Raw genomic sequence first — 51191 nt, 5'->3', positions numbered from 1 at the left:
GGGCCGCCGGTCAGCGCTGAAGCGCGCCGGCTGGGCAACCGATGGTGCCTTGCCGCCGCTGACCTTGCGGCGCGCGGCCCCCAGCACCTTAATCTTCTGCACCAGCTCGCGCTTGAAATCGGCGGCGGAGACCAGCGCCCCGGTGGTGGTCGGCTTCGGGATATAGTCCTTCGCACCGGCCTGCATGGCGCGCAAGCTGATATCAGCGTTCTTCAGCGTCAGCGTCGAGGACATGATGATCTGAAGATTCGGATTGATCTTCAGAAGCTTCGGCAGGGCCGTCAGCCCGTCCATGCGCGGCATCTCGATGTCCAGCACCGCGACCTCGATGTCGTTGCGCTCCAGCGCGCGCAACGCCATCTCGCCATCGCCGACCGAGGCAACGATCTCGATGTCCGGCTCGGCCGATATCACCTTGGTGTACAGCCCGCGGATCACCGCCGAATCATCGACCAGCATGATGCGATAGGGCGCGCGCCCCGCTCCGCCACCTGCGGCACCGGCGGGCATCAGATCAGCCCCACTTGCTGGAACTTCGACTGGATGATCTCGCCGTCGAAAGGCTTCATGATGTACTCGTTGGCGCCTGCCATCAGGGCTTCCTGAATGCGCGACATTTCGTTTTCGGTGGTGCAGAACACGACCACCGGCTTGTCGCCGCCTTCCATAGCGCGCAAGGCCCTCAGAAACTCGATCCCGTTCATCACCGGCATGTTCCAGTCAAGCAACACCGCGTCGGGCATATTCTGCTTGCACGCCTCCACGGCCTGCTGCCCATCGGCTGCCTCGGACGTCGCGAAGGAAAGCTGCTCCAGGATTTTCCGGGCAACCATGCGAACCACGCGGGAATCATCGACTATCAGACAGGATTTCATGGGACCGCTTCTATTGCCTCGGCTTGGCGTCTTTGATTTGCAAGAGAAAGGAACCGCCCTGGTGGCGACGGCCCCTTCCTGTCGTCATGCCCGGCCTCAGGCGGCCTGGGCGCGCGAGAAGTCGAGCAGCCGGTCGACGTCGATCAGCACCAGCAGCTTCTTGTCGAGCCGGGAAATACCGCTCGACACCTCGCGCCAGCGCGGCTCCAGCGTCGGCGGATTATGCTCGAACGCCTGGTTGGAGAGGTTCAGCACCTCGCCCACCTGATCGACCATCAGGCTATAGAGCTCGCCATGGCTTTCGACAACGACGCTCATTCCCTTGCTATCCGACACCGGCGGCAGGCCGAGACGGCGGCGCATGTCGACCGCGGTCACAATGCGGCCGCGCAGGTTCAGCGAACCGGCAATCTCCGGCGGCGCCAGCGGGATGCGGGTGATCCGCTGCGGCCCCAGCACATCGTGCACGACGAGCACCGGGAAACCGAACATCTGCTCGGCGACGAAGACAGTAACATATTGCCGGGTCAGTTCCGCTGCCGGGTCGAGGACCTCAGTGGACTGACGGGTTACAAGATCGTTTGCCATCTTCTACCTCACATGATCCCGATGGTCTGCGACAGGGTTTGCAGCAGAGCGTCGCGGTCGTCTTTCGCGACATAATCGTTGAAGCCGGCCTCACGGCCACGGTCGAGGTCGCGCGGGCTGGTGTGCGAGGACAGCGCCACCATCGGCACGTCCTGCCAGCGGCTCTCACGCACCGCCTTGGCGAAGTCGAAGCCGCTCATGCCCGGCATCTCGATGTCGCTGACGATGACATCGAAGTCGCGGCCTTCCTCGCAATAGGACAGGGCCGTGCTGGCATTTTCCGCCGCCGTGACCTCATAGCCCGCCACGGTCAGCAGCGGCGTCAGCAGGTTGCGGAAGAACGGGCTGTCATCGACCAGCAGCACGCGCTTGCCGGTCAGGTCCTTCTTTTCCTCCGGCAGCGTGGCATCGGCATCGAACCAGTCGGCGAAGGCCTGCGACAGGTAGTGGCCGGCGTCGATGACCTCGGTCGCCTTGCCGCCGATGATGGCGCTGCCCATCAGGCCGCGCCGCTCCGTCTTCATGTTGATCTCGATACGGTCCTCGATGATATCGACGATCTCGTCGACCATCAGGCCCATCGCCCGCTCCTTCTCGGCGAACACCAGCACCGGCTGGGTGCCCTCGGACTTCACCTGGTAGCCGTCGAAGATCGGGACCAGCGGCATCAGGCGGCCGCGATACTGCACCACCGGACGGCCATCCGACCATTCGACCTTGGAGCAGTCGATCTCCTCCAGGCGTGCCACCAGGGCCAGCGGCACCGCCTTCGGGCTTTCGTCGCCGGCACGGAACACCAGCAGCGAGGTCCGGGCGCGCGAGGCGCTGGAATCGATGGCCAGGGTCTCGTTGCGTTTGTCGTCCAGGGTGACGCCGATCTCGCCGGTCGCGGCGGCGATGCCGTTGGGATCGAGGATCATGATGACACTGCCATCGCCCAGGATGGTGTTGCCGGAGAACAGCGAGATGGAGCGCAGGATCGGCGCCACCGGCTTCACCACGATTTCCTCGGTGTCGAACACGCGGTCGACGATGATGCCGAAGGTATAGGTACCGACCTGGGTGACGACGATAAAGCTGTCGCGCTCGCCGTCCGTCTCCACCGCGTCCATGTCCAGCATCTTCGCCAGCGACACCAGCGGCAGCAGGCGGTCGCGCAGGCGCAGCACCGGCACGTCGTTCAGCATCTCGATCTGATGCTCGGAATTGTTCGAGGCGCGCACCAGCTCGACCACGCTGATCTGCGGGATCGCGAAACGCTCGCCCCGGCATTCCACGACCAGCGCGGAGACGATGGCCAGCGTCAGCGGGATCTTGATCATGAAGGTCGAGCCCTTGCCTTCCTGGCTGTTGAGCTCGATGGTGCCGCCGATCTTCTCGATGTTGGTGCGCACCACATCCATGCCGACGCCGCGGCCGGACACGGAGGTTACCTGCGCCGCCGTCGAGAAGCCGGCCTTGAAGATAAACTGCTGGATCTGCTGGGTGGTCATGCCCTCCAGGTCGGCCTCGCTGGCCAGCCCGTTCTGCAGCACCTTCTGCTTGATCTTCTCGATGTTCAGGCCGCGCCCATCATCGTTGATCTTGATGATGATGTGGCCGCCCTCATGATAGGCGTTCAGCGTGATAACGCCGGTTTCCGGCTTGCCGGCCGCCAGGCGGTCGGCAATCGACTCGATGCCGTGATCGGCCGAGTTGCGCACCATGTGGGTGAGCGGATCCTTGATCAGCTCCAGCACCTGGCGGTCAAGCTCGGTATCGGCGCCCAGCATGCGCAGATCGATCTTCTTGTTCAGTTCGTGCGACAGGTCGCGCACGATGCGCGGCAGCTTCGCCCAGGCATTGCCGATGGGCTGCATGCGGGTCTTCATGACACCGTCCTGCAGCTCCGACGTCACCTGCGACAGGCGCTGCAGCGGCACGGTGAATTCCGAATCCTTGTAGCGCCGCATGATCTGCAGCAGCTGGTTGCGGGTCAGCACCAGCTCGCTGACCATGGTCATCAGGTTCTCCAGCAGCTCGACCGAGACGCGGATGGTCTGGTTCGCGACCGAGGATTCCTTGCTCTCGTCGGCACTCCGCGCGACCTCGGTCGCGGGCTTGCTGGCAGCCGGAACGGCAGCCGGCTTGCTCGGCACGGCGGCGGCGACAGGCTCCTCTTCCTCTTCTTCCTCAGGCTGCGACGGCGCCATGTCTTCCGGCCCAGGGGTCGCCAGGAACACCGCCTCCAACTCGTCCAGCGACACCTCGCCCGGGCGCGTGCCGACCTCGCCTTCATTGCCGCCCATCGCGGCAGCCTCTTCCTCGGCGGCCATCACTGGCTCCTCGGCAGGCGCGGCGGCAGCGGCAGCCGTCTCTATGGTAACGGTGGTCTCGCCGGCGGCCATCGCGTCCAGGGCGGCGATCAGATCGCTGTCCTCGCCTTCCGGCTCGGCCTCGGTCTCCTCCAGCACCTGGATGATCATCTTGATCCGGTCGAGCGAGGCCAGGATCAGCGTCACCGCCTGCGGCGTCACTTCCAGCTCGCCATCGCGGAACCGGCCCAGCACGTTTTCGGAGGCATGCGCGACCGCTTCCAGTCGCGGCAGCCCTAGGAACCCGCAGGTGCCCTTGATGGTGTGAACGATGCGGAAGATGTTGCTGAGCAGTTCCGGATCGTTCGGGTTCTGCTCCAGGCGCACCAGCTCAACGTCCAGCGTCCCCAGATTCTCGACCGTCTCCGTCAGGAATTCGTTGAGCAGATCATCCATGCTAGACCGTCCTTACGTCATGTAGCCGCGAGAGCGCCGTCAGCGACGATTTCGCCACGGCCATATTAACCAATGAAGGCATACTGAAACAGGACCTTTAAAACTTAGTAAACGTGGCAAAATATTTTTTCGTAAAATCGTACATAATTGCAAATCGAGGCCTGACCAGCCTTTTCCGGGCCGATTCGCACAGCTACACGGTCAGGATGATTGCCCCGTTTTCCTTGGCGATGCGTATCTGCTCGCCACGCCGCGCGGCGATCAACCCGGCGAGATAGGCCGGTGCCGCACGGGGGTCGAGGTCTTCCGGCACAGCGGCCCCGGTCATGCCCGCCAGCAACGCCGCTTCCGTGCCACCCTCCAGCCGGGCATCGGCGCCGGCAGCGCGAATCTGCAGCACCGCATTACCATCGCCACCGTCAAGCCGCAGCACACCGCCACGCGGCAGGGATTCGGCGGCGATGATGGCCAGCAGCAGCACCAGCCGTGCAGCACCCGGCCCGGCGGGCAGGCGGTCCAGCGCCCAGTCCGGTCGCACCTTGCCTTCCTGCAGATAGGCGTCGAGCAGGCGGCGGCATTCTTCGGCCGGGAAATTGTCGCGCTCACCGGAGCTGCCAAAGGCGACGCGGAACAGGCTGAGCTTGGCCGACAGCTGGCGCGCGCTGCGGCCGACCAGCGCCATCGCCTCGCCGGTCATGTCATCCCCCGACAGGTCGTTTCCGGCCATATCTTCGCCGCCGAACTCCTCGACCAGCTCGATGCCGTTGACGATGGCGCCGGCCGGGCTGATGAGGTCGTGGCACAGGCGGGAGATCAAAAGATCCATGACCCGCGACTCGATCTGCATTCGCATCTCCTTTTGCTCTATCCTGCCCGCCCTGAATGCAATTGGCGAGGCGAGGCTTAGAAACCGACATGACGTCCGACCGACGCTACTCACCCTCATCGCCCTATCGCGGCGTGACCATCCTGACGCCCGGCATGCTTGTGCACCATCCCACCGAAGAGGATTGGGGCATAGGCCAGGTTCAGTCCGTGATCGGCAACCGTGTCACCGTGAATTTCGAACATGTGGGTAAACAATTGATAAATGGCGACGTGATTGCCCTTGTTCCGCTGGACGAAAGCTGACGGATCGCGCTAGGCCTAGTCAGCAAACGGACCAGAGGACACATAAGGTCCGGACAGATTGAGGGAGAAAGCCATGCCGCAGGACGGACAGAAGCCGTCAGGCGACGACGCAGCCATCGCCCCCGTAGCCCATCGGCCGGGGCGGCAAATGGGTCGTCTCGCGGGCCGTGATGGCGAGGCTGGCCAGCGCCGGGCCCGTGCCTTCGCCAAGGGCCGGCAGGTGGACCCCAAGGCCATTGTCGAACTTGACTGGCTGCTGGCGGACCGTCCGAAGAGCCGCGACCTGCTGATCGAGCATCTGCACGCCATCCAGGATCATTACGGCCATCTCTCGGCCCGGCATCTGGCGGCGCTGGCCCATATGATGCGGCTGCCGATGGCGGAAGTGTATGAGGTCGCCACCTTCTACGCCCATTTCGATGTGGTGAAGGAAGGCGAGGAGGCACCGGGCCTGACCATCCGGGTCTGCGACAGCCTGAGCTGCCGGCTGAACGGCGCGGAGGCGATCATCGCCGATCTGGAGGCTGATCCGCCGCGCGGCCGGCGCGTCCTGCGCGCGCCCTGCATGGGCGCCTGTGACAAGGCGCCGGTGGCCGCCTATGGCCGCATCCAGCTGACCGGCTGCACGGCGGAGATGCTGCGTGCCGGCGGTCCCTTCCCGCAGCCTGAGGCGGTGCCCTATGACAGTCTGGCAGCCTATATCGAGGGCGGCGGCTACGATCTGCTGCGCGATCTGCGCGACGGCCGGCTGAGTGCCGAGGACATCATCGCCCAGCTCGGCGAGGCTGGCTTGCGCGGCCTGGGCGGTGCCGGCTTCCCGACCGACCGGAAATGGGCGCTGGTGCGCAGCCAGCCCGGCCCGAAATATCTGGCGATCAACGCCGACGAGGGCGAGCCCGGCACCTTCAAGGACCGCTTCTATATGGAGCGCGATCCGCACCGGCTGTTCGAGGGCATGCTGATCGCGGCCACCGTCACCGGCTGCGAGGATATCTATCTCTATCTGCGCGACGAATATCCGCATCTGCGCGGCACTCTCGCCCTGGAACTGCATCATCTGCGGGAGTCCGGCATTCCCGGCGACATCCGCATCCATCTGCGGCGCGGCGCCGGCGCCTATATCTGCGGCGAAGAATCGGCGATGATCGAATCGATCGAGGGCAAGCGCGGCCTGCCCCGCCACCGCCCGCCCTATGTCGCGGAGAAGGGCATCTTCGGGCGGCCAACGCTGGTGAACAATGTCGAGACGCTGTTCTGGGTGCGCGACATTCTGCAGGACGGGGCGGAGTGGTTCGCCGGGCTGGGGCGGCGCGGCCACAAGGGCATCCGTGCCTTCTCCGTCTCCGGCCGGGTGCGCGAACCGGGTGTGAAGCTGGCGCCGGCCGGCATCACCGCGCGCGAGCTGATCGACGAATTCTGTGGCGGCATGGCCGAGGGCCACAGCTTCAGGGCCTATCTGCCGGGCGGCGCCTCTGGCGGTATCCTGCCGGAGAGCCTTGCCGACATCCCGCTCGATTTCGGTACGCTGGCCGAGCATGACAGCTTCGTCGGCAGCCATGCCGTCATCATCCTGTCGGACAAGGACAATGTGGCCGACGCGGCGCTGAACCTGATGCGCTTCTTCGCGCATGAAAGCTGCGGCCAGTGCACGCCCTGCCGGCTGGGTACCGAGAAGGCGGCGGCACTCATGGCGGCGCGGCAATGGGACGAGGCGCTGCTGGGCGACCTGGCACAGGCGATGCGCGATGCCTCGATCTGCGGGCTGGGGCAGGCTGCCCCCAACCCGATGATGAGCGTGCTGAAATTCTTCCCGGAGGACATTGCGGGGAAAAGGCCATGACGGACGCCATCCGCTTCACCTTGGACGGGCACGAGGTCGAGGCCGCTCCCGGCGAGACGATCTGGCAGGCCGCGCAGCGGCTGGGCACCGAGATTCCGCATCTCTGCCACAAGCCCTCACCCGGCTATCGGCCGGACGGCAATTGCCGCGCCTGCATGGTGGAGATCGAGGGCGAGCGCACGCTGGCCGCCTCCTGCATCCGTCAGCCCGCCGTCGGCATGAAGGTGAAGACCGCCTCCGAGCGGGCGAAGGCGTCGCGCCGGATGATCTTCGAGCTGCTGCTGGCCGACCAGCCGGCGCAAGAAAAGGCGCATGATCCGGCCAGCAGCTTCTGGCACTGGGCGCAGGCGATGGATGTGGCGGACAGCCGCTTCCCGGCACGGCCCGCCCGCCCGAAGCCGGATTCCAGCCATCCCGCCATCGCCGTCAATCTGGATGCCTGCATCCAGTGCAATTTGTGCGTCCGCGCCTGCCGCGAGGTGCAGGTAAACGATGTGATCGGCATGGCCGGACGCGGCCACGAATCGGAGATCGTGTTCGATTTCGCCGATCCGATGGACGACAGCACCTGCGTGGCCTGCGGCGAATGCGTGCAGGCCTGCCCGACCGGCGCGCTGATGCCGGCCAGCCTGCTGAAGGAGGATGGCCTGCCCGGCAAGCAGCCGGAGCGCGAAGTGGACAGCCTGTGCCCCTATTGCGGTGTCGGCTGCCAGCTGACCTTCCAGATCGAGGACAACCGCATCCTGGCGGTGAAGGGCCGCGACGGGCCGGCCAACCACAACAGGCTGTGCGTGAAGGGGCGCTATGGCTTCGACTATGTGCATTCGCCGGAACGGCTTACCAAACCGCTGATTCGCCGGGAAGATGCCCCGAAGGCGCGCGCGCTGGATGTCGATCCGGCCAACCCGCTGACGCATTTCCGCGAGGCAAGCTGGGAGGAAGCGCTGGAGGTAGCGGCAACCGGCCTCGCCCGGATTCGCGACACCCACGGGCCTGACGCGCTGGCCGGCTTCGGCTCGGCCAAGGGCTCGAACGAGGAGGCCTACCTGTTCCAGAAGCTGGTGCGCACCGGCTTCGGCACCAACAATATCGATCACTGCACGCGGCTGTGCCACGCCTCCTCGGTCGCCGCACTGATGGAGGGCATCGGCTCCGGCGCGGTGACGGCGCCGTTCTACGAGTGCGCTAATTCCGACGTCATCATCATCATCGGCGCCACGCCGACGGTGAACCATCCGGTCGCCGCGACCTTCATCAAGAACGCGGCCAAGCGCGGCGCGAAGCTGGTGGTCATGGACCCGCGCGGCCAGGGGCTGACGCGCCACGCCCATCTGCATCTGCAATTCCGGGGCGGCACCGATGTGGCGCTGCTGAACGGCATGATCCACACCATCATCGAGGAAGGGCTGACCGACCCCGCCTATATCGAGCGCTTTACCGAGGGCTTCGAGGAGCTGAAGGCCCGCACCACCGCCTTCACCCCGGAACGCATGGAAGGCGTGTGCGGCATTCCCGCCGCCACCATCCGCGAGGTCGCCAGGCTGTACGCGCAGGCCAAGGCGGCGATGATCTTCTGGGGCATGGGCGTCTCGCAGCACACCCATGGCACCGACAATGCGCGCTGCCTGATCGCGCTGGCGCTGCTGACCGGGCAGGTCGGGCGGCCCGGCACCGGGCTGCATCCCCTGCGCGGCCAGAACAATGTGCAGGGCGCGTCGGACGCCGGGCTGATCCCGATGTTCCTGCCGGATTACCGCCCGGTCGGGGATGCGGAAATCCGCGACAGCTTCGAGGCCGCCTGGGGGCGTGATATTGCCCCGCATGCCGGACTGACCGTGGTCGAGATCATGAATGCCGCCCATCGCGGCGACATAAGCGGCATGTACATCATGGGCGAGAATCCGGCCATGTCGGACCCCGACCAGAGCCATGTGCGCGAAGCGCTGGCGAAGCTCGACCATCTGGTGGTGCAGGAAATCTTCCTGACCGAGACCGCCGCCTTCGCCGATGTCATCCTGCCAGCGACCGCCTTCCCGGAGAAGGATGGCAGCTTCACCAACACCAACCGGCAGGTGCAGATTGGCCGCAAGGCCATCGACGCACCGGGCGATGCGCGGCCCGACTGGTGGATCATCCAGGAGATTGCCAACCGGCTGGGCCTCCGCTGGCACTACAGCCACCCGCGCGAGGCCTATGAGGAGATGCGCGGCCTGATGCCCTCGATCCGGGGCATCAGCTGGGAGCGGCTGGAGCGCGCGGGCTCCGTCACCTATCCCTGCGACAGCGCGGACGATCCAGGACAGGAAGTGATCTTCGGCGACGGCTTCCCGACGGAGAGCGGCAAGGCACGCTTCGTCGCCGCCGACATATTGCCGCCGGACGAGATGCCGGACAAAGACTATCCCTTCGTGCTGACCACCGGGCGGGTGCTGGAACACTGGCACACCGGCGCCATGACACGGCGCGCGACCGTGCTGGACGCCATCGAGCCGGAACCTTTCTGCCATCTGTCGCCGGCCGATCTGGTGGCAGCCGGTATCGAGCCGGGCGAGACGATCCGGGTGCGCACGCGGCGCGGCGCCATCGCGCTGAAGGCTCGCGCCGACACCGACATGCCCAGCGGCACGATCTTCATCCCGTTCTGCTATGCGGAGGCGGCGGCCAATTTCCTGACCAACCCGGCGCTCGACCCGTTCGGCAAGATACCGGAGCTGAAATTCTGCGCCGCGCGGGTGGAACGCACCAATCTGGAAGCGGCGGAGTAGCAGCGTTCCCCCTCACCCAGCTCCCCCAAGGGGGCGAGGGAAAAGAAATAGGAATCGCCTATCGGTGCCGCTTTCTTCAGCCGTCATTCCCGGCCTTGTGCCGGGAATCCAGGGTCCAGCCTGCTCCGGCGGCCATCCAGCGAGCGGAGGCCTAGACCCCCGCAACAAGTGCGGGGGTGACGGGCGGAGTAGGTGGCGACGGAATAGAGTGGGCGCGCAGCGTCCGGGTGAGGGGAGACCGTTTCCCCTACTCCTCGACCGCGTCCACGTCAATGGGCACGCCGGGCGCGTATTTCGTGGTCTGCAGCACCTGCATGGTCTTCACATGGTTCACGTTCGGCGCGGCGGTCAGCCGTTCGTCCACGAAGGTCTTGTAGGCATCCCAGTTCTCCGCCACGACCTTCAGCAGGAAATCCGCCTCGCCGGCCAGCATGTGGCACTCGCGCACCTCGGCCCAGCCATTCACCGTGTCCTCGAACATCCGGAGGTCGGCCTTGGCCTGGCTGGACAGGCCGATCAGCGCGAACACCGTCAGCTCATAGCCCAGCAGTTCCGGCGCGATATCGGCGTGGTAGCCGCGGATGAAGCCCGCCTCCTCCAGCGCGCGCACGCGGCGCAGGCAGGGCGGTGCGGAGATGCCGGCGCGGCGCGCCAGATCCACATTGGTCATCCGCCCATTCTGCTGAAGATCGTCGAGGATGCGTCGGTCGATACGGTCGAGTTTCACGCGCCGGGTCGGCATAAGGCTTCCTTGGAGGGTGAGAGGCTTGATACCGGGCCTCCCTGCTGGCCCGATTTTGCGCAACTATATAACAACAAGTCGCAAGTCGTGCAATTATGTTGCGCAATATTTTTACCCGGCGCGCATCCGGCTTGCCCGTCCTTATCGCGCATGTCAGGGTGCCGGCCCTTCACGGCGTTCACGGGAATTATGCGCGCATGGACACAGCGGCACTGACCTGCTGGGTGGTGACCGACGGCAAGGTCGGCATGGAAATTCAGGCCATCGGCCTTGCCGAGGCGCTGGGCATCCAGCCGGTGGTGAAGCGGATTGCCCCCGCCCTGCCCTGGCGCTGGCTGCCACCCTCCCCGCTCTGGGCCTCGCTTGCCGCCGCCGGGCCGGGCGGCGACCGTCTGGACCCGCCCTTCCCCGATATCCTAATCGCCAGCGGCCGGCAGTCGGCCGGCCCCGCCATCGCCATGCGCAAGGCCAGCGGCGGCAGGACCTTTACCGTGCAGATACAGGACCCGAAGGTCGACCCCCGGCATTTCGACCTGATGATCGTGCCGGAACATGACACGGTGCGCGGCGACAATGTGTTCACCACCTTCGGTTCGCTGAACCGCGTCACCCGCGCCCGGCTGGACGATGAGGCCGCGAAGTTCGCGCCGCAACTCGCCCATCTGCCGCGCCCGCTGGTGACCGTCTCGGTCGGCGGCAGCAATGACCGCTACCGGCTGGACGAAGCCGTTATCGATACGCTGTGCGACCGGCTGCTGGCGCTGACGCGGGAACAGGGCGTGGGCCTTGCCGTCACCCCCTCGCGGCGCACCGGTGCGGAGAATGACCGCCGCCTGCGCGAGCGGCTGGCCGGCGCGCCGGCGGTGGTCTGGGACGGCACCGGCGACAACCCCTATTTCGGCTATCTGGGCCTCGCCGACTATCTCGTCGTCACCTGCGATTCGGTGAACATGGTCTCGGAGGCCTGCGCCACGGGCAAGCCGGTTCATGTCATCATGCTGGAAGGTGGCAGCGCCAAGTTCACGCGCTTCCACGATGCGATGCGCAAGGCCGGCTATACGCGGCCCTTCACCGGCGCGCTGGAGGACTGGACCTACACGCCGCTGGACGAGACCGCCCGCGCCGCCGCTGAGGTAACGCGCCGGCTGGCGCTGCGACAGCCTGCGGCATGACGCGGCGTTGTAATTGACGGCGGCGGGCCGTACATATTCGGTCATGCAAATGGGTGGCCCGCGATGAGCATGATCGATCTGGACTCCTTCCGCGCGAAGACGCTGGAAAGTGACCCCTTCCCCTATCTGGTGCTGGAGAATTTCGTGCGGCCCGATGTCGCCGCCGAGATCGAGCGCGATTTCCCGGATATCGGCAAGGGCGGCAGCTACGACCTGTCCACCGTCACCCCCGGCCCCGCCATGCAGGCGCTGATCGGGGAGCTTCAGGGCGATGCCGTGCGCGATGCCTTTGCCGACAAGTTCGGCATCGACCTGACCGGTCGCCCCACCACCTTCACCCTGCGCGGCATGAGCCGGGAGAAGGATGGCCGCATCCACACCGACAGCAAGACCAAGCTGATCACCGTGCTGATCTACCTGAACCGTGACTGGCAGGACGGTGCCGAGGGCGGGCGGCTGCGCATGCTGCGGTCGTCCAGCGACCTGGAGGATTATGTCGCCGAGGTGCCGCCCGGCTTCGGCACCATGGTCGCCTTCAAATGCGTGGATAATGCCTGGCACGGCCACAAGCCCTTCGTCGGCCAGCGCCGCTCCATCCAGCTGAACTGGGTGGTCAGCGAGGAGGCCGTGGCCGCCAGCCGCAGCCGGCACCGCATCTCTGCCTTCTTCAAGAAGCTGCTGCCGGCCTGATCCGGCACTCCCGATAACAAGAAACCGAAAAGCGACGCGACATGGCGCTGAAGATCGAGACCTTCAACAATCTGACCGGCGGCCACGCCTTCTTCAAGGCGATCGGCCATCCGCTGTCGCTGGCGCCGATTACCGCGCTGCTGGAGAAGCTCGGCAAGGCCGGGCCGGTTGCGGTCTATGACCCGCTGGGCTTCCTGCAGCCCTTCGCGGAAATCCATGGCATGGGCGGGCTGACCCTCGCCGGCCTCTATGTCCAGAATATCGACAAGGTGGGCGATACCCTGCTCGGCCAGCCGGCGCAGCCGGTAACGGCGCTGAAGGACAGCGGAGCCAAGGCCGTGTTCGTCGTCGCCTATGACGCCGCCCGGCTGATCGACCATATCCGCCATCTGGTGCCTGCCGGGGCGGCCATCGCCTCGCTGGATGAGGCCCGCCTGCCCGACGCCATGCTGACCAGCCGGCGCACCTATCTCGACCCGCTGAACTTCGCCACCAACATCGCGCTGTTCCGCGACGGGGACGGCCACCATACACGGGTGGTGACGGCGAATTACTGGGCCGGCTACGGCGCCACCGGCGTCTCGCTCTGGTGCTGCCTGTTCGATGCCGATGGCAACCGGCTTGTGGACTGGCGCGAGACACTGCCGGACGCCGCCGCCAGCGTCGTACTGGACAGCAAGGAGGTTCGCGCCCGCCTCGGCCTCGGCGATTTCTGCGGCAGCCTGTTCCTGCACGCCATCGGGGTGCGCGGCCATGACGTCGTGAAATACGCGCTGGATACCTATGGCGACGCGCCGTCGGTGCTGTCCTGCACCCATGACGCCAATGCCTGGCCCGCCGATTTCTATGCCGGACTGCCCGCCCCGGCGGAGGGCGAGCGGGTGCTGCTGTGGCTGCAGAACGCACATCCCGCCCCGATCCCGGCCGGCGGCATCGGCCTCAACCTGATGGGCAGCCCGCAGATCGCCTGGCTCGACCGGGAAATTCCCGGTTTCGGCTGCCATGCGCTGGAGGTGGCCGAACTGCTGCCCGGTGCACGCTGGCCGCAGCAGATCGAGATTCAGGCCGGCAAGTACATCGTCCGCCCACGCTATGAGGTGGTGCAGGAAAATGGCCGCCGCCGCATCGCGCATGCCAATGTGGAGCGCGTCGATCTGAAGCCCGATCCGCGCCTGCCGGAGATTTCCAACCTGATGGGCAAGGGCTTCGTGCTGCCGGCCCCGGTGCTGCCGACCGACCGTTTCGAATCGATCCTGCTGCCGACGCCGATGGCGACGACGCAGGACACCCTCCCGGTCGCGGTCGCGGTCTATGACGAGAAGGGCCACGAGGTGGCACAGCAGCGCCTTGGTACGCTGAAGCGCAGCGACAGTGTCGCGGTCGAGCTGAAGGGGCTGGTGAACGGCCATCTGAAGGGCGGCTACGGCCATGTCGAGCTGATCTATGATTTCGCCGATGGCGGCAGCGGCGATGGCTGGCTGCACGGGCTGTTCCGCTACCGCGACCGGCTGACCGGCCATGCCGCCGATTCCAGCTTCGGCGCGCATATTTTCAACACCGTGCTGACCTACAGGAACGAGCCACAGAGTTATGCCGGCCGCGCGCCCGGTCTCTCGACCCGGCTGTTCCTGCGCCTCGGCTCCGAACCGCTGGACACGATCTGCCACCTGATCTACCCGGCCTCCACCCCCTGGCACGGCACCTCGCAGACCGATCTGGTGCTGACCTCGGCAAAAGGTGAGGAGATCGCCACGAAGCGGGTGGAAATCGCCTGCTCCGGCAGCTTCTTCTTCCGCTATTCGGCGGTGTTCGACGCGGCCACGCGGGCGAAGGCCGGCGATGGTGCCTATATCCTGATCCGCGACGTGACCTGCCGGCTGTTCGGCTTCCACGGGCTGATCCGCGAGGCGGGGCCGGACGGCGCCTTCAGCCTGGACCATATGTTCGGCTTCTGAGCGATGACGGACATCCGCCTGCGGCTGGCCGGTGCTGAGGACATTCCGGCCATCGCCGGGCTGATCCGCGACATCGACCTGTATTACCGCTCGCCGGATGTCCAGACGGTCGAGGCGACCGAGGCTAAGCTGCGCCAGCATGATTTCGGCGGCACCGCCAAGTTCGAGATATTGCTGGCCGAGGCCGATGACGGCGAGGGCTGGCAGGCCGCCGGCATCGCCACGCTGGCGACGCTCTATTCCACCAACGCCTCGCGGCCGGCCTTCTTCATCAAGGATCTGTTCGTGCGGGAGGCCTGGCGCGGCCATGGGCTGGGCCGGCAGCTGATGCGCCGGATCGCGGCGCTGGCGCTGGAGCGCGGCTACGCCCGCATCGACTGGACGGCCGAATCCGGCAGCCCGGACACGCTGCGCTTCTACGATGCCATCGGCGCGCAGCGGCGGGAGGAGAAAATCTTCTTCCGCCTGAATGGTGAAAACCTGCGCAGGCTGGCGGAGGAATAAGTCCTTCTGGCAACACAAAAAGCCGCCTCACCGAGGCGGCTTAAAATGTCCCGTGCAAGGGAAGAAGGGCTGTTTAGAAGCCCTCGCGCTCCAGGCGCTTGCGCAGCAGCTTACGATGCCGGCGCACGGCTTCCGCCTTTTCGCGGGCGCGCTTCTCGGACGGCTTTTCGTAGTTACGGCGCAGCTTCATCTCCCGGAAGACACCTTCGCGCTGCATCTTCTTCTTGAGGGCGCGGAGGGCCTGATCGACGTTATTGTCACGGACGACTACTTGCACGGCAGATACTGCTCCTAAGGTCTAATTCGTTCGGGACGGATCAGGGCGCGCCATAGGGCCCGACCGACTTCCATCCATCGAGAGGCGCGCTTGATAGCATAAGCCTTCCCGCTTGTGAAGGGGGTCGAGTCGGCTTTACCGACACCGCACCGCGCCCCATATTGCTGATTATGAGCATAAAACCGATCCTGCGCATGGGCCACCCCGTGCTGGCCCGCATTGCCGACCCGGTCCAGAACCCGGCCAGCCCCGCCATCGCCGCGCTGGTGGAGGATCTGAAGGACAGCCTGGCCGCCGTCGGCGGCACCGGCCTTGCTGCACCGCAGATCGGCGTGCCGCTGCGCGTCGTCATCTTCGCCGTGCCGCCGCACCGCACGACGGGGGCACCGGACGACCAGCCACAAGAGCTGATCGAGCTGATCAACCCGGAGATCGCGCCGCTGGGCGATGAGATCGCGCTAGGCTGGGAAGGCTGCCTGTCGATCCCCGGCATGCGCGGCGAGGTGCCGCGCCCCGCGCGTATCCGCTATCGCGGGCTGCGCCTCGATGGCACGATGGTGGAGCGTGAGGTTGGCGGCTTTCATGCCCGTGTCGTGCAGCATGAGTGCGACCATCTGGACGGGATGCTCTACCCCATGCGCATGACCGATATGCGAAGCTTCGGCTTCACCGACGAACTGATCGCCGCCGGTACGGCGGCCCCGTTTCCGCAACCGGCAAAGGTGTCCTGATGGCCCGAACCGCTAGCAAGAAGATGGATATGGACGATCTTCCCACCCTGCGCGACGCGCTGATCGAGGCGACGCTGCCGCACATCGCCTTCGATGGATGGGCCGCGCAGGCGCTGCGCCATGGTGCTGCCGACCTGGAACTGCCGCCTGAAGCGGTCGAGCGCGCCTTCCCAGGCGGGGCGGCGGATGCGGTTGCGCATTTCATCGCCAAGGCTGACCGCGAGATGCTGGACGCGCTGGACAAGATGGACCTGCCGTCGATGAAGGTGCGCGAGCGTATCGCCACTGCGATCCGCGTGCGGCTGGAACAGGCCGCCGACCACAAGGAAGCGGTGCGCAAGGCGCTCGCCTTCACCGCCCTGCCGCAGCATGCCGGCCTGGCGCTGAAATCGCTCTACCGCACGGTGGATGCCATCTGGTACGCGGCGGGCGACACCGCCACGGACTATAATTTCTATACCAAGCGCGCCCTGCTGGCCGGCGTCTATTCCACGACGCTGCTGTACTGGCTGGAGGACAAGTCGGAAGGGCACGAGGCGACATGGGCCTTCCTCGACCGGCGTATCGCCAATGTGATGAGCATTCCGAAGCTGACCGGCAAGCTGCGCGGCGTGGCGGGCAAGCTGCCCAACCCGTTCCTGCTGTTCCGGGGACCGAAGGGCGGGCGGCGCGGCCCGTTCCGGCCAGCTGCCTAAAGCCAGACAGGCTCCTGGCTGCCGAGCGGCATGGAAGGCCGCTCCCAGACTGGCGGCGTTTCCGACAGCAGCCCGGCATGGCGCACGGCACTCAGCCGCCCGAAGCCCGATTGGCTCTCTTCCAGCAAATCGGCGACATCCTCCTGTGACGGATCGGGGGCCGAGAACCCGCCCTCGATACGGCCCAGCCCGCGCAGCCAGTGCCCGGTCTGCGCCAGCGACACGCGCACATGCCAGCTGCCGCCCTCCTGCATCTGCCGGGCGAGCGCGGCCATCGCGCCATAGGCCATCAGATAGCCCGACGCATGGTCGAGCGCCTGTGCGGGCAACGGCTTCGGCCCGTCGATGCCGGCAGCCTCGGCCTCCGCCACATTCAGGCCGGATGCGGTCTGCACCAGCGAATCGAAGCCGCGCCGCCCGGCCCACGGCCCGTCAGGACCATAGGCCGATAGCGTCACATAGATGATGCCGGGACGGATCGCCGCCGCCTGTTCCGGCCCGAAACCGAGCGCCTCGATGCCGCCCGGCCGGTAGCCTTGCACCAGAACATGCGCATCACGCAGCAGCGCCGTGAACCGTTCCTTGTCCGCCGCCGCACGCAGGTCGAGCTGCGTTGTCCGCTTGCCGCGCCCGGTATCGATCACCAGCGGCGCGACCGAGGGCAGATGCGGCGCGGTCACCAGCAGCACGTCGGCGCCATGGGCGGCCAGCGTGCGCCCGGCGACCGGGCCGGCAATGATGCGCGTCAGGTCGAGAACCCGCACACCGGAAAGTGGCCGTTCATCGGGCGGAAGCGTCAGGGGCGGGGCGTCGCCGATCTTCTCCAGGCTCATGACCGGCAATGCAGCGACCGCCTGCCCCTGCGGGTGCGCGTCCCATTCGGCAAAGCTGCGCATGGCGGTGACGACCAGCCTGGCATCGGCGGCCCGCTGCTCGAAATCCTCCGCCTTCCAGCCCTTCAGCGCCTCGGCAACCGCCGCGCGCTCGCCGGCGCAGCCCAGGATCGCCAGTACGCCCTCGCGGTGATGCGGGAAATTGGTGTGCAGCCGCACCCAGCGCCCGTCGCCACAGCGATAGGTGCCGGCGATGCTGTCCCACAGCTCCGGTGCGGGGCCGCCATCGACGCGCAGATAGCGCTCGCTGCGGAACTCCACGGCAGCATGGCGCATATCGACGCTGACGGATTGTTCGCGCCCTTTGCGCAGCCGGTCCAGCTCCGCCGCCGCCAGCGCGGAAGCGGCGATGCTGGCCTGTGCCGCCGTCCCGACCGCGAAGGAGGATGGCAGTGCCGGCTCCGCCCCAGTCAGGGTGACGCGCGACAGCGCCGACTCCGGCTGCCCCAGCAGCCGCCACAGCCCGGCGAGTGCTTCGGACGGTGATGTCGGTGCATGCGTTGGCATGGGCGGTTCCTCCCGATCTCCCCTCACCCGCCATCCACTCCAACCGTCACCCCCGGTCTTGTACCGGGGGCCCAGGTCTCCGCTAGCTGGATGCCTGTCGAGTAAGCCGAAGCCTGGATTCCCGGCACCCCATGGGGCTTGGGGCCGGGAATGACTAATCAGGGGCGCGGCGTCTTGAACTCGATCTCGACGAAGACGATCTCGCGGGCGGTCAGGTTGATGACGTCATGCTCGACGCCGGAATCGCGGTAATAGGACTGGCCCATCTTGATCGGACCTTCGGTGCGGCTGCCATCGGGATGCTGCAACGTCAGCACGCCGTCCGTCATCGGCACCACGACATAATCGTAACCGTGCTTGTGCCAGCCGGTCGCATGGCCCGGAGGGAAGCGCCACTCGGTCACGCAGACGCGCTCATTATCCACCTGCTGGGTCGCGATGGCGGCGGGATACTCGGCCATGAGGAAAGCTCCAAAGCTGTAAGGAACACTGATTGCTTTCAGAGCCTGTCACGTCAGCCCGTCGAAGCCAAGCAGCACGGTGATGCCGATCACCGCGAAAATCGCCGCCGCCGCTCCATGCACCAGTTTCAGCGGCACATGGCGGGCCGCCGCCTCGCCCAGCAGCACGGCGGGGGTATTGGCGATCATCATGCCTGCCGTGGTACCGGCAATGACGGCGATCAGCGACTCGAAGCGCGCCGCCAGCACCACGGTGGCGATCTGCGTCTTGTCGCCCATCTCGACCAGGAACATGGAGATCAGCGCCGCCAGGAAGGCACCGCGTCCGCGGAAGCGCGGGGTTTCCTCATCATCCAGCTTGTCGGGCACCAGCATCCAGGCCGCGACGGCCAGGAAGGACAGCCCCACCGCCCAGCGCAGCCAGTCACCGCCGATCAGATCGGCCGCCAGCGCGCCGACAATCCCGGCCAGCGCGTGATTGGCGATGGTCGCCACCAGAATGCCGAGCAGCACCGGCACCGGCTGGCGATAGCGGGCAGCCAGCAGCAGCGCCAGCAGCTGCGTCTTGTCGCCGATTTCGGCAAGCGCCACCACACCGGTCGAAACGAGGAAAGCTTCCATGGAACTCATCGGGGCCGGACGGCGGACATACCTGTGACATCGACAGCCCGCCGTCTGACCCGAATGACGGCCGTCGATGCCAAAGGTCTCGCCAAACCGGAAACTGGCTTCCCGCACCATGGAACCAGCGACGGCTCCAAGTCTGTTGATGCGGTCTCCCCTCAATCGCAACTGGTGCGAAGGGGGACGGCTACTCCCCAATGACGGAGCGGACGGTAAAGAGGGGCGCGGAGCCTGTCAAGACGGAGCGCTCTGTTGGAATGCCCACCCTCCTTCCGTCACCCCCGCACTTTTTGCGGGGGTCCATGGTCCAGCCCGCATAGGCGATGCCGAAGCGAACCGAGGCCTGGATTCCCGCAACAAGTGCGGGAATGACGGCCAGAGATAACCGCGTATAACCGCCTCACGCCGGCAGGCGCTGCTCATATTCCTTCCGCAGGCTGACCCAGTGGTCCCAGTGCGGGGCCGGTGTCGTGCCGGCCAGACGCGCGGCCAGGATGTCCAGATGCGCATGCCAGCCCGAGGACACGTTCAGCAGGACGTTCCGGTCGGGCACGCGGCGGTGGATGATGGTCAGCATCACCTTGTCGCCCTGCTCCTCCAGCGAGAAATCGACCTGGCCGGTCTGCTTCTCGCCCCAGCTGATGACCAGCCGGTGCGGCGCCTCGAACTCCAGGATGGTGCAGGTCATGCGGTGCTCTTCGGGCATATGCGCCGGGCGCTGGCCGGGGGGATCGGTCAGCTCGTCATTGCGCCAGACGAACTCGAAGCTGGTACCGGGCTTGCTGCCCATCACGCCGGACGCCAGCCACTGGCGGCGCAGCTCGCCATCCGTCAGATAGGCCCAGACGCGGTCAATGGGACCGGGCAGCAGGCGCTGGATCTTCAGCGTGGCGGGCTCGATCAGCCGGCCATAGGCATCGAGGGTCATGGTGTCGGTCATGTCTTGTCTCCTTCAGGGGGCTTGGGTGGTGAGGGTTGACGTTGATTGCCGGCATCCTGCTCGCGCAGCAGGCGCTCAAGGATGTCCAGACGCTCGGTCCAGAAGCGCTGGTAGAAGCCCAGCCATTCATGCGCGCTGGCCAGCGGTCCCGGTTCGAGCCGGCAGAGATGGGTTCGGCCGCGTACCTCGCGGCGGATCAGCCCGGCCTTTTCGAGCGTCTTGATGTGCTTGGAGGCCGCCGCCAGCGAAATCGCGAAGGGGTCGGCCAGCTGGCTTACTGTCTTCTCGCCACCGGCCAGCGCGTGCAGCATCTGCCGCCGCGTTGGGTCGCCGAGGGCGTGGAACACCGTATCCAGTCGTGTGATTTCATGTTCAACCATGCGGTTGAATATAAGCGGCCAATTTCGATAGTCAACCACTTTGTTGAATGTTAAAAGATGACCCCACCCCTGAGCCATCGAGGACGATGATGAACCGCGACACGCTGTTCCTGCTGCGCCCGGACTTCACGGACCCCGCCTACCCCGGCCAGCACTTCTATTGCTGGCACTGCGCGCTGATGGAGGGGGTGCTGGCGTCCTTTCCTGAGCTTGCCAAACGCCTGGATGTCGTGCGGATCGCCTGGCCCCGCCCAAGGCAGCCGGTCATCGCCCTGGCCGGCGAGGCAAACCAGTCCGTGCCCCTGCTCGTGCTGGCGGAAGGCGCGTCGTCGGCGCACCAGACCGGCACGCATGAAGGAAGGGCGCTGGTCGCCGGCAAGGACGCCATCCTCGCCGCCTTGTCGGAACGGCACGGTTTCCCCGATCCGCATCCCTAGAACCGCAGACGACGGAACAAGCCATCCCACGGCATGCCTCCCCTGCGCATACCTGCCGGCAGATACGCCGTTTTTCTGGCATGCCCCGCTTGACGCTGCTAAACAGGACAACCCACTTGTGGATAAATGCCGGTTGGCGGCACAGTAATACGGAATTGGGATACGAAATAGGAACCGGGACAGGTTCCGCTGCGGGAGTGAAGATGATGGCCGAGAAATGGTCGCCTGAGAATTGGCGCACGAAGCCGGTAAAGCACATGCCGTCCTATCCGGACGCAGAGGCGCTGACCGCTGCCGAAGAACAGCTCTCGGTCTATCCGCCGCTGGTTTTTGCCGGCGAGGCCCGCAAGCTGAAGAAGGCGCTGGCCAAGGTGTCGGAAGGCAAGGCTTTCCTGCTGCAGGGCGGTGATTGCGCCGAAAGCTTCAAGGAATTCCATCCGAACAACATCCGCGACACCTTCAAGGTACTGCTGCAGATGGCGGTTGTGCTGACCTTCGGCGGTGCTGTGCCGGTGGTGAAGGTCGGCCGTCTGGCCGGCCAGTTCGCCAAGCCGCGTTCCTCCCCCACGGAGGAGATCGGCGGCGTGTCGCTGCCGAGCTATCTCGGCGACATCATCAACGGCATGGAGTTCGAGGCCGAGGCCCGTCAGCCCGACCCGCAGCGCATGCTGCGCGCCTATAACCAATCGGCATCGACGCTGAACCTGCTGCGCGCCTTCAGCCAGGGCGGCTTCGCCGACCTGCATTCGGTGCATCGCTGGAATCTGGGCTTCGTGGAGCGTAGCCCGCAGGGCGAACGCTATGCCGAGATCGCCGACCGTATCGACGAATGCCTGGCCTTCATGAATGCCTGCGGCATCACCGGCGACAGCGTTCCGCAGATGCGCGAGACCGAGTTCTATACCTCGCACGAGGCGCTGCTGCTGCCCTACGAGCAGGCGATGACCCGCGTCGATTCGACCACGGGCGACTGGTACGACACCTCCGCCCATATGGTGTGGATTGGCGACCGGACACGCCAGCCGGATGGTGGACATGTCGAATTCTGCCGCGGCATCAAGAACCCGATCGGCCTGAAGTGCGGGCCCAGCCTGCCGACCGACGATCTGCTGCGTCTGATCGACATCCTGAACCCGACGAACGAGCCGGGCCGCCTGACGCTGATTGCCCGCATGGGCCACGACAAGGTGGAAAAGCACCTGCCGCCGCTGATCCGCGCGGTCGAGCGGGAGGGCCGCAAGGTGGTCTGGTCGTCCGACCCGATGCATGGCAACACGATCAAATCCTCGACCGGCTACAAGACCCGGCCGGTGGACCAGATCCTCACCGAGGTGCGGCGCTTCTTCGACGTGCACCAGGCCGAGGGCACCCATGCCGGCGGCGTGCATTTCGAGATGACCGGCCAGGACGTCACCGAATGTATCGGCGGCGCTCAGGCGATCACCGAGGAAGCCCTGCAGGACCGCTACCACACGCATTGCGATCCGCGCCTGAACGCCTCGCAGGCGCTGGAGCTGGCCTTCCTGCTGGCAGCCGAGCTCAAGGAATCCCGCACCGTCGACCGGCGGGTCCAGGCGGCACAGTAACCTTCCACGCCCCCTTCCCGGTCGGTTAAGTACCGCGCCGGGAAGGGAGCCGCGGACCAACGGAAGGGCCGGCCCGCCGCAAGGCGGGCGGCTGCAAGGGCGATGACTCCCGACATCAACGATATTCCGAAGCTGACGGACAAATACTTCCTGAAGAGCAAGGAGGTCGTCCGCCACTTCGGCGATGCCCGCGTCACCTATGGCGTGTTCATGCGGCGGCCCGTCACCTTTGCGCCGCGCCTGGCCATCGACTGGCTGCAGGGCGTGGCGAAGGCACGCGGCACCAGCTTCGATATCGCGCCGAATTTCAAGGAAGGGGCCTGGGTCGGCGCCGGCGATCCGATGATGTACATCACCGGGCCGTTCCTGCATCTGGTCGATCTGGAGACCATCTTCCTGCAGAAGATCGGCGCGGCCTGCGTCGCCGCCTACAACGCCTATACCATCTGTTCCGATCTGCCGAAGGTCGCGTTCCTGGCGATGGACGCCCGCCACTGCGCCGGGCAGGAGATGATGGAGCTGATGGCCTATGGTGCCTCGGTCGGCTCCGAAAAGGCGAAGAAGAAGGTCGGCGCCGTCGGCTTCATCGGCTGCGCCACCGACGCGACCGCGCATTTCTTCGGCCAGAACCAGGGGCTGGGCACCATGCCGCATGCGCTGATCGGCTATGCCGGCTCCACCCTGCGCGCAGCGGAAATGCTGCATGAGGCCTATCCCGACGAGCCGATGACCGTGCTGGTCGATTATTTCGGGCAGGAGATCACCGACGCGCTGGACGTCTGCCGCCGATTCCCTGAGCTTGCAGCGGCCGGCCGCCCGTCAGTCCGCATGGACACCCATGGCGGCCGCCATGTCGAGGGGCTGGATATGGCGCAGAGCTACGCCGTGCTGGACCGCAACTGCCCGGAGGCGATCCGCGGCTACCGCAGCGAGAAGGAGCTGCGCTACCTGATCGGCACCGGCGTCTCCTCCGCCGCCATCTGGCACATGCGCGAACAGCTGGACCAGGCCGGTTTCCCGAAGGTCAGGATCGTTGCCTCCAGCGGATTCTCGCCGGAAAAATGCCGGATGATGGCGGTCTCCCAGGCGCCGGTCGATGTGATCGGCACCGGCTCCTACCTGCCGGAGAAGTGGAGCGAGACCTACGCCACCGCCGACATCATCGCCTATGACGGCAAGCCGATGGTGAAGCTGGGCCGCGAATTCCTGATGCAGCGCTGGGAAGAGATGCAGAAGGCCGGATCGCCCCCCGGATCGCCTATCGGGCTGGCATCGGGGGATAGATGAGCCTCGTTGCGCTGAAGGATATTCTGGGAGAACTGTCGGAGGCGATGCAGGAGAATTGCAGCCATTTGCCCCAGAATCGGACCCCCACCATGGTCTATGCGCTGGCCAAGGGGGCTGCCGATATCCATGACGGGGCAGTGAACAGCCTGCAGCCCTCCTTGCCGCCCACGAAGGAGATTGCTTGCGCCGCTGGCTGCAGCCATTGCTGTCACTTGCCGGTGGTGACGGAGGCGATCACCGTATTGCGTCTGGCGCACTACATCCGCACGACTTTCTCGCCGGAAGCGATCGAGGCGCTGCGCACCCGGATTGCTGCCCGGCAGGCGCTGCTGCTGCCGCTGGAAAGCGCGGCGCGGCGGCATTTCCGGCAGGCCTGCCCGCTGCTGGAAAACGGCCGCTGCACCGCGTATGAGGCCCGGCCGCTGATCTGCCGCAGCTTCAATTCCTTCGATGAGGCGGCGTGCCGCACGGAGATTCTCGAAAAGGCCAATGATTTCTATATGGAAGGCTATCCGCTTCCGTTCGAGATCGGCAGCGCGCTGACAAGGGGAATGGTGGACGGCCTGTCGAGCGCCGGCTACCGCGACGCCCAGCTCGATCTGGCGGCCGCCCTTGGCGTGGCGCTGGACCGTGCCGACGCGGCCGAGGTCTGGCTGGCCGGCGAGGATATCTTCGCCGATTCACTGGTCGCTTGATCGGTTTCCGGCTGCCCGATAGGGTTCGTCCAACGATAATCACAAAACGCCCGAAACTGCGGAATTCCCATGTCTGAGACGACCCGTCACGCTGCCGGTCTGGCCCCCAATCCGGCCCCCGCCGATCTGCCGATGTCCGGCATCCGCGTGCTGGATTGCGCGACCTTCATCGCCGCCCCCTTCGCCGCCTCTATCCTGGGCGAATTCGGCGCCGAGGTGATCAAGGTCGAGCAGCCCGGTGAGGGTGACCCCTTCCGCAAGTTCGGCACGCCGGCCGCGCGCGATACGCTGGCCTGGCTGTCCGAGGGGCGGAACAAGAAGAGCGTTACCCTGAACCTGCGCGACCCGAAGGGTGCCGAGATCTTCCGCCAGCTGATCGCGAAAGCCGATGTGCTGTGCGAGAATTTCCGCCCTGGCACGCTGGAGAAATGGGGGTTGGGCTGGGAGGAGCTGAAGAAGATCAACCCGCGCCTGGTCATGCTGCGGGTCTCGGGCTACGGGCAGGATGGCCCCTACCGCGACCGCCCGGGCTTCGCCCGTATCGCGCATGCCTTCGGCGGGCTGACCTATCTGGCAGGATTGCCGGGCGAGCTGCCGGTGACGCCGGGCTCCACCTCGCTCGCCGACTATATGAGCGGCCTCTATGGCGCCATCGGCGTGCTGCTGGCGCTGCGCCAGCGCGACAAGACGGGTGCCGGCCAGTATATCGACATGGCGCTGTACGAATCGGTGTTCCGCGCGCTGGACGAGCTGGCCCCGGCCTTCTTCAAGATCGGCAAGCTGCGCGAGCCGGAGGGCACCGGCACCACCAATGCCTGCCCACATGGCCATTTCCGCTGCGGCGACGGCAGGTTCGTCGCCATCGCCTGCACCTCCGACAAGATGTTCGAGCGGCTGGCGCAGGTCATGGGCCGGCCCGAGCTGGCGGCCGAGGACATGTTCCGGACCACCCGCCAGCGCCTCGCGCGCCACAAGGAGGTGGACGGGCTGGTGGCAGCCTGGATGCATTCCATGAGCCGCGACGAGGTGATGGCGGCCTGCGTCAAGGGCGAGGTGCCGTGCGGTCCGATCAACTCCATCGCCGACATCGCCGAGGACCCGCACTTCGCCGCGCGCGGCAACCTGCTGCGCCTGGTGGACGAACTGGCTGGCGAGGTGGTGATTCCCAACGTGCTGCCGCGCCTGTCCGACACGCCGGGCCGTGTCGCCAGCCTGGGGCCGGCGCTGGGCGCGGACAATGACGCGATCTATGGCGATCTGCTGGGGCTGAGCGCGGAAGAACGCGCCACTTTGAAGGGTGCGAAGGTGATTTGATGGGGAGTCACCCCCTCACCCAGCTCCGCCTAGTTCGCTTCGCTCACAAGGCTGCGCAACCCCCTCCCCCAAGGGGGCGAGGGACTATATAAAGGGTATCATAATCATTTCCCTCGCCCCGGAAGGGGAGAGGGTTGCGAAAGCTTGGCGAAGGAACTGAGCCTAGCTGTAGCTGGGTGAGGGGAGGCCCACCATCATGACGCAGCATTACTATCCCGACATGAAGCTTCCGGGGCCATTCTACCGCACATGACAGACACGCTCGCCCTTGCGCTCGCGCAACTGAACCCGACCGTCGGCGATATCGACGGCAATCTCGCCAGGCTGCGCAAGGCGCGGGCGGAGGCCGCCTCCAAGGGCGCCGACCTGCTGCTGACCAGCGAACTGTTCCTATCGGGATATCCGCCGGACGATCTGGTGCTGAAGCGCATGTTTGTCGCCGCCTGCATGGAGGCGGTGGAGCATTTCGCGAAGGAGACCGCCGATGGCGGCCCGGCGGTGCTGCTGGGCACGCCCTGGCGCGTGACCGGACCGGAAGGCGAGAAGCTGCACAATGCCATCGCCCTGCTGGATGGCGGCAAGGTTCAGACGCTGCGCTTCAAATACGACCTGCCGAACTATGGCGTGTTCGACGAGAAGCGCGTGTTCCAGGCAGGGCCGCTGCCGGGACCGGTGAATTTCCGCAGCATCCGGCTGGGCGTGCCGATCTGCGAGGATATCTGGACGCCGGAAGTCGTCGAGTGCCTTGAGGAATCCGGCGCCGAGATGCTGCTGGTGCCCAACGGCTCCCCCTTCGAGGGCGCCAAGCTGGATACCCGCCTGAATATCGCCACCGCGCGGGTTGTCGAATCCGGCCTGCCGCTGGCCTATCTGAACCAGCTGGGCGGCCAGGACGAGTTGGTGTTCGATGGTGGTTCCTTCGTGCTGAACGCTGACCGGTCGCTGGCGGTGCAGATGCCGGCCTGGAAGGAAGGTGTCACCGTCACCCGCTGGACCCGCGAGGGCGATGGCTGGGTCTGCGCGCCAGGCGAGATGACGCCCCCCTCCGCCGACCATGAGACAATCTATCAGGCCCTGGTGCTGGGTGTGCGCGACTATGTGCTGAAGAACCGGTTTCCCGGCGTCGTCATCGGCATGTCGGGCGGCGTCGATTCGGCGCTGACGGCGGCGATTGCCGTCGATGCGCTGGGTGCCGACAAGGTGTGGACGGTGATGATGCCCTCCCCCTACACCAGCGACGAAAGCCTGGAGGATGCTGCGGAGGCCTCGCGCCTGCTGGGCGCCCGGCTGGACAGCATCAATATCGGCCCGGCCATGCAGGCCTTCGATCTGATGCTGCAGCCAGTGTTCGACGGCCTGCCCACCGACACGACCGAGGAAAACCTGCAATCCCGCGCGCGCGGCATCACGCTGATGGCGATCTCCAACAAGTTCGGCCATATGGTGCTGACCACCGGCAACAAGTCGGAAATGTCGGTCGGCTATGCCACGCTCTATGGCGATATGTGCGGCGGCTACAACGCGCTGAAGGATGTCTACAAGACAACCGTGTTCGAACTGTGCCGATGGCGCAACCAGGCGGATATAACCGGCCTGCCGCTGGGGCTGCTGGGCCCGTCCGGCACGGTGGTGCCGGAGCGCATCATCACCAAGCCGCCCTCTGCCGAGCTGAAGCCCGACCAGAAGGACGAGGACAGCCTGCCGCCCTACCCGGTGCTGGACGAAATCCTGGGCCATCTGATCGAGGATGAGATGCCGGTGTCGGAGATCGTGGCGGGCGGCAAGGACCGCGACCTTGTCATGCGCATCTGGCGGATGCTGGACCGCGCCGAATACAAGCGCCGCCAGGCCCCGCCGGGCGTGAAGATCACCCGCCGCTCCTTCGGGCGGGAACGCCGCTACCCGATCACCAACGCCTTCCAGGGCACGTAAGGCGCTGGCATGACCCTGGTCCGCTTCGCGCCCAGCCCGACCGGCCGGCTGCATCTGGGCAATGCCTTCATCGCGCTGGTGAATTCCCTGTTCGCGCGGAAGAGCGGCGGGCGCTTCCTGCTGCGCCTCGACGATACCGACCGGGAACGCTCGACGGCGGCATTCGCCGCTGCCATCGAATCCGACCTCGCCTGGCTTGGCATTGAATGGGACGAGTTCGCCCGCCAGTCCGACCGGCTGGACCGCTATGACGCCGCCATCGACAGGCTGAAGGCGTCCGGCCGGCTCTATGCCTGTTACGAGACGCCGGAGGAGCTGGCGCTGAAGCGCAAGGCGCAGCTGAACGCCGGACGCCCGCCAGTGTATGACCGCGCCGCACTGGCCCTCGGCGATGCCGACAAGGCGGCGCTGGAAGCAAAGGGTATCCGCCCGCACTGGCGATTCCTGCTGCAGGGCGACGATCCACGATGGGCGGACCTTGTGCAGGGCGACAGCCACATCCAGATCGCCAGCATGAGCGACCCCGTGCTGGTCCGCGCCGATGGCGTGCCGCTCTACACGCTGGCCTCGGTGATGGACGATGGCGAGATGGCTGTCACTCACATCATCCGCGGTGCCGATCACCTGTCCAACACCGGCGTGCAGTTGCAGTTGTTCGAGGCGCTGGGCTTCGCCGCCCCGGCCTTCGCGCATCTGCCGTTGATCAGCGATGCCGAGGGCCAGGGCCTGTCCAAGCGCATCGGCAGCCTGTCGCTGGAGAGCCTGCGCGACAGCGGGCTGGAGCCGCTTTCCATCGCCTCCCTGCTGCTGCGGCTGGGTCAGGGCGAACCACCAGAACCCTGCCCGGACTGGCCGTCTTTGATCGAGGCCTTCGACATCGCGAAATTCGGCCATGCCACGCCGCGCCTGTCGGAGGACGATCTTACGGCGATGAACGCGAAGCTGCTGCACGCCCTGCCCTATGCGGCAGTGGCGGACCGGCTGCCGGAAGGTGCCGATGCCGCGCTGTGGGAGGCGGTGAAGGGCAATATCCAGCGCCTGTCGGATATCGCGGACTGGCAGCGCATCGTCGCTGGACCGGTCGAGACACCCCCGCCGGCGGACTCGGAACTTCTGGACAAGGCAGCCGGCCTGCTACCGCCCGACCCCTGGGACGCCAGCACCTGGAAGGCATGGACGAAAGCCGTGCAGGAGGCCACCGGCCGCAAGGGCAAGGCGCTGTTCCTGCCGCTGCGCCTCGCGCTGACCGGCCGCGAGCATGGACCGGAGCTTGCCAATCTGCTACCGCTGATCGGCCGCGCGCGCGTGCTGGACCGGCTCTGTCGACGCTGATCCGCGCCGCCTCGCCATCCTATCGTCCGATCACCGAAGAGACTTGCCGTGCCGCTCTACCTGCACAATACGCTGACCCGCCAGAAGGAGGAATTCCAGCCGCTCGATCCGGGCAATGTGCGGATGTATGTCTGCGGCCCCACGGTCTATGACTATGCCCATATCGGGAATGCGCGGCCGGCGGTCGTGTTCGACGTTCTGTACCGGGTGCTGAAGGCGCTCTATCCGACCGTCACCTACGCCCGCAACTTCACCGACGTGGACGACAAGATCAACGCCAAAGCCAAGGCGACGGGCGAGGAGATCGGCACGATCACCGCGCGCACCACGCAGGCCTATCTGGAGGATATGGGCGCGCTCGGCGTGCTGGAACCGGATGTGCAGCCGCGCGCCACCCAGCATATCGCGGAGATGATCGCGATGATCGAGACACTGATCGACAAGGGCCATGCCTATGCGGCGGACGGGCATGTGCTGTTCAGCGTGCCCTCAATGCCGGATTACGGCCAGCTGTCGCGGCGTAACCGTGACGAGCTGATCGCCGGTGCCCGCGTCGAGGTCGCGCCCTACAAGAAGGACGCAGCGGACTTCGTGCTGTGGAAACCGTCGGAACCAGACATTCCCGGCTGGGACAGCCCCTGGGGCCGCGGCCGGCCCGGCTGGCACATCGAATGCTCCGCGATGAGCGCCAAATATCTGGGCGACAGCTTCGACATCCATGGCGGCGGGCTGGACCTGATCTTCCCGCACCATGAAAACGAGATCGCGCAGTCGCGCTGCGCCAGTGGCGCCAGCTTCTTCGCCCGCTACTGGGTGCATAATGGCTACCTCACCGTCGAGGACGAGAAGATGTCGAAGTCCATCGGCAACATCGTCACGGTGCGGGAGCTGCGCGGCGACGCGCCGGGCGAGGCCATCCGCTATGCCCTGCTGGCCGGCCATTACCGCCAGCCACTGAACTGGAGCCGCGCGCATCTGAAGGAATGCAAGACCGCGCTCGACCGGCTCTATACGGCGCTGCGGCGCGGACCTGCCCTGCCATCGGCGCCGGGCGAGGTACCGTTCGAGGTGCTGGCGGCACTGGAGGACGACCTGAACACGCCACTCGCCTTCGCGCATCTGCATGAGCTGGCGACCCGGCTGAACAAGGCCGAGAGCGATGCGGAGATCGCCGAGGCAAAGGCCCGGCTGCTGGCCGCCGGCCGGCTGCTCGGCCTGCTGGTCGAAGATCCGGAGGCTTGGTTCCGCTGGCAGCCGGAAGGGGCCTCCGCAGGGCTGTCCGACGCCGAGATCGAGGCGATGATCCAGGCCCGGCAGGATGCCCGCAAGGCCCGGAACTTCGCCGAGGCCGACCGTATCCGCGACGCGCTGACCGATGCCGGCATCGTGCTGGAGGATGGCCCGCAGGGCACCAGCTGGAAGCGGGGTTAGACTGGAAAATTACGTTCCCTCTCCCCTTGCGGGAGAGGGCGTTCATACTGCCCCCAATGCCCTTCGAGACGCCCGCTCATGCGGGCTCCTCAGGGCGAGGTCATGGTTGGATTTCCGGCGGTGCCTCTAGGTGACCTCATGCTGAGGAGGCGCGTAGCGCCGTCTCGAAGCATAGGGCGGCTGGCTGCTTCTGCCGCTACCCCGTCAGACACCCCCGTACAGCCGCAGCAATGGCACCAGATCATGCTGTGCCGGGTCAGGCTTCATCGCCGCCCGGCAGTCGGTCCACAGCACCGGTTCGCCCAGGCAGCGCGCCAGTATCTCGGCCAGCGCGTCCGCGTCTGATACAGGCACCAGCAGCCCGAGCGACTGACGCCGCATGACCTCCGCCATGCCGCCAATGTCCGAGGCGATCACCGGGCGGCGGGCAGCCAGCGCCTCCTGCAGCACCAGCGGATCGTTCTCCCACCAGACGGATGGCGCCACGCCCCAGTCCATATCACGCATGAGGTGCGACGCTTGCTCAGGGGCGTAGCCACCATGCAGCGTCACCGCCTCGCCCAGTTCGGCCAGCAGCGGCGCGATCTCCTGCCGGTAGCTGTCCGGCATGTGCCGGTCGTCGCCATGCACCGACAGGCTGAAGCGCTGCCCTGCCCGCTTCAGCGCGACGCAGGCGCGCAGCAGCACCACCAGCCCCTTATGCGGCAGCAGATTGCCGAAATAGCCCAGCCGGTCGCGGCGGCGATCCTGCAGAGTCTCCGGTGGCAAGTCATCAGGCGCGATGTTCGGCAAATGATGCAGCTTCCGGCGCGGCAGACCCCATGCTGCATAACGCTCCAGCGCGAACAGGCTGGGGGCGATGAAGCCGTCCACCAGATCGAGATGCGCCGACAGGAACAACCGACGGCGCTGAAAATCCGCCGCCGACAGGCCGGGACAGCAGGCAGCGCAGGCCTTCGGCTGAGCCGTTTCGCACAGCGCCCCCTCCCCGGTCACCATCAGCCCGTCACGATGGCAGGGCAGGTGAAAATCATGCAGCGACAGGATGATGCGCGCATCCGGCAGGGTGCGGCGGATTACCGCCACGATCTCCGCGCCCAGATCGTAGAGATGGTGGAGATGCACCGCCTGCGGGTTCAGCAGGGCGAGGAAGCGGGTGAAGTCGGTTAGGAAATGTCGGCGGTCGCGCTGCGACAGCAGAAAGCGGTCAAAGGCACCGCCGGCCAGCAGCGTGTCGCGCCCGCCCCGGCTGCGCCGCAGAATGGTGCCGGGGTGCGGCGGCTGCCGGGTGGCGGCGGCCAGATGCGCCTCCACCCTGCCCTCCGCGTTCAGCGCCCGGACCAGCCGCTGTGCCTGAATCTCGGTGCCGCCCGGATGCGCGTCGGGATGGTTGTGGACCAGATGCAGGACCCGGATCACGCGGGCACGGGCAGCGGCGTTTCGGCAAAGGCGGGATCAGCCATCAGCGCCGCGATGGCCTCGCCCCAGACCCTGTCCTGCAACCAGCCATTATAGGCCGAGGCGATGCCGCCGCGATGACCCGGATGCAGCGCCATCGAGGTCCGCTCCTGGTGCACCAGCGCGACATCGGCGCAGTAATGGCTCCGCCGTCCCAGCGCCCGGCAGGCCAGCGCCAGCGTGGAATCCTCGAAATCGCCCAGCACATAGCAGGTATCGAATCCACCGGCCTGCCGGAACAGGCCGGCATCGATCATCAGGCAGGCGCCGGTGACGCCCGGCACCTCGCGGCTGGCAAGTGCTGGCGGATGATCGCCGGGAAAGCCCTTCCAGTAATGCCGGTTCACCCACCAGTCCTGCTCCCCGTGCGAGAAGAACAGTCCGGCATGCTGCAAGCCGCCATCGGGGAACAGCAGGCGCGGCCCGGTGACACCGACATCCGGCTGGGCGCGGTGGAACGCCGCCAGCCGCGCCAGCCAGCCGGATTCTTCCGGCACAACATCGGCGTTTAGGAACAGCAACAGCGGGGCGTTGGCCAGCCCTGCCCCCAGCATGCAGGCCGGGCCATAGCCGTAATTCTCCGCACACACCGCCAGGCGGCAGGCGAGGCCGTAGGTGCGGTGCAGCCCGTCCAGCCGGTCACGCACCAGCGCCGCATCCTCCGGCCGGTCGAGCACATAGATCAGTTCGGCATCGCGCAGGCCGGGATCGAAGCCGAAGCGCGCCGCCTGGATATCGAGGAAATCATAGGCACCATAGAGCGGCACGATGATGCTGACCGTCGGCGAGGCAGGTACCGCACCAAAACCCTCAATTTCGGCCAGATACCTGCCTGCCATCAGATCGCCATTCAGGGCGGAGAGCGCCGGGTGCACGCATTCTTCCAGCAGAGCCGGCGTCACCGCTTCGGCGGGCAGGCTGGCCAGCAGCGCATCGCGCCCCCGCGGCCGGGACAGGCGATGCACGGGAGATACCAGTTCCTCGGTCAGGCCGCCCTGCAAGGCGATCTCCAGACGGACCTGCAGGCAATGGCGGGGATCGCGCGCCAGTGGCACGAAAGCGGCGAAATTCGGCGGGCCCGGATGGGCGGGCAGGCCGTCCGGCGCAAAATGCCGGCGCACCGGATCGTCATTCAGCGGCAGAAAATGTGGCGTAACAGGCGGGCGCTCACCAAAGGGGCTGATCAGCGTCAGCCCTTCCACCGCACCATGCGGGTCCCACAGCCAGCCGCGCAGGAACAGGCCGGCATCGCCGCAGGGTATCGCCAGCGTCAGCCCGGCACCGAAATCATAGGCGCGGTCGGCGCGCTGCCGGGCCGGCAGCGCTTCCAACCGTTGCAGCCAGGCGAAATCGGGGCCGAAGGCAGGAGTGCTCGCCAGCCCGAGCGCCTCGCGCAGGGCAAAGCGGACCTCCGTGGGATAGGCAGCAGTGCGCTGCAGATAGGCATCCGGCCCGGTTACGGCCTCAATGGCCGGTTCATCGGGCTGAAACCGCCCGAACCGCGTCAGCCCGTCCGCCTGCCGGCCGATAAAAACAGCACCATCTGGCACGCCGCCGGCATCGGCGGTCTCCACATAACAGCACCCGCCTGCGAGACGGCAGGCAAACAGGATCGATGGCGTGCCGGCCATAGCGGCCCCTATGACATCCCAGGGCCGATATTAAAAATTGTTTCTGTATATGAACGCAATCAAAAGGCGAAAAAGCCTATCAGCGCATCGCGCTGGCGGTCCATTTCACGACCGGAGCATAGCGCTGGCTGAGGAACTGATAGGTCGACCGGATCAGCCGCACCGCATTCTCATCGGCGACAATCGGCGTCTCCCGCCAGAGATCGAAAATCTCATCCCATTCCAGCGAATAGCCGCGCAACAGGTCGCGCTTGTCGCGGATATAGCTGACGCTGTTCTCATAATTCAGCACCAGGCTGCGCACTTCGGACGTATGATCGTCCATATCGGTGAATATCGCCTTGATATCCTTCTCCGGCGTCGAGAACAGCACCTTTACCCGGCTGATTTCGTCCTTCACCACCCGGCTGGTCTTGAACAGCTTCATCAGCTTCTCAAGCTTCTGCGCGATGGAATCGAGGGCAAGAAAATGCTCCCGCAGAGCCTCGAGATAGGAGAGTTCGCGCACCAGCGCCTCGATGCGCTGGCTCACCCGGTCGGTCGGCGACAGGGTGGCATCGGCCCCACCGCCGATTTCGCTGCCCAGGCGGGTAATGGCGCGATCGAGCTTTTCCTTGGTCTTGGGGTCATCGGCCACCTGCTCCAGCAGGTCCTCATCGACCAGCACCTGCTCGTCGCCGGACACCCAGGAGGCAAGCTGCACATCGATGCGCATGCGCGCGCGCTTGTAATGGCGCGGCTCGATGCTCCAGGAGGCAGAGCCGTCAATCACCTCGTTGGGTATGGAATCGCCGGGATGCACTTCCCGCACATGCTTCAGCGCCTGGCCGACCAGGTCGATCAGCGGCGCGTCGGGATGATCGCCTTCGATCCTGAATTCCGTGCGCAGCGCATTGATCGGCAGCACGACCTTCAGATCGTCCGACGGCAGGTTATAGACAGGCTCACCCGTCAGGGAATCGCGGCGGAAATGGCCGCCCTCGATCTTGAACAGACGATGCTGAAACTGGAACTGGGTCGCTTTTTCCATCGCCGATGCCAACTCACCGCTTTTCGTGTGCGGTAACCATACGCCAAGAAAGTTAACGATCTTTAAATTCCAACCTAACTCCCACGACCAAGCCGCGCGGCGGAGTCCCGTCAGGCCACACGGACAATGCCGACAAGTCCGATCAGCACCAGGGCAAGCCCGATCATCTCCCGCCGCGACAGGCTCTCGCGGAACACGCGCTGCGAGACGATCAGGCTGAACAGCAACTCGGTCAGTCCCAGCGTGCGGACATTGGCGACCGGCTCCAGCGCCATGGCGGTAAACCAGCCGATGGAGGCCAGCGCCCCCATCATCCCAGCCAGCAGCGACAGCCGCCAGGCCTTCAGCACGGCCAGCACGACAGGCGCGTTACGCGCCAGCAGCCAGCCGCCCAGCAGCACGGTCTGGATGGTCTGCGCCCAGACCAGCGCCGTCGCTGCCCCCATGACCGGAGAGGCCGGCTCCAGCGCCAGCGCCGCGCCGCGATAGCCCACCGCCGACAGCGCGAACATCGTACCCGACGCAATGCCCAGCAGCGCCGGGCGGGAACCGAGGCCGGCGATCAGCGCGGACAGCGACATCTTGCCCGCCGGCAGCGAGACCAGCATCACGCCCGCCGTCGCCACAAGCATGGCGATGACCGCCGGCAGGGTGACCGGATCGCCGATCAGCACCGCGCCGAACACCGCGACCTGCAGGATTTCGGTCTTGGAATAGGCCACGCCCAGCGCGAAATTGCGCTCCGCCATCGCCCGCAGCAGCAACGCCGTGGCGGCGATCTGCGCCACCGCCCCTTCCGCCACCCAGAACAGGAAGGACCAGTTCGGACCCGGCACTGCCTCGCCCGACGCACCCCAGACCAGCAGCAGCCAGGCGATGGCGAAGGGCAGGCCATAGAGGAAGCGCACCAGCGTCGCCCCCAGCGTGCCCAGCCCGGCCACCAGATGGCGCTGGGTGGCATTGCGGATCGTCTGGGCGAAGGCCGCCCAGAGGGTGATCGGTATCCAGATCCAGGCAAGGTCGGCGATGGACATGATGCGTCTCGGCAGGAAGCGGTGCCTGAACTCTACTGCATGAAGGCCGGGCCAGGTCTGCAATAAGCGCAGGCCTCTTCCCGCATGCACCCCTGCCCATCGGATGCTATAGAGCGTGTCAGGCCGGCATCCTCGACATGCGGGCACACCGAAACCGACCGGACCAACATGCCTTCGACCCTTCGCCTGGCGCTGATCCTCGGCGCGCTGACTGCCTTCGCCCCCATGTCCATCGACATGTATCTGCCCGCCTTTCCGGCGCTGCAGCAGGATTTCGCGACGGGCGCCGGCAATGTGCAGCTGACATTGTCCGTCTTCCTGCTGGGGCTTGCCGTGGGGCAGCTGCTCTATGGCCCGCTGGCTGACCGCTATGGCCGCAAGCCGCCGCTCTATGTCGGGCTCACTGCCTATGTGCTGGCCTCCGGTGGTGCTGCGCTGGCCGGCGGTATCGACAGCCTGATCCTGCTGCGCCTCGCCCAGGCGTTGGGCGGCTGCGCCGGCATGGTGATTTCCCGTGCCATGGTGCGCGACCTGTTCGACGAGCGCGGCTCGGCCCGCATCTACGCCCATCTCATGCTGGTGATGGGGCTGGCGCCGATCCTGGCGCCGCTGGTCGGCGGGCAGATATTGCTGATAGCAGACTGGCGCGCGATCTTCTGGGTGCTGGCCGGCTTCGGCTTCCTCTGCCTGCTGGCGGTCATCTTCTTCTTGCCGGAGAGCCTGCCCGCCGAAAAACGCCGCCGCGACGGGCTGGGCCAGGTGTTCCGCACCTATGGCGGGCTGCTGGCCAACGGCCATTACCTTGCCTTCGCCATGACCGGCGGCTGCGTGCAGGCGGCGATGTTCGCCTATATCACCGGATCGCCCTTCGTGTTCATCGAACTCTATGGCGTGCCGCCCGAACAGTACGGGTTGCTGTTCGGCCTCAACGCCATCGGCCTGATTGCCGCCGCGCAGCTGAACCACCGGCTGCTTGCCCGCTTTGAGGGGCGCACGATCCTGAACGCCGTTCTGCCGCTTGCCGCCCTGGCCGGCGTCGCGCTGGCGCTGATCGCGGCGACCGGCATCGGCGGGCTGATCGGACTGCTGGTCCCGCTGTTCTTCTGCGTTGCCAGCCAGGGGATCGTCGGCCCGAACGCGCTGGCCGCCGCCATGGCGCCGCAGGGCAGGAACGCCGGCAGCGCCGCCGCCCTGATCGGCGTGCTGCAATTCGGCACCGGCGGCATCGCCGGCGCGCTTGTCGGGGTGCTGGATGACGGCACGGCCCGGCCAATGGCCTTCATCATCTGCGCCCTGCTGCTGGCCGCGCTGGCCTTGCGCCTGTTCGTGCTGCCAAGGGTGCAATCCAGCCCACCGGTAAATTGACAGGGCGGGCGGGGAATGCCTTACTGCCTGTTATCGATCATAACAACTGACGACGCCTGTCCCCAGACGGGTGACGTCCAAGAAATTCCACGGAGCGACCCATGGCGTTGAAGCCCGAAACCCGGGAAAAGCTGAAGAGTGTCAGCACGGCGACGATCTGCACGGCGCTGTACAAGCGCGGCTTCCGCAACCAATTCATCCAGGATGTGCATCCGCTGAACCCGGAGGCCGGGCCGATGGTCGGCGAGGCCTTCACCCTACGCTACATGCCGGCGCGCGAGGATCTGAACCCGCTGACCGCCTTCCAGGACCGAGGCCATCCGCAGCGCAAGGCGGTGGAGGAATGCCCGCCGGATGCGGTGTTTGTGATCGACAGCCGCAAGGATGCGCGCGCCGCCTCCGCCGGTTCCATCCTGGTCAGCCGGCTGATGAAGCGCGGCGTGGCCGGCGTGGTCACCGATGGCGGCTTCCGCGACGCACCGGAAATCGCCCGACTGGCCATCCCCGCCTATCACAACCGCCCCTCGGCGCCGACCAACCTGACACTGCACCAGGCCATTGACATCAATGTCCCCATCGGCTGCGGCGATGTGCCGGTCTGGCCGGGCGATGTCGTGGTGGGCGATGGCGATGGCGTGGTGGTGATCCCGGCCCATCTGGCCGACGAGATTGCCGCCGAGGCGGTGGAGATGACCGCCTTCGAGGATTTCGTCACCGAGGAGGTGATGAAGGGCCGCTCCATCCTGGGCCTCTATCCGGCGACAGAGGAGCAGACCCGCATTGATTTCGCCGCCTGGCGAAAGGCGAACGGTCGCTAAATTTCATCAGCCAGCCCCGCTTTCCGAGAGGCCAGCCATGAACGCCTTCGCCAAGACCATGACCGGTCCGGTCATCCGCCTGCACCCGGACGACAATGTCGTCGTCGCCCGCATCCCGGTCGCCGCCGGCACCGAGATTCCGGGCGAGGGCATCACCTCCCGCGATGAGGTGAAGGCGGGCTACAAGATCGCGTCGCGCGCCATCGCCAGGGGCGAGCCGGTGCAGAAATACAGCACCACCATCGGCTTCGCGGCGGAGGACATTCCGGCTGGCGCCATGGTGCACAGCCACAATATCGAGTTCCGCGAATTCGACCGCGACTATGCCTATGCTCGCGACTACAAGCCGGTCGAACTGCTGCCGGAGGCGGAACGCGCGACCTTCCAGGGCATCGTGCGGCCGGACGGGCGGGTGGCGACCCGCAACTATATCGGCATCATCTCCACGGTGAATTGTTCGGCTACCGTCGTGCATGGCGTCGCCGACTATTTCACGCCGGAACGGCTGGCCGATTATCCCAATGTCGATGGCGTGGTGGCACTGGCACATCAGCTGGGCTGCGGCATGGAACTGTCGGGCGAGCCGATGGCGCTGCTGCGGCGGACGATGGCCGGCTATATCCGTCATCCCAACCTGTCCGCCGCCGTGGTGATCGGGCTGGGCTGCGAGCGCAACCAGATTGCCGGGCTGATGATGGAACAGGGGCTGGAGGTTTCCGACAACCTCAAGACCTTCACCATGCAGGAGACCGGCGGCACGCGCAAAAGCATCGAGGCCGGCATCGAGGCGGTAAAGGCGATGCTGCTGGAAGCCAACAAGGTCACACGGCAGACCGTTTCCGCCAGCCACCTGGCGGTCGGACTGCAATGCGGCGGGTCGGACGGGTTTTCCTCGATCACCGCCAACCCGGCGCTGGGTGCCGCGATGGATATCCTGGTCCGCCATGGCGGCACGGCGATCCTGTCCGAGACCCCGGAAATCTATGGCGTCGAGCACACGCTGACGCGCCGCGCCGTCAGCCGCGAGGTCGGCGAGAAGCTGATCGAGCGCATCCGCTGGTGGAAGGACGATTACAACAAGGGCCGCGACACGCAGATCAACGGCGTGGTCAGCCCCGGCAACCAGATGGGCGGCCTCGCCAACATCTTCGAGAAGTCGCTGGGCTCCTCCATGAAGGGTGGCACCGGACCGCTGATGGAGGTCTATAAGTACGCCGAGCCGGTGACCACCAAGGGCTTCGTGTTCATGGACACGCCGGGCTATGACCCGGTTTCCGCCACCGGGCAGGTGGCCGGCGGCGCCAATCTGATCGCCTTCACCACCGGGCGCGGCTCGATGTTCGGGGCAAAGCCGGTGCCCTCGATCAAGCTGGCGACCAACACGCCGATGTTCACCCGCCTGGAAGAGGACATGGACATCAATTGCGGCCTGATCATGGATGGCGAAGTCTCCATGCAGGAGATGGGCGAGCGCATCTTCCGGCTGCTGCTCGACACCGCATCGGGCAAGAAGAGCAAGAGCGAGGAGTTGGGCGTCGGACGCTACGAATTCGTGCCCTGGCAGATCGGCGTGATGGCGTGACCCGGAAAGCATTCAGCGAAGCATGACACAGCACCGCAAGCCCGACCTGCTGGAACGCCTGGCCGGCCCCGCCGAGCAGGTGGACACCTCGCCGAAGGTCGCTGACGAGACCAAATTCACGACCTGCTACATGTGCGCCTGCCGCTGCGGCATCAAGGTGCATCTGAAGGACGGCCGGGTCCGTTACATCGAGGGCAACAGGAACCACCCGGTGAACAAGGGCGTGCTGTGCGCCAAGGGTTCCGCCGGTATCATGACGCAATACTCCCCGGCGCGGCTGCAGAAGCCCCTGCTACGCGTGGGTGAGCGCGGGGCGGGCGAGTTCAAGGAGATCGAGTGGGAGGAGGCACTGTCGCTGGCCACCGACTGGCTGGGCGGTATCCGCCAGACCGACCCGAAGAAGCTGGCCTTCTTCACCGGGCGCGACCAGAGCCAGTCCTTCACCGGCTGGTGGGCGGCACAGTTCGGCACCCCCAACTTCGCCGCGCATGGCGGCTTCTGCTCGGTGAACATGGCCGCTGCCGGCCTCTATTCCATCGGCGGCAGCTTCTGGGAATTCGGCGAGCCGGACTGGGACCATGCCGAATATTTCCTGATGTTTGGCGTGGCCGAGGATCACGATTCCAACCCGATCAAGACCGGCCTGACCAAGCTTAAGGAACGCGGCGCCAAATATGTCGCGGTGAACCCGGTGCGCACCGGCTATGCCGCGATTGCCGACGAATGGGTCGGCATCCGCCCCGGCACGGACGGGCTGTTCGTCTTCGCGCTGATCCACGAGCTTCTGCGCACCAACCGCATCGATCTCGACTTCCTGGTGCGCTACACCAACGCGCCCTGGCTGGTGGTGCGCAATCCGGGCAGCGCCGATGACGGGCTGTTCGCGCGCGATGCCGACGGCAAGCCGCTGGCCTGGGACGCCAAGGCGAAGGCGCCGGTCGCAGCGACGACAGCCGATTTCGCGCCATCGCTGGTTGGCGAGGTGATTCTGCCGGACGGCCGCAAGGCGGTGCCGGTGTTCGAACTGCTGGCCGGACGCTATCTCGATGCCGAATATGCACCCGACGCGGTGGCCGAGACCTGCGGCGTCGCCGCCGAGGATATCCGCCGCATCGCCGCCGAGATCGCGCATGTCGCCTTCGAGAAGCAGGTGGTGATCGACCAGCCCTGGACCGACTGGGCCGGCCGCCGGCACGAGAAGATGATCGGCCGCCCGGTCGCCATGCATGCGATGCGCGGCATCTCCGCCCATTCCAACGGCTTCCATACCTGCCGGGCAATCCACCTGCTGCAGATGCTGCTGGGCGCCATCGATACGCCGGGCGCCTGGCGCTACAAGGCGCCGTTCCCGCGGCCGATGCCGCCGGGGCCGAAGCCGGCTGGCAAGGAGGTGAAGCCGAACACCCCGCTGCCGGGCATGCCGCTGGGCTTCACCCACGGGCCGGAGGATCTGCTGGTCGAGGCGGACGGCACGCCGAAGCGCATCGACAAGGCCTATTCCTGGGAAGCGCCGATGTCCGCCCACGGGCTGATGCATATGGCGATCCACAATGCCTGGGCGGGCGATCCCTACCCCATCGACACGCTGTTCATGTTCATGGCCAACATGTCGTGGAATTCGACCATGAACACCGGCGGCACCATCGAGAAGCTGACCGACAAGCACGCCGATGGCAGCTACAAGATTCCGCGCATCATCTATTCCGACGCCTATTTCTCGGAGATGGTGCCCTATGCCGATTTGATCCTGCCGGACACCACCTATCTGGAACGCTGGGACTGTATCTCCCTGCTCGACCGGCCGATCGGCAGCGCGCACGGCCCCGCCGACGCGATCCGCCAGCCGGTCATCCAGCCGGACCGCGATGTGCGCCCGTTTCAGGATGTGCTGATCGAGCTTGGCGCGCGGCTTGGCCTGCCCGGCCTGGTGAAGGAGGATGGCAGCCCGCGCTATCCCGGCGGTTATCCCGATTACATCGTCAATCACGAGCGCAAGCCCGGTGTCGGCCCGCTGGCCGGCTGGCGCGGCGAGGATGGCAACTTGCCTGGCAAGGGGGCCGCGAATCCCAACCAGTTGAACCGCTATATCGAGAATGGCTGCTTCTGGAAGCATGAGCTGGAACCCGACCAGCTCTACTTCAAGCATGCCAATAAGGGCTATCTGGAGGCGGCGGTGAAGCTGGGGCTGATCGATTCGGCCGAGCAGATCGTCCTCCAGCTCTACAGCGAGCCGATGCAGAAATTCCGCCTCGCCGCCCTGGGCCATGGCGCGGTGCAGCCGCCGGAGCGCGACCGCGCGCGGGTGAAGGAATATTTCGACCCGCTGCCGATCTGGTATGTGCCGTTCGAGGAAGAAGCCGTCGATCCCGACGACTACCCGCTGCACGCGCTGACCCAGCGGCCGATGCCGATGTATCATTCCTGGGGCTCGCAGAATGCCTGGCTGCGCCAGATCTATACGCGCAACCGGCTCTATATCAGCCGCGAACTGGCGGCGGATGAAGGGCTGGAGGATGAGGACTGGGTCTGGGTCACCAGCCATCACGGCAAGCTGAAATGCCAGATCCAGACCATGGAAGGCGTGAACCGCGACACGGTGTGGACCTGGAATGCCATCGGCAAGCGCGCCGGCGCGTGGAACCTGGCCCCCGACGCGCCGGAGGCGACCAAGGGCTTCCTGCTGAACCACGCGATCAGCGAGTTGCTGCCGGACCGGGGCGGCTACCGCTATTCCAATTCCGACCCGGTGACCGGCCAGGCGGCCTGGTACGACCTGCGCGTGCGGATCGACAAGATCAAATCGACCGAGGCGCAGCGCAGCGAGCCGGTTTTCCCGACCCTCACCCCGCCCGACCTGCCACCGCGCCCCGCCGTGCTTCGCTACGGCGCCGCCAATAGCCGGAAGCGCTGAGATGACCGCCCTGCCCCCCACCAGTCCCGGCCAGAAGAAGCTCGGCCTCGTCATCGATCTGGATGTCTGCGTCGGCTGCCATGCCTGCGCGGTAAACTGCAAGGAATGGAACACCAGCGGCCATTCCGCCCCCTTGACCGACCTTGCCCCCTATGGCGCCAAGCCGGACGGCGTGTGGTTCAACCGCATCCACAGCTTCGAGGCCGGCGAGGGTGCGGACAGCCGCACCGTCAACTTCCCGCGCTCCTGCCTGCATTGCGAGGAGCCGCTCTGCGTCACCGTCTGCCCGACCGGCGCCAGCTACAAGCGCGCCGAGGACGGCATCGTGCTGGTGAACCCGGACACCTGCATTGGCTGCAAGCTGTGCTCCTGGGCCTGCGCCTATGGCGCGCGCGAGTTCGACAGCGACGAAGGCGTGATGAAGAAATGCACGCTGTGCGTGGACAAGATTTATAACGAGAACCTGCCGGAAGAAGACCGGGTGCCGGCCTGCGTGTCCACCTGCCCGTCGCATGCGCGGCATTTCGGCGATCTGGGCGATCCGGAGTCCGAGGTCTCGCTGCTGGTCGCCGCGCGCGGCGGCTACGATCTGATGCCGGAGCTGGGCTACAAGCCGACCAACAAATACCTGCCGCCGCGCCCGCGCCAGAATCCGCTGTCGGGCTGTTCCTCGGCCCCCGCCGCCGATGCCGACGCGACACCCGCCAAGGGCCTGTTGCGCTGGGTTGACCAGATGCTGTCGCGCTGATCCCGCTGCCCGGAATTACCCAAACGATGAACCCCGCCTTTTCCGTCATCTTCTTCACCACCGCTTCCGGCGCCGGCTACGGGCTGATCGCGCTGTTCGGCATCGGCGCCATGCTCGGCCTGCTACCGAATGACCGCTGGTTTGGCGGCGTCAGCCTGGGCGTGGCACTGGCGCTGGTCAGTGCCGGCCTGCTGTCCTCGACCTTCCATCTGGGCCATCCGGAACGCGCCTGGCGCGCCTTCTCGCAATGGCGCACCTCCTGGCTGTCGCGCGAGGGCGTGCTGGCGGTGCTGACCTTCGTACCGGCCGGGCTGCTGTGGCTGGTCTGGGTGCTCTGCGGGCCGGGCCTGTGGACCGCGATCCTGGGCCCCATCGCCGCCGCTTTGGCGCTGGCGACGGTCTGGGCGACGGCGATGATCTACGCCTCTCTGAAGCCGATCCATCAGTGGCACAATAAATGGGTGCTGCCGAACTATCTGACGCTGGCACTGTTTAGCGGCGGCGTGCTGCTGTACGGGCTGCTGCATCTGTGGGGGCCAGCCCTGCCGCTGGCCGGCGAGGCGGCGCTGGTGGCCGGCCTGATCGCGCTGACGCTGAAGCGGCTGTACTGGAACTTCATCGAGCGCACGCAGGCGGAAAGCACGCCCGAAACGGCCACCGGCCTTGGCCATCTGGGCAAAGTCCGGCTGTTCGAGGCGCCGCATACCGAGAGCAACTACCTCTTGAAGGAAATGGGCTTCAAGGTCGGCCGCAAGCACGCCGCGAAGCTGCGCCGCATCGCGCTGGTGGCGGGCTTCTACATCCCGATCCTGCTGACCATGCTGGCGCTGACCTCCGCCGGACAGAGCGTGGCCGTGGCCTCATCCCTGCTGGCGGTGCTGAGCCTCGCCATCGGAATCCTGGCCGAGCGCTGGCTGTTCTTCGCCGAGGCAAAGCACACCGTTACGCTCTATTACGGCGCGGAGCGGGTTTAGGTCTTACGCGACCGCCGGCTGCCTGAAGGCGGTTACCTCCGGCAGCTCATCCCGCCACAGCTCGACCTCGACCAGACAGCTATGCGCCACCGGCCCCTGCGCCAGGCGCGAGGTGCCGCGGTCGCGGGTCAGCACGTTGGGATTGCCGTGCTTCTCCAGGCTGCCCGGATGCTCCGGCTCCAGCGGGTCGAACCAGGCGCCGGTCGGCAGCTGCACCACGCCCTTCATCACCACGTCGGAGACGATGACACCGGCCAGCAGTGCGCCGCGCCCGTTGAACACGCGCGCCACATCGCCATCCTTCAGCCCGCGCGCCGCCGCATCCTCGGGATGCAGCCACATCGGCTCGCGCCCCTGGATCTTGCTGGCGCGGCTGACCGTGCCATTGTCGAGCTGGCCATGCAAGCGCGTGCGCGGTTGGTTCGACATCAGATGCAGCGAATAGTCGCGCACCGCCTCCGACCCGAGCCATTCCTTCGGTTCGCGCCAGACCGGATGGCCGGGGCAATCGTCATAGCCGAAGCCGGCGATGGTCCTGGAGAAAATCTCGATCTTGCCGGACGGCGTATCCAGCTTCTGGGCATCCGGGTCGGCGCGGAACCCTTCGAACAGGGTGAAGGGCTTCTCCGGCGCCGGAATCTCGACATGGCCGGCCTCCCAGAACGCCTCGAAGGACGGCACGGTGACGTCATGTTCGGCGATCCGCTGCTGCCAGACCTCATAGAGGTGGCGCACCCATTCCATCTCGCTGCGGCCCTCGGTGAAGGCCTCGCGGAAGCCCAGCCGCTCCGCCATGCCGGCGAAGATGTCATGGTCATGCCGCGCCTCGCCCACCGGCTCCACCGCCTTATGCATGGCCATGACGAAGCGGTCGCGCGGGCTGGAGCCCAGATCGTTGCGCTCCAGCGTCGTGGTCGCCGGGAAGACGATGTCGGCATGGCGTGCCGTCGCGGTCCACCAGGGCTCGTTCACGATCACCGTGTCGGGCTGGCGGAAGGCGCAGACCAGCCGGTTCAGATCCTGATGATGGTGGAACGGATTGCCGCCGCACCAATAGACGATCCTGATGTCCGGGTAGGTGCGCTTCTCGCCGTCATAATCGTAAGTGGCGCCCGGTTCCAGCAGCATGTCGGCGATGCGCGCGACCGGGATGAAGTTATCGACCGACCCGCGCCCGGCCAGCATGTTCGGCGTCGGCAGCTTCTTGCGCGGCGCGCCCATCGCCGCCTCGCAGCCATAGCCAAAGCCATAGCCGCCGCCGGGCAGGCCGATCTGGCCCAGCATCGCCGCCAGGGTAACGGTCATCCAGTAGGGCTGCTCGCCATGGTCGGCGCGCTGCAGCGACCAGGCGGTGGCGATCATGGTGCGGGTGCCGGCCATGCGCCGGGCAAGGCCGCGGATGGTCTCCGCCGGGATGCCGCACAGTCCCGCCGCCCAGTCCGCATCCTTCGGCTGGCCGTCGGTCTTGCCCAGCAGATAGGGCAGGAATTCGTTGAAGCCGACAGTATAGCGGTCGAGGAAAGCCTGATCGTGGAGATTCTCCGCCACCAGTGTATGGGCCAGCGCCAGCATCAGCGCGGTGTCGCTGTTCGGGCGCACCGCCAGCCATTCGGCCTGGAGGAAATCCGCCGCGTCGTCGCGCAGCGGGCTGATGTTCACGAACTCCACGCCGGCCTGCTTGCAGCGTTCCAGCCAGGGCTGGGTGATGTGCGAGCCGACACCGCCGGAATCGATCTGCGCATTCTTCAGCGGCACGCCGCCGAAGCAGACCATCAGCTTCGTGTACTTCGCGATACCGTCCCAGGAGGAGAGCGGTCCCTGCACCGATTCCAGTGAGCCAACGATATGCGGCAGCAGGGTGATGGCGGCGGCGTAGCTGTAATTCTGCACCTGCCTTGTGAAGCCGCCCATGCCGTTCAGGAAGCGGTGCAGCTGGGTGCGCGCATGGTGAAAGCGCCCGGCGCTCGACCAGCCGTAGGAGCCGCCGAAGATCGCCTCATTGCCATGGCTGTCGCGGACCCGCTTCAGCTCGGCGGCGGCGAGGTCCAGCGCCTTGTCCCAGGAGACCGGCACGAAGGCCTCCGCCCCGCGCAGATGGCGGCGGCCGCCCGGCCCTTCCTCCAGCCAGCCCTTGCGGATCATCGGCTGGCGGATGCGGCTCTCGTCATACAGCGCCTCCGGCATGGAGGTGATGAGCGGCGACGGCGCCTCGTCTTTCTCGAAGGGGGTGACGCCGACAACCCGCCCATCCTTCACCTGGGCACGGAACGCGCCCCAGTGCGAGCTGTGAATGACGCCCTTGCCGCCGGTCATGACTGTCTCCCTTTTGTAACCGTATCTTCTCAATAAGAGAGGAACGGTCCCACTTCAACAGCCGCCGCCGTAAAGCAGACCTGCGGCGGTGGCCGAACAGAGCAAGCCACGCCATATAGTGGGCGTCATGTCGAATGCAAAAGCCGAGAACTGGCCGGGAAACTGGGTCGAGACGCGGCCCGAGGGGCTGTATGTCCGCCCCGGCGGCTTCTATGTCGACCCCATGCGCCCGGTGGACCGCGCCGTCATCACCCATGGCCATGCCGACCATGCGCGGCCCGGCCACAGGGCGGTGCTGGCGACATCCGGCACGCTGGCGATCATGCGCGCCCGCTATGGCGAGGAGACCGGCCAGGCGCGGCAGGCGCTGGCCTATGGCGAGAATATCCGCATCGGCGAGGTGGAGGTGGCGCTGCATCCGGCCGGCCATGTGCTGGGCAGCGCGCAGGTCAGCCTCACCTGGCGCGGCGCGCGGCTCGTCATCTCCGGCGACTACAAGCGCCGGCGCGACCCGACCTGCCCGGCCTTCGAGCCGGTACCCTGCGATGTGTTCGTGACCGAGGCGACCTTCGGCCTGCCGGTGTTCCGCCACCCGCCGGACACGGAGGAGATCGCCAAGCTGCTGCATTCGCTGGAAGTGTTCCCGGAACGCGCGCATGTCGTCGGCGTCTATGCGCTGGGCAAGGCGCAACGGCTGATAAGGCTGCTGCGCGAGGCGGGCTATGACCGGCCGCTCTATGTCCATGGCGCACTGCAGGCGCTGTGCGACCTCTATGAGGCGGAGGGCGTGCCGCTGGGGCCGCTGCGCCCCGCGCTGGCGGCGGAGAAGGAGGCCTTCCGGGGTCAGATCGTGCTGGCCCCGCCTTCCGCCATCGCCGACCGCTGGTCACGCCGCCTGCCCGACCCGCTGACCGCCGCAGCCTTTGGCTGGATGCGGGTGCGCCAGCGCGCCAAGCAGCGCGGCGTGGAGATGCCGCTGGTGATCTCCGACCATGCCGACTGGGACGAGCTGATGCAGACGCTGGAGGATGTCGGCGCGCCGGAGGTCTGGGTCACGCATGGCCGCGAGGAGGCGCTGGTGCATGCCGCCCGGCAGCGCGGCATCGAGGCGCGCGCCCTGTCTCTGGTCGGCTTCGAGGAAGAGGGGCAATAGCGTGAAGCCCTTCGCCACCCTGCTGGACGCGCTGATCTTCACCCCGTCGCGCAACGCCAAGCTGCGGCTGATCGCCGACTATATGGCCAACACGCCGGACCCGGACCGCGGCTATGCGCTGGCGGCACTGACCGGCGACCTCTCCTTCCGCACCGCCAAGCCGGCGCTGATCCGCCAGCTGGTGGCCGAGCGCGTCGATCCCGAGCTGTTCGGCTGGTCCTATGATTTCGTCGGCGACCTGGCGGAGACGGCTGCGCTGATCTGGCCAGAGCGCCGCAGCAACCGCGACTGGCCGCATCTGGCCGAAGTGGTAGAGCGGCTGGACAGCGCCGGCCGTGCCGAGATGCCGGGCCTGCTGGCGGAATGGCTGGACGCGCTGGACGCCACCGGGCGCTGGGCGCTGCTGAAGCTGATCACCGGCGGCCTGCGCGTCGGCGTTTCGGCCCGGCTGGCCAAGACCGCCGTGGCTTCACTGGGCAATATCGACCCCGCCGAGGTGGAGGAAGTCTGGCACGGGCTGGAGATGCCCTACGCCCCGCTGTTCGCCTGGGTAGAAGGCAAGGCGCCGCGCCCCGCCGTGGAGGCCGGCGCCGGCTTCCGCCCGCTGATGCTGGCCAACCCGCTGGAGGAGCGCGAGATCGAGACGCTGGAGGCCTCCGCCTACCGCGCCGAATGGAAATGGGACGGCATCCGCGTGCAGATTGCCGCGCGCGGCGGGCAGCGGCGGCTCTATTCCCGCACCGGCGACGATATCTCCGGCGCTTTCCCGGACATTCTGGGAGCGATGGATTTCGACGCGGTGCTGGATGGCGAGCTGCTGGTGCTGCGCGCGGGCGAGGTCGCACCCTTCAACGATCTGCAGCAGCGGCTGAACCGCAAGAGCGTGACGCCGAAACTGTTGCGCGACCACCCGGCGCATGTGCGGCTCTACGACCTGCTGTTCGATGGCGACGAGGACCTCCGCCCCCTGCCCTTCGATGCCCGCCGGCAAAGGCTGGATGCCTGGCACGCCCGGACCGGGCCGGACCGCATGGATCTGTCGCCGCTGATCCCCTTCGCGCATCTGGATGAGTTGAAGGTGCTGCGCGCCGGCGCCCGCGACGCGGCCATCGAGGGGCTGATGCTGAAGCGCGGCGACAGCCCCTATCTGGCGGGCCGGCCGAGAGGCCCCTGGTTCAAGTGGAAGCGCGACCCGCTGACGCTGGATGTCGTGCTGATGTATGCCCAGCGCGGGCATGGCAAGCGGTCCTCCTTCTATTCCGACTATACGTTCGGCGTCTGGCGCGATTCGGAGCTGGTGCCGGTCGGCAAGGCCTATTCCGGCTTTACCGATGCGGAGCTGCTGGAGCTGGACAAATGGGTGCGCAACCACACGACCGACCGGTTCGGCCCGGTGCGCGCGGTGGAATCCGGCCTGGTGCTGGAAGTGGCCTTCGACAGCGCGCACCCCTCGGCCCGGCACAAGAGCGGCTATGCGCTGCGCTTCCCGCGCATCCACCGCATCCGCTGGGACAAGCCGGCGGAGGAGGCCGACCGCATCGAGACGGTTGCGGGGCTAGCCTTGACATAACGAAGTATGATTCAATCCCGGCAGTGTAAAGATAACGGGATACCGCGCCTTGCCCCACCAATGTCGGCTTTCGGGAGCCGTTTTGTGACGGAGACGGCCCGCGACTGGTTTCTGGTCGATGACGCGACCGAGCGGGACGGCTGGCATCCGCTTGTCCGCACGGTGCATGATTACTGGCTGCGGATTGCACCGCCCGGCCTTCTGCCGGGCCGCCAGCATATGGACCCGCTGGACATACCGGACCTGCTGCCACGCATCTGGCTGCTGGATGTCATCTGGCCCGGACCCGAATTCCGGTTCCGGCTGGTCGGCAGCCGCATCGTGAACCGGCTGGGCCATGACCCCACCGGCGAACGGCTGGAGGATGCGTCCCTCGATTATGAGCAGAATCCCAGCCTGACGGAGCGTTACCGGGCGACGGTGGAGCATCGCCAGCCGACTTACCGGCTGGGCCCGCAAAGACTGACCCGTACCCGCGATTTCGAGTTCGTGGAGAACATCTTCCTGCCGATGGCGGAGGACGGGCGGACAGTCGATATGCTGATGGCGCTGTCGGTGCTGGTGGACAATCCGGATTAGTGGCTCGTTTATCGCCTTCCAGGCAGGCTGTGCACCCTGGCGCGACCGATCAGGTGAATGTCGAAGCCTTTCGGAAACAGCCGCCCGATCGCCGGATCGGACACATCCAGCCCGCCGGCATAGGCGCCAAAGGCCGGCAGGATCAGCCGCCTGCCATCGGTCACGAAGCAGCGCCCGGAGACCCGCCGGGCCCGGGTCTGCACCGTCGCCTTCGGGTGATAATGGCCACTGACCTCGCCCATCGTACTGCCCGCCTCCGCCTCGTGCCGAAACACCAGCGGCCCCAGCACGATCTCCGACTCGACGCCCCCGCCCCAGTCCGCCGGCGGGGCCGGGTCGTGATTGCCGGCGATCCAGCGCCAGTCGCAGGATGCCGTAAGCCGTGACAGCAGGGCGATATCGTCCGCCTCCAGCCGCGCGGCGGCATCGCCATCATGGAAGCTGTCGCCCAGGCAGATCATCATCGCCGGCTTCAGCCGCGCCATCACCGCCTCCAGCCGGGCCAGCGTCTCCCGCGTGTCATAGGGTGGCAGCAGCGTGCCGTGCCGGGCATAGCCGCTGCCCTTTTCCAGATGCAGATCGGCGGCGACCAGCAGGCGGCGCTCCGCCCACCACAGCGCGCCGCTGAAATCGGCGGTCAGTTCGGCGCCGTTGAGCAGGAATCGGGAGGCATTCGGCATCACAGGGGCAGGCTGGCTTGCGGCGGCAGACGGGTGGCTTCTTCGATCAGCGCCTCGGCGGTTTCGTCGAGCAGATCGTCGAGGCCGGCACCATAGACCTGCTCCCGCCCGATCTCCAGCATCACCGGCACGGCCAGCGGCGAGATGCGGTCCAACCGCCGATGCGTGATCCGGCCCTTGATGCGGCCCAGCATGGCGGACAGGCGGGAAATATCGGTAAGGCCGCCCGCCGCATCGGCGCGGGTGGCGCGCAGCAGCACATGCGACGGCTCGTGCTTCCGCAGCACGTCATAGATAAGGTCGGTGCTGAAGGTGACCTGCCGCCCCGTCTTCTCCTGCCCCGGCGCGCGTTTCTCGATCAGCCCGGCGATCACCGCGACATTGCGGAAGGTGCGGCGGAGCATGCTGCTCTCATCCATCCATTCCTCCAGATCGTCGCCCAGCAGATCCTCCGCGAACAGCTCGTCCATCGCGGCGGACGGCACCGGCTTCACGCTCCACACCGCCAGCACATAATCGGAGGCGACGAAGCCCAGCGGGCCGAACCCCATCCGCTCCATCCGCCGTGTCAGCAGCATGCCCAGCGTCTGGTGCGCGTTACGCCCCTCGAAGCAGTAGGCGACCAGGAATTCCTTGCCGCCGCGCGGGAAGCTCTCGACCAGCAGCCCGTCGCGGCGCGGCATGACGGAGCGGAACTGCTGCATGCGCAGCCATTCCTCGACCGGCGCCGGCAGGGTTGGCCAGTTGGCATCATCCTGCAGCAGGCCGCGCACCCGGTCGGCCAGCGAGGTGGAGAGCGGCAGCCGCCCGC

At 66.4% G+C, this 51191-nt stretch carries 44 protein-coding genes, 1 pseudogene and 1 riboswitch; of the genes and pseudogenes, 26 read left to right on the top strand and 19 right to left on the bottom strand.

Going from position 1 to position 51191, the window contains the following annotated elements; genetic code table 11:
• From P24_RS15865 to P24_RS15845, 5 genes are all read right to left on the bottom strand, one after another.
• Positions 1-510: response regulator (locus P24_RS15865; RefSeq protein ID WP_008945759.1), on the bottom strand; the 510-nt coding region annotated here is incomplete at its 3' end.
• Positions 510-875 carry a response regulator gene (locus P24_RS15860; protein ID WP_008945758.1) on the bottom strand — a complete coding sequence of 122 codons (366 nt, stop codon included), beginning with the start codon at positions 873-875 and terminating at the stop codon, positions 510-512. The genes P24_RS15865 and P24_RS15860, both read right to left, overlap by 1 nt.
• Positions 876-971: 96 nt before the next feature.
• Positions 972-1463 (bottom strand): chemotaxis protein CheW, encoded by a 492-nt coding sequence (locus P24_RS15855; protein WP_008945757.1) that lies wholly within the window; start codon positions 1461-1463, stop codon positions 972-974.
• 8 nt (positions 1464-1471) lie between these two features.
• Positions 1472-4213 carry a hybrid sensor histidine kinase/response regulator gene (locus P24_RS15850; RefSeq protein ID WP_008945756.1) on the bottom strand — a complete coding sequence of 914 codons (2742 nt, stop codon included), beginning with the start codon at positions 4211-4213 and terminating at the stop codon, positions 1472-1474.
• A gap of 193 nt (positions 4214-4406) precedes the next feature.
• Complete coding sequence (locus P24_RS15845; RefSeq protein ID WP_008945755.1) at positions 4407-5060, bottom strand: histidine phosphotransferase family protein; 654 nt, start codon at positions 5058-5060, stop codon at positions 4407-4409.
• A 68-nt stretch (positions 5061-5128) separates the two neighbouring features.
• Between P24_RS15845 and P24_RS19430 the strand changes: the two genes are divergently transcribed.
• The 3 genes from P24_RS19430 to fdhF all read left to right on the top strand — a co-directional run bounded on the left by P24_RS19430 (position 5129) and on the right by fdhF (position 9949).
• The gene (locus P24_RS19430) at positions 5129-5344 is read left to right on the top strand and encodes a DUF3553 domain-containing protein (protein ID WP_008945754.1); all 216 of its coding nucleotides are present in this window, start codon (positions 5129-5131) and stop codon (positions 5342-5344) included.
• A 148-nt stretch (positions 5345-5492) separates the two neighbouring features.
• Positions 5493-7184: an NAD(P)H-dependent oxidoreductase subunit E gene (locus P24_RS15840; RefSeq protein WP_008945753.1), complete on the top strand. Its 1692-nt coding sequence runs from the start codon at positions 5493-5495 to the stop codon at positions 7182-7184.
• Positions 7181-9949 (top strand): formate dehydrogenase subunit alpha, encoded by a 2769-nt coding sequence (fdhF, locus tag P24_RS15835; protein WP_008945752.1) that lies wholly within the window; start codon positions 7181-7183, stop codon positions 9947-9949. The genes P24_RS15840 and fdhF overlap by 4 nt, the downstream gene beginning before the upstream one ends.
• A 247-nt stretch (positions 9950-10196) precedes the next feature.
• Here the strand turns inward: fdhF and P24_RS15830 are convergent, their stop codons facing one another.
• Positions 10197-10691, bottom strand: a complete 495-nt coding sequence (locus P24_RS15830; RefSeq protein ID WP_008945751.1) for an Lrp/AsnC family transcriptional regulator — start codon at positions 10689-10691, stop codon at positions 10197-10199.
• Between the two features lie 197 nt (positions 10692-10888).
• Between P24_RS15830 and P24_RS15825 the strand changes: the two genes are divergently transcribed.
• The 4 genes from P24_RS15825 (at position 10889) to P24_RS15810 (ending at position 15012) form a co-directional block, all read left to right on the top strand.
• Positions 10889-11863 (top strand): mitochondrial fission ELM1 family protein, encoded by a 975-nt coding sequence (locus P24_RS15825; RefSeq protein WP_008945750.1) that lies wholly within the window; start codon positions 10889-10891, stop codon positions 11861-11863.
• A gap of 63 nt (positions 11864-11926) precedes the next feature.
• Positions 11927-12553, top strand: coding sequence for a 2OG-Fe(II) oxygenase (locus P24_RS15820; protein ID WP_008945749.1), 627 nt, complete (start codon positions 11927-11929; stop codon positions 12551-12553).
• A gap of 41 nt (positions 12554-12594) precedes the next feature.
• Positions 12595-14508 carry a hypothetical protein gene (locus P24_RS15815; RefSeq protein WP_008945748.1) on the top strand — a complete coding sequence of 638 codons (1914 nt, stop codon included), beginning with the start codon at positions 12595-12597 and terminating at the stop codon, positions 14506-14508.
• Positions 14509-14511: 3 nt separating this feature from the next.
• On the top strand, positions 14512-15012 hold the full coding sequence (locus P24_RS15810; protein WP_008945747.1) for a GNAT family N-acetyltransferase: 501 nt from the start codon (positions 14512-14514) through the stop codon (positions 15010-15012).
• 73 nt (positions 15013-15085) lie between these two features.
• On the opposite strand, the gene rpsU is transcribed toward P24_RS15810, so the two are convergent.
• Positions 15086-15289, bottom strand: coding sequence for a 30S ribosomal protein S21 (gene rpsU, locus P24_RS15805; protein ID WP_008945746.1), 204 nt, complete (start codon positions 15287-15289; stop codon positions 15086-15088).
• A gap of 170 nt (positions 15290-15459) precedes the next feature.
• Between rpsU and def the strand changes: the two genes are divergently transcribed.
• Positions 15460-16020, top strand: coding sequence for a peptide deformylase (gene def / locus P24_RS15800; RefSeq protein ID WP_040708069.1), 561 nt, complete (start codon positions 15460-15462; stop codon positions 16018-16020).
• Positions 16021-16049: 29 nt separating this feature from the next.
• Positions 16050-16715 carry a COQ9 family protein gene (locus P24_RS15795; protein WP_008945744.1) on the top strand — a complete coding sequence of 222 codons (666 nt, stop codon included), beginning with the start codon at positions 16050-16052 and terminating at the stop codon, positions 16713-16715.
• Here P24_RS15795 and P24_RS15790 read toward each other — a convergent pair.
• The 5 genes from P24_RS15790 to P24_RS15770 form a co-directional block, all read right to left on the bottom strand.
• A complete protein-coding gene (locus P24_RS15790; protein WP_008945743.1) occupies positions 16712-18115 on the bottom strand; it encodes a CoA transferase in 1404 nt (467 codons plus the stop codon). The two genes, P24_RS15795 and P24_RS15790, sit on opposite strands and share 4 nt — an antisense overlap.
• Positions 18116-18273: 158 nt before the next feature.
• Complete coding sequence (locus P24_RS15785) at positions 18274-18576, bottom strand: cupin domain-containing protein (protein ID WP_008945742.1); 303 nt, start codon at positions 18574-18576, stop codon at positions 18274-18276.
• Positions 18577-18624: 48 nt separating this feature from the next.
• The gene (locus P24_RS15780) at positions 18625-19197 is read right to left on the bottom strand and encodes a TMEM165/GDT1 family protein (RefSeq protein ID WP_008945741.1); all 573 of its coding nucleotides are present in this window, start codon (positions 19195-19197) and stop codon (positions 18625-18627) included.
• A 12-nt stretch (positions 19198-19209) separates the two neighbouring features.
• Positions 19210-19409: riboswitch (yybP-ykoY riboswitch) on the bottom strand.
• A gap of 191 nt (positions 19410-19600) precedes the next feature.
• Positions 19601-20140: an SRPBCC family protein gene (locus P24_RS15775; protein ID WP_008945740.1), complete on the bottom strand. Its 540-nt coding sequence runs from the start codon at positions 20138-20140 to the stop codon at positions 19601-19603.
• The gene (locus tag P24_RS15770; RefSeq protein ID WP_040708067.1) at positions 20137-20520 is read right to left on the bottom strand and encodes an ArsR/SmtB family transcription factor; all 384 of its coding nucleotides are present in this window, start codon (positions 20518-20520) and stop codon (positions 20137-20139) included. Before P24_RS15770 ends, P24_RS15775 begins: the two co-directional genes overlap by 4 nt.
• 86 nt (positions 20521-20606) lie before the next feature.
• Between P24_RS15770 and P24_RS15765 the strand changes: the two genes are divergently transcribed.
• The 8 genes from P24_RS15765 (at position 20607) to cysS (ending at position 30534) form a co-directional block, all read left to right on the top strand.
• Positions 20607-20957 carry a DUF3088 domain-containing protein gene (locus P24_RS15765; RefSeq protein WP_202802406.1) on the top strand — a complete coding sequence of 117 codons (351 nt, stop codon included), beginning with the start codon at positions 20607-20609 and terminating at the stop codon, positions 20955-20957.
• A 206-nt stretch (positions 20958-21163) separates the two neighbouring features.
• Complete coding sequence (locus P24_RS15760; RefSeq protein ID WP_008945737.1) at positions 21164-22543, top strand: class II 3-deoxy-7-phosphoheptulonate synthase; 1380 nt, start codon at positions 21164-21166, stop codon at positions 22541-22543.
• 102 nt (positions 22544-22645) lie between these two features.
• Positions 22646-23830: a beta/alpha barrel domain-containing protein gene (locus P24_RS15755; RefSeq protein ID WP_008945736.1), complete on the top strand. Its 1185-nt coding sequence runs from the start codon at positions 22646-22648 to the stop codon at positions 23828-23830.
• A complete protein-coding gene (locus P24_RS15750; RefSeq protein WP_008945735.1) occupies positions 23827-24525 on the top strand; it encodes a YkgJ family cysteine cluster protein in 699 nt (232 codons plus the stop codon). The genes P24_RS15755 and P24_RS15750 overlap by 4 nt, the downstream gene beginning before the upstream one ends.
• A gap of 69 nt (positions 24526-24594) precedes the next feature.
• Positions 24595-25839 carry a CaiB/BaiF CoA transferase family protein gene (locus tag P24_RS15745; RefSeq protein WP_008945734.1) on the top strand — a complete coding sequence of 415 codons (1245 nt, stop codon included), beginning with the start codon at positions 24595-24597 and terminating at the stop codon, positions 25837-25839.
• Between the two features lie 249 nt (positions 25840-26088).
• Entirely contained in the window at positions 26089-27771 is a 1683-nt protein-coding gene (locus P24_RS15740; RefSeq protein ID WP_008945733.1) for an NAD+ synthase, read from the top strand.
• Between the two features lie 9 nt (positions 27772-27780).
• Complete coding sequence (locus tag P24_RS15735) at positions 27781-29103, top strand: glutamate--tRNA ligase (RefSeq protein ID WP_008945732.1); 1323 nt, start codon at positions 27781-27783, stop codon at positions 29101-29103.
• A gap of 48 nt (positions 29104-29151) precedes the next feature.
• Entirely contained in the window at positions 29152-30534 is a 1383-nt protein-coding gene (cysS, locus tag P24_RS15730) for a cysteine--tRNA ligase (RefSeq protein WP_008945731.1), read from the top strand.
• A gap of 204 nt (positions 30535-30738) precedes the next feature.
• On the opposite strand, the gene P24_RS15725 is transcribed toward cysS, so the two are convergent.
• The 4 genes from P24_RS15725 to P24_RS15710 all read right to left on the bottom strand — a co-directional run bounded on the left by P24_RS15725 (position 30739) and on the right by P24_RS15710 (position 35687).
• Positions 30739-31953, bottom strand: a complete 1215-nt coding sequence (locus tag P24_RS15725) for a glycosyltransferase (protein WP_008945730.1) — start codon at positions 31951-31953, stop codon at positions 30739-30741.
• Positions 31950-33623, bottom strand: a complete 1674-nt coding sequence (locus P24_RS15720; RefSeq protein ID WP_008945729.1) for a glycosyltransferase — start codon at positions 33621-33623, stop codon at positions 31950-31952. The genes P24_RS15725 and P24_RS15720 overlap by 4 nt, the downstream gene beginning before the upstream one ends.
• A 79-nt stretch (positions 33624-33702) precedes the next feature.
• Positions 33703-34653, bottom strand: coding sequence for a hypothetical protein (locus P24_RS15715; RefSeq protein ID WP_008945728.1), 951 nt, complete (start codon positions 34651-34653; stop codon positions 33703-33705).
• Positions 34654-34763: 110 nt separating this feature from the next.
• Entirely contained in the window at positions 34764-35687 is a 924-nt protein-coding gene (locus P24_RS15710) for a DMT family transporter (protein ID WP_008945727.1), read from the bottom strand.
• A 168-nt stretch (positions 35688-35855) separates the two neighbouring features.
• Between P24_RS15710 and P24_RS15705 the strand changes: the two genes are divergently transcribed.
• The 6 genes from P24_RS15705 to P24_RS15680 all read left to right on the top strand — a co-directional run bounded on the left by P24_RS15705 (position 35856) and on the right by P24_RS15680 (position 44085).
• Positions 35856-37052, top strand: a complete 1197-nt coding sequence (locus P24_RS15705; protein WP_008945726.1) for a Bcr/CflA family multidrug efflux MFS transporter — start codon at positions 35856-35858, stop codon at positions 37050-37052.
• A 101-nt stretch (positions 37053-37153) separates the two neighbouring features.
• Positions 37154-37870, top strand: a complete 717-nt coding sequence (locus tag P24_RS15700; RefSeq protein ID WP_008945725.1) for a ribonuclease activity regulator RraA — start codon at positions 37154-37156, stop codon at positions 37868-37870.
• 37 nt (positions 37871-37907) lie between these two features.
• Positions 37908-39452 (top strand): UxaA family hydrolase, encoded by a 1545-nt coding sequence (locus tag P24_RS15695; protein ID WP_008945724.1) that lies wholly within the window; start codon positions 37908-37910, stop codon positions 39450-39452.
• Positions 39453-39474: 22 nt separating this feature from the next.
• Entirely contained in the window at positions 39475-42363 is a 2889-nt protein-coding gene (locus P24_RS15690; protein WP_008945723.1) for a molybdopterin oxidoreductase family protein, read from the top strand.
• A gap of 1 nt (position 42364) precedes the next feature.
• Positions 42365-43111, top strand: a complete 747-nt coding sequence (locus P24_RS15685) for a 4Fe-4S dicluster domain-containing protein (protein ID WP_008945722.1) — start codon at positions 42365-42367, stop codon at positions 43109-43111.
• Between the two features lie 26 nt (positions 43112-43137).
• Positions 43138-44085, top strand: coding sequence for a dimethyl sulfoxide reductase anchor subunit family protein (locus tag P24_RS15680; RefSeq protein ID WP_008945721.1), 948 nt, complete (start codon positions 43138-43140; stop codon positions 44083-44085).
• 3 nt (positions 44086-44088) lie between these two features.
• Here the strand turns inward: P24_RS15680 and P24_RS15675 are convergent, their stop codons facing one another.
• The gene (locus tag P24_RS15675) at positions 44089-46398 is read right to left on the bottom strand and encodes a molybdopterin guanine dinucleotide-containing S/N-oxide reductase (RefSeq protein WP_008945720.1); all 2310 of its coding nucleotides are present in this window, start codon (positions 46396-46398) and stop codon (positions 44089-44091) included.
• A 127-nt stretch (positions 46399-46525) separates the two neighbouring features.
• On the opposite strand from P24_RS15675, the gene P24_RS15670 reads away from it, so the two are divergent.
• From P24_RS15670 to P24_RS15660, 3 genes are all read left to right on the top strand, one after another.
• Positions 46526-47551, top strand: a complete 1026-nt coding sequence (locus tag P24_RS15670) for a ligase-associated DNA damage response exonuclease (RefSeq protein ID WP_040708065.1) — start codon at positions 46526-46528, stop codon at positions 47549-47551.
• 1 nt (position 47552) lies between these two features.
• Positions 47553-49121 (top strand): cisplatin damage response ATP-dependent DNA ligase, encoded by a 1569-nt coding sequence (locus P24_RS15665; protein ID WP_008945718.1) that lies wholly within the window; start codon positions 47553-47555, stop codon positions 49119-49121.
• An 84-nt stretch (positions 49122-49205) separates the two neighbouring features.
• Positions 49206-49700: a PAS domain-containing protein gene (locus P24_RS15660; protein ID WP_192813256.1), complete on the top strand. Its 495-nt coding sequence runs from the start codon at positions 49206-49208 to the stop codon at positions 49698-49700.
• An 8-nt stretch (positions 49701-49708) separates the two neighbouring features.
• Here P24_RS15660 and pdeM read toward each other — a convergent pair whose 3' ends face one another.
• Positions 49709-50380 carry a ligase-associated DNA damage response endonuclease PdeM gene (gene pdeM / locus P24_RS15655; protein WP_008945716.1) on the bottom strand — a complete coding sequence of 224 codons (672 nt, stop codon included), beginning with the start codon at positions 50378-50380 and terminating at the stop codon, positions 49709-49711.
• A pseudogene (locus P24_RS15650) lies at positions 50380-51191 on the bottom strand (DNA ligase-associated DEXH box helicase); the annotation flags it as partial. The pseudogene P24_RS15650 and the gene pdeM, both read right to left, overlap by 1 nt.

Origin of the sequence: Oceanibaculum indicum P24 (genome assembly GCF_000299935.1) — a bacterium.
Classification (GTDB): domain Bacteria; phylum Pseudomonadota; class Alphaproteobacteria; order Oceanibaculales; family Oceanibaculaceae; genus Oceanibaculum; species Oceanibaculum indicum.
Note: the sequence above shows the minus strand (reverse complement) of the source record. Positions and strands in the feature narration are given on the sequence as shown.

Coding starts and splice junctions, on each gene's coding strand:
- P24_RS15860 (WP_008945758.1), bottom strand. CDS start 875: ATGAAATCCTGTCTGATAGTCGATGATTCCCGCGTGGTTCGCATGGTT.
- P24_RS15855 (WP_008945757.1), bottom strand. CDS start 1,463: ATGGCAAACGATCTTGTAACCCGTCAGTCCACTGAGGTCCTCGACCCG.
- P24_RS15850 (WP_008945756.1), bottom strand. CDS start 4,213: ATGGATGATCTGCTCAACGAATTCCTGACGGAGACGGTCGAGAATCTG.
- P24_RS15845 (WP_008945755.1), bottom strand. CDS start 5,060: ATGCAGATCGAGTCGCGGGTCATGGATCTTTTGATCTCCCGCCTGTGC.
- P24_RS19430 (WP_008945754.1), top strand. CDS start 5,129: ATGACGTCCGACCGACGCTACTCACCCTCATCGCCCTATCGCGGCGTG.
- P24_RS15840 (WP_008945753.1), top strand. CDS start 5,493: ATGGGTCGTCTCGCGGGCCGTGATGGCGAGGCTGGCCAGCGCCGGGCC.
- fdhF (WP_008945752.1), top strand. CDS start 7,181: ATGACGGACGCCATCCGCTTCACCTTGGACGGGCACGAGGTCGAGGCC.
- P24_RS15830 (WP_008945751.1), bottom strand. CDS start 10,691: ATGCCGACCCGGCGCGTGAAACTCGACCGTATCGACCGACGCATCCTC.
- P24_RS15825 (WP_008945750.1), top strand. CDS start 10,889: ATGGACACAGCGGCACTGACCTGCTGGGTGGTGACCGACGGCAAGGTC.
- P24_RS15820 (WP_008945749.1), top strand. CDS start 11,927: ATGAGCATGATCGATCTGGACTCCTTCCGCGCGAAGACGCTGGAAAGT.
- P24_RS15815 (WP_008945748.1), top strand. CDS start 12,595: ATGGCGCTGAAGATCGAGACCTTCAACAATCTGACCGGCGGCCACGCC.
- P24_RS15810 (WP_008945747.1), top strand. CDS start 14,512: ATGACGGACATCCGCCTGCGGCTGGCCGGTGCTGAGGACATTCCGGCC.
- def (WP_040708069.1), top strand. CDS start 15,460: ATGAGCATAAAACCGATCCTGCGCATGGGCCACCCCGTGCTGGCCCGC.
- P24_RS15795 (WP_008945744.1), top strand. CDS start 16,050: ATGGACGATCTTCCCACCCTGCGCGACGCGCTGATCGAGGCGACGCTG.
- P24_RS15790 (WP_008945743.1), bottom strand. CDS start 18,115: ATGCCAACGCATGCACCGACATCACCGTCCGAAGCACTCGCCGGGCTG.
- P24_RS15785 (WP_008945742.1), bottom strand. CDS start 18,576: ATGGCCGAGTATCCCGCCGCCATCGCGACCCAGCAGGTGGATAATGAG.
- P24_RS15780 (WP_008945741.1), bottom strand. CDS start 19,197: ATGGAAGCTTTCCTCGTTTCGACCGGTGTGGTGGCGCTTGCCGAAATC.
- P24_RS15775 (WP_008945740.1), bottom strand. CDS start 20,140: ATGACCGACACCATGACCCTCGATGCCTATGGCCGGCTGATCGAGCCC.
- P24_RS15770 (WP_040708067.1), bottom strand. CDS start 20,520: ATGGTTGAACATGAAATCACACGACTGGATACGGTGTTCCACGCCCTC.
- P24_RS15765 (WP_202802406.1), top strand. CDS start 20,607: ATGATGAACCGCGACACGCTGTTCCTGCTGCGCCCGGACTTCACGGAC.
- P24_RS15760 (WP_008945737.1), top strand. CDS start 21,164: ATGGCCGAGAAATGGTCGCCTGAGAATTGGCGCACGAAGCCGGTAAAG.
- P24_RS15755 (WP_008945736.1), top strand. CDS start 22,646: ATGACTCCCGACATCAACGATATTCCGAAGCTGACGGACAAATACTTC.
- P24_RS15750 (WP_008945735.1), top strand. CDS start 23,827: ATGAGCCTCGTTGCGCTGAAGGATATTCTGGGAGAACTGTCGGAGGCG.
- P24_RS15745 (WP_008945734.1), top strand. CDS start 24,595: ATGTCTGAGACGACCCGTCACGCTGCCGGTCTGGCCCCCAATCCGGCC.
- P24_RS15740 (WP_008945733.1), top strand. CDS start 26,089: ATGACAGACACGCTCGCCCTTGCGCTCGCGCAACTGAACCCGACCGTC.
- P24_RS15735 (WP_008945732.1), top strand. CDS start 27,781: ATGACCCTGGTCCGCTTCGCGCCCAGCCCGACCGGCCGGCTGCATCTG.
- P24_RS15720 (WP_008945729.1), bottom strand. CDS start 33,623: ATGGCCGGCACGCCATCGATCCTGTTTGCCTGCCGTCTCGCAGGCGGG.
- P24_RS15715 (WP_008945728.1), bottom strand. CDS start 34,653: ATGGAAAAAGCGACCCAGTTCCAGTTTCAGCATCGTCTGTTCAAGATC.
- P24_RS15710 (WP_008945727.1), bottom strand. CDS start 35,687: ATGTCCATCGCCGACCTTGCCTGGATCTGGATACCGATCACCCTCTGG.
- P24_RS15705 (WP_008945726.1), top strand. CDS start 35,856: ATGCCTTCGACCCTTCGCCTGGCGCTGATCCTCGGCGCGCTGACTGCC.
- P24_RS15700 (WP_008945725.1), top strand. CDS start 37,154: ATGGCGTTGAAGCCCGAAACCCGGGAAAAGCTGAAGAGTGTCAGCACG.
- P24_RS15695 (WP_008945724.1), top strand. CDS start 37,908: ATGAACGCCTTCGCCAAGACCATGACCGGTCCGGTCATCCGCCTGCAC.
- P24_RS15690 (WP_008945723.1), top strand. CDS start 39,475: ATGACACAGCACCGCAAGCCCGACCTGCTGGAACGCCTGGCCGGCCCC.
- P24_RS15685 (WP_008945722.1), top strand. CDS start 42,365: ATGACCGCCCTGCCCCCCACCAGTCCCGGCCAGAAGAAGCTCGGCCTC.
- P24_RS15680 (WP_008945721.1), top strand. CDS start 43,138: ATGAACCCCGCCTTTTCCGTCATCTTCTTCACCACCGCTTCCGGCGCC.
- P24_RS15675 (WP_008945720.1), bottom strand. CDS start 46,398: ATGACCGGCGGCAAGGGCGTCATTCACAGCTCGCACTGGGGCGCGTTC.
- P24_RS15670 (WP_040708065.1), top strand. CDS start 46,526: ATGTCGAATGCAAAAGCCGAGAACTGGCCGGGAAACTGGGTCGAGACG.
- pdeM (WP_008945716.1), bottom strand. CDS start 50,380: ATGCCGAATGCCTCCCGATTCCTGCTCAACGGCGCCGAACTGACCGCC.